Annotated in this window: 44 protein-coding genes and 1 tRNA gene; 14 read left to right on the plus strand and 31 right to left on the minus strand. The window is 57.3% G+C overall.

What is annotated here, in order from left to right; translation table 11 throughout:
* The 4 genes from B5F76_RS15155 to B5F76_RS09790 form a co-directional block, all read left to right on the plus strand.
* Positions 1-516, plus strand: a 516-nt coding sequence (locus B5F76_RS15155; RefSeq protein ID WP_204218369.1) for a hypothetical protein, incomplete at its 5' end; no start/stop codon positions are given.
* Between the two features lie 103 nt (positions 517-619).
* On the plus strand, positions 620-1,915 hold the full coding sequence (locus B5F76_RS09780) for an ATP-binding protein (RefSeq protein WP_087353888.1): 1,296 nt from the start codon (positions 620-622) through the stop codon (positions 1,913-1,915).
* A 44-nt stretch (positions 1,916-1,959) separates the two neighbouring features.
* A complete protein-coding gene (locus B5F76_RS09785) occupies positions 1,960-2,493 on the plus strand; it encodes a GNAT family N-acetyltransferase (RefSeq protein WP_204218371.1) in 534 nt (177 codons plus the stop codon).
* Between the two features lie 314 nt (positions 2,494-2,807).
* A complete protein-coding gene (locus tag B5F76_RS09790; RefSeq protein WP_239407020.1) occupies positions 2,808-3,839 on the plus strand; it encodes a Fic family protein in 1,032 nt (343 codons plus the stop codon).
* A gap of 50 nt (positions 3,840-3,889) precedes the next feature.
* Here the strand turns inward: B5F76_RS09790 and B5F76_RS09795 are convergent, their stop codons facing one another.
* The 7 genes from B5F76_RS09795 to B5F76_RS09825 all read right to left on the minus strand — a co-directional run bounded on the left by B5F76_RS09795 (position 3,890) and on the right by B5F76_RS09825 (position 12,973).
* Positions 3,890-4,612 (minus strand): hypothetical protein, encoded by a 723-nt coding sequence (locus B5F76_RS09795; RefSeq protein ID WP_087353897.1) that lies wholly within the window; start codon positions 4,610-4,612, stop codon positions 3,890-3,892.
* 35 nt (positions 4,613-4,647) lie between these two features.
* Positions 4,648-5,208 (minus strand): methylated-DNA--[protein]-cysteine S-methyltransferase, encoded by a 561-nt coding sequence (locus tag B5F76_RS09800; protein ID WP_087353900.1) that lies wholly within the window; start codon positions 5,206-5,208, stop codon positions 4,648-4,650.
* Between the two features lie 24 nt (positions 5,209-5,232).
* A complete protein-coding gene (locus B5F76_RS09805) occupies positions 5,233-6,444 on the minus strand; it encodes an MFS transporter (protein ID WP_239407016.1) in 1,212 nt (403 codons plus the stop codon).
* 90 nt (positions 6,445-6,534) lie between these two features.
* Positions 6,535-8,892, minus strand: coding sequence for a replication restart helicase PriA (gene priA / locus B5F76_RS09810; RefSeq protein ID WP_087353902.1), 2,358 nt, complete (start codon positions 8,890-8,892; stop codon positions 6,535-6,537).
* 7 nt (positions 8,893-8,899) lie between these two features.
* Positions 8,900-11,398, minus strand: a complete 2,499-nt coding sequence (gene lon / locus B5F76_RS09815) for an endopeptidase La (RefSeq protein ID WP_087353906.1) — start codon at positions 11,396-11,398, stop codon at positions 8,900-8,902.
* A gap of 351 nt (positions 11,399-11,749) precedes the next feature.
* The gene (locus B5F76_RS14555; protein WP_144268458.1) at positions 11,750-11,920 is read right to left on the minus strand and encodes a hypothetical protein; all 171 of its coding nucleotides are present in this window, start codon (positions 11,918-11,920) and stop codon (positions 11,750-11,752) included.
* Positions 11,921-12,421: 501 nt separating this feature from the next.
* Positions 12,422-12,973, minus strand: a complete 552-nt coding sequence (locus B5F76_RS09825; RefSeq protein ID WP_087353913.1) for a flavodoxin family protein — start codon at positions 12,971-12,973, stop codon at positions 12,422-12,424.
* Positions 12,974-13,161: 188 nt separating this feature from the next.
* Between B5F76_RS09825 and B5F76_RS09830 the strand changes: the two genes are divergently transcribed.
* Entirely contained in the window at positions 13,162-13,758 is a 597-nt protein-coding gene (locus B5F76_RS09830) for a Crp/Fnr family transcriptional regulator (protein WP_204218373.1), read from the plus strand.
* 75 nt (positions 13,759-13,833) lie between these two features.
* Here B5F76_RS09830 and B5F76_RS09835 read toward each other — a convergent pair whose 3' ends face one another.
* The gene (locus B5F76_RS09835; protein WP_204218375.1) at positions 13,834-14,388 is read right to left on the minus strand and encodes a TIGR04076 family protein; all 555 of its coding nucleotides are present in this window, start codon (positions 14,386-14,388) and stop codon (positions 13,834-13,836) included.
* A gap of 303 nt (positions 14,389-14,691) precedes the next feature.
* On the opposite strand from B5F76_RS09835, the gene B5F76_RS09840 reads away from it, so the two are divergent.
* The 8 genes from B5F76_RS09840 to B5F76_RS09875 all read left to right on the plus strand — a co-directional run bounded on the left by B5F76_RS09840 (position 14,692) and on the right by B5F76_RS09875 (position 28,934).
* Positions 14,692-15,711, plus strand: coding sequence for a PhoH family protein (locus B5F76_RS09840; RefSeq protein WP_087353920.1), 1,020 nt, complete (start codon positions 14,692-14,694; stop codon positions 15,709-15,711).
* Between the two features lie 4 nt (positions 15,712-15,715).
* The gene (locus tag B5F76_RS09845; protein WP_087353922.1) at positions 15,716-18,493 is read left to right on the plus strand and encodes an HDIG domain-containing metalloprotein; all 2,778 of its coding nucleotides are present in this window, start codon (positions 15,716-15,718) and stop codon (positions 18,491-18,493) included.
* A gap of 55 nt (positions 18,494-18,548) precedes the next feature.
* Positions 18,549-19,016, plus strand: coding sequence for an rRNA maturation RNase YbeY (ybeY, locus tag B5F76_RS09850; protein WP_239407018.1), 468 nt, complete (start codon positions 18,549-18,551; stop codon positions 19,014-19,016).
* Positions 19,017-19,096: 80 nt separating this feature from the next.
* Positions 19,097-19,837, plus strand: coding sequence for a biotin--[acetyl-CoA-carboxylase] ligase (locus B5F76_RS09855; protein ID WP_087353927.1), 741 nt, complete (start codon positions 19,097-19,099; stop codon positions 19,835-19,837).
* 38 nt (positions 19,838-19,875) lie between these two features.
* Positions 19,876-23,583: a pyruvate carboxylase gene (locus B5F76_RS09860; RefSeq protein WP_087353930.1), complete on the plus strand. Its 3,708-nt coding sequence runs from the start codon at positions 19,876-19,878 to the stop codon at positions 23,581-23,583.
* Between the two features lie 298 nt (positions 23,584-23,881).
* Positions 23,882-27,454, plus strand: a complete 3,573-nt coding sequence (locus tag B5F76_RS09865; protein ID WP_087353933.1) for a PEP/pyruvate-binding domain-containing protein — start codon at positions 23,882-23,884, stop codon at positions 27,452-27,454.
* 439 nt (positions 27,455-27,893) lie between these two features.
* Entirely contained in the window at positions 27,894-28,766 is an 873-nt protein-coding gene (gene galU / locus B5F76_RS09870; RefSeq protein ID WP_087353936.1) for a UTP--glucose-1-phosphate uridylyltransferase GalU, read from the plus strand.
* Between the two features lie 90 nt (positions 28,767-28,856).
* Positions 28,857-28,934: transfer RNA gene (locus B5F76_RS09875), tRNA-Pro, on the plus strand.
* Between the two features lie 459 nt (positions 28,935-29,393).
* Here B5F76_RS09875 and B5F76_RS09880 read toward each other — a convergent pair.
* The 21 genes from B5F76_RS09880 to phnC (B5F76_RS09980) form a co-directional block, all read right to left on the minus strand.
* Complete coding sequence (locus B5F76_RS09880) at positions 29,394-30,389, minus strand: NAD(P)-dependent oxidoreductase (RefSeq protein WP_087353939.1); 996 nt, start codon at positions 30,387-30,389, stop codon at positions 29,394-29,396.
* Positions 30,386-31,186, minus strand: coding sequence for a phosphonate ABC transporter, permease protein PhnE (gene phnE / locus B5F76_RS09885; RefSeq protein WP_087353941.1), 801 nt, complete (start codon positions 31,184-31,186; stop codon positions 30,386-30,388). The genes B5F76_RS09880 and phnE (B5F76_RS09885) overlap by 4 nt, the downstream gene beginning before the upstream one ends.
* A 222-nt stretch (positions 31,187-31,408) precedes the next feature.
* Positions 31,409-32,284, minus strand: coding sequence for a phosphate/phosphite/phosphonate ABC transporter substrate-binding protein (gene phnD / locus B5F76_RS09890; protein ID WP_087353945.1), 876 nt, complete (start codon positions 32,282-32,284; stop codon positions 31,409-31,411).
* Between the two features lie 20 nt (positions 32,285-32,304).
* A complete protein-coding gene (phnC, locus tag B5F76_RS09895; RefSeq protein ID WP_087354008.1) occupies positions 32,305-33,099 on the minus strand; it encodes a phosphonate ABC transporter ATP-binding protein in 795 nt (264 codons plus the stop codon).
* 1,010 nt (positions 33,100-34,109) lie between these two features.
* Complete coding sequence (locus B5F76_RS09900) at positions 34,110-35,435, minus strand: NCS2 family permease (RefSeq protein ID WP_087353948.1); 1,326 nt, start codon at positions 35,433-35,435, stop codon at positions 34,110-34,112.
* A 146-nt stretch (positions 35,436-35,581) separates the two neighbouring features.
* Positions 35,582-36,721 carry a GNAT family N-acetyltransferase gene (locus B5F76_RS09905; RefSeq protein ID WP_087353951.1) on the minus strand — a complete coding sequence of 380 codons (1,140 nt, stop codon included), beginning with the start codon at positions 36,719-36,721 and terminating at the stop codon, positions 35,582-35,584.
* A 67-nt stretch (positions 36,722-36,788) separates the two neighbouring features.
* The gene (rfbB, locus tag B5F76_RS09910) at positions 36,789-37,853 is read right to left on the minus strand and encodes a dTDP-glucose 4,6-dehydratase (protein WP_087353953.1); all 1,065 of its coding nucleotides are present in this window, start codon (positions 37,851-37,853) and stop codon (positions 36,789-36,791) included.
* A 165-nt stretch (positions 37,854-38,018) separates the two neighbouring features.
* Complete coding sequence (locus B5F76_RS09915) at positions 38,019-38,348, minus strand: type II toxin-antitoxin system HicB family antitoxin (RefSeq protein WP_087353956.1); 330 nt, start codon at positions 38,346-38,348, stop codon at positions 38,019-38,021.
* Positions 38,345-38,599, minus strand: coding sequence for a type II toxin-antitoxin system HicA family toxin (locus B5F76_RS09920; RefSeq protein WP_087353959.1), 255 nt, complete (start codon positions 38,597-38,599; stop codon positions 38,345-38,347). Before B5F76_RS09920 ends, B5F76_RS09915 begins: the two co-directional genes overlap by 4 nt.
* Before the next feature lie 159 nt (positions 38,600-38,758).
* Positions 38,759-39,364, minus strand: coding sequence for a phosphonate metabolism protein/1,5-bisphosphokinase (PRPP-forming) PhnN (phnN, locus tag B5F76_RS09925; RefSeq protein ID WP_239407019.1), 606 nt, complete (start codon positions 39,362-39,364; stop codon positions 38,759-38,761).
* Entirely contained in the window at positions 39,364-40,506 is a 1,143-nt protein-coding gene (locus B5F76_RS09930; protein ID WP_087353962.1) for an alpha-D-ribose 1-methylphosphonate 5-triphosphate diphosphatase, read from the minus strand. Before B5F76_RS09930 ends, phnN begins: the two co-directional genes overlap by 1 nt.
* Positions 40,507-40,521: 15 nt before the next feature.
* On the minus strand, positions 40,522-41,235 hold the full coding sequence (phnL, locus tag B5F76_RS09935; protein ID WP_087353966.1) for a phosphonate C-P lyase system protein PhnL: 714 nt from the start codon (positions 41,233-41,235) through the stop codon (positions 40,522-40,524).
* 23 nt (positions 41,236-41,258) lie between these two features.
* The gene (locus tag B5F76_RS09940) at positions 41,259-42,122 is read right to left on the minus strand and encodes a phosphonate C-P lyase system protein PhnK (RefSeq protein WP_087353968.1); all 864 of its coding nucleotides are present in this window, start codon (positions 42,120-42,122) and stop codon (positions 41,259-41,261) included.
* Positions 42,122-43,066: an alpha-D-ribose 1-methylphosphonate 5-phosphate C-P-lyase PhnJ gene (locus tag B5F76_RS09945; RefSeq protein ID WP_087353971.1), complete on the minus strand. Its 945-nt coding sequence runs from the start codon at positions 43,064-43,066 to the stop codon at positions 42,122-42,124. Before B5F76_RS09945 ends, B5F76_RS09940 begins: the two co-directional genes overlap by 1 nt.
* Positions 43,063-44,235, minus strand: coding sequence for a carbon-phosphorus lyase complex subunit PhnI (locus tag B5F76_RS09950; protein ID WP_087353974.1), 1,173 nt, complete (start codon positions 44,233-44,235; stop codon positions 43,063-43,065). The genes B5F76_RS09945 and B5F76_RS09950 overlap by 4 nt, the downstream gene beginning before the upstream one ends.
* Positions 44,236-44,304: 69 nt before the next feature.
* The gene (gene phnH / locus B5F76_RS09955) at positions 44,305-44,901 is read right to left on the minus strand and encodes a phosphonate C-P lyase system protein PhnH (RefSeq protein WP_087353978.1); all 597 of its coding nucleotides are present in this window, start codon (positions 44,899-44,901) and stop codon (positions 44,305-44,307) included.
* 52 nt (positions 44,902-44,953) lie between these two features.
* Positions 44,954-45,493, minus strand: coding sequence for a phosphonate C-P lyase system protein PhnG (gene phnG / locus B5F76_RS09960; protein ID WP_087354013.1), 540 nt, complete (start codon positions 45,491-45,493; stop codon positions 44,954-44,956).
* Positions 45,494-45,632: 139 nt separating this feature from the next.
* Entirely contained in the window at positions 45,633-46,445 is an 813-nt protein-coding gene (locus B5F76_RS09965; protein ID WP_087353981.1) for a DUF1045 domain-containing protein, read from the minus strand.
* 71 nt (positions 46,446-46,516) lie between these two features.
* The gene (gene phnE / locus B5F76_RS09970; protein ID WP_087353984.1) at positions 46,517-47,317 is read right to left on the minus strand and encodes a phosphonate ABC transporter, permease protein PhnE; all 801 of its coding nucleotides are present in this window, start codon (positions 47,315-47,317) and stop codon (positions 46,517-46,519) included.
* Positions 47,318-47,348: 31 nt separating this feature from the next.
* Complete coding sequence (gene phnD, locus B5F76_RS09975) at positions 47,349-48,326, minus strand: phosphonate ABC transporter substrate-binding protein (protein ID WP_087353987.1); 978 nt, start codon at positions 48,324-48,326, stop codon at positions 47,349-47,351.
* Positions 48,327-48,638: 312 nt separating this feature from the next.
* Positions 48,639-49,448, minus strand: a complete 810-nt coding sequence (gene phnC / locus B5F76_RS09980; protein ID WP_087353990.1) for a phosphonate ABC transporter ATP-binding protein — start codon at positions 49,446-49,448, stop codon at positions 48,639-48,641.
* Positions 49,449-49,916: 468 nt separating this feature from the next.
* Here phnC (B5F76_RS09980) and B5F76_RS09985 point away from each other — a divergent pair, with 468 nt between their 5' ends.
* A complete protein-coding gene (locus B5F76_RS09985; RefSeq protein ID WP_162608795.1) occupies positions 49,917-51,746 on the plus strand; it encodes a helix-turn-helix domain-containing protein in 1,830 nt (609 codons plus the stop codon).
* 136 nt (positions 51,747-51,882) lie between these two features.
* Here the strand turns inward: B5F76_RS09985 and B5F76_RS09990 are convergent, their stop codons facing one another.
* Both B5F76_RS09990 and B5F76_RS09995 read right to left on the minus strand, forming a co-directional pair.
* On the minus strand, positions 51,883-52,110 hold the full coding sequence (locus B5F76_RS09990) for a DUF1640 domain-containing protein (RefSeq protein ID WP_087353996.1): 228 nt from the start codon (positions 52,108-52,110) through the stop codon (positions 51,883-51,885).
* Between the two features lie 163 nt (positions 52,111-52,273).
* Positions 52,274-52,554: zinc ribbon domain-containing protein (locus tag B5F76_RS09995; RefSeq protein WP_144268460.1), on the minus strand; the 281-nt coding region annotated here is incomplete at its 5' end.

Raw genomic sequence — 52,554 nt, forward strand, 5'->3', positions numbered from 1 at the left:
AGTATAATTATACTAGAAATACCGGTAAAAAACAAGCGGCTTTTTCACAAAACCGCTTGTTTTTTCAGAGAAAAATTTATTCTTAGTATAAATTCATGCAAAGTTCAGGTGGGAGAGAATATGGCAAGGAAATGTATGCTTGTTGTCGAGTGTCTTGTGTTCCTTGTGGCAGGCGCAGCTGCAACCATGAACAGGGAGCTGAGTAGAGTTCTGGAGGCTCTTGGCAAATACGATTTCACCCGCGCATTCATACGGGACAATTGCGTGTATCTTCAGCTCGACAAGCCTGACGTAGCTCCCATCAATGACACCGAGACCCTGAACTACCTTGATGTGCCTATTAGGTACATCTGGACGATCTCACGGTCGCAGGACCAAAGAGCAGATACTTCCGGTAGGACGCTTGGAACGGTTCGGATCAGCCCGATTAACTTGATTCTGATGAGTTATCTCCAAAAAGAATGTTTGGCTCAATTTAGCCGATTTACATCATTATCTCGGAAAAAATCATTTTGAACTGATTTTTCTTGAGATAACTGTCAATACAGGCTATTTTGCACATGAACAATCCAGGGGCACACCCATGTCAGACAGGGTATGGGGAGTAGGGGAGAACAGTATGCGACGGAGAATCGAGACAGACCTTTTGGCGTGGAAAGAGAAGTCTGACGACCAGCGAATGCCGCTTTTGCTCAACGGCGCACGGCAGGTGGGAAAGACCTATATTCTGCGTGCGTTTGGCGCAGAACACTTCGAGAATGTTGCCTATGTGAACCTTGAGGCCAATCAGGCAGCAGCTTCCATCTTTGCGGAGGATCTTTCTCCGCAGCATCTGATCCGTTATCTTGAGTCGGCAATTGGGGAGAAGATACGTCCGGGCAAGACCCTGCTTTTCCTGGATGAGATACAATCCTGCGAGCGAGCGCTGACGTCGCTCAAGTACTTTTGCGAGGAGGCCCCGCAGTTTCATGTGGCTGCTGCCGGAAGTCTTCTTGGCGTTGCGGTGAATCGTGAAAAGTATTCCTTTCCGGTGGGCAAGGTGGAAACACTTGCCCTCTATCCACTCGATTTTGAGGAGTATCTGTGGGCAAGGGGAAGGGAGAGTCTTGCAGACGAGATTCGCTCCCATTGCGAGACCCTGGAATCCTTGCCAGAAGGTTTGCACAAGGTGGCCCAAGAACTCTATCGGGAATACCTTGTTGTGGGTGGAATGCCAGCCTGTGTGAATGCATTTGCGCGAGAAAAAAGTTTTCTCGATGCGGCGAGCGCCCAGACGCAAATCGTCAATGCTTCTGTGGCGGATATGGCAAAGTACGCCACAGCATCGGAGAGCGTGAAGATTCGAGCCTGTTACCAGTCCATTCCAGCCCAGCTTGCCAAGGAAAACAGGAAGTTTCAGTACAAGGTTGTGCGCAAGGGAGGGAGCGCTGCCCTGTTCGGGGAATCCATAGAATGGCTGACCCTGGCAGGTCTTGTGCTCAAATGCCAGAAGATCAGCCATGCATATGTGCCCGTTTCAGTGCATATGGAGCTTTCCAGTTTCAAGCTGTACATGGGGGATGTAGGACTTTTGATGCAACAGTCAGGAATACCCCAACAGCTCATTCTTTCTGGGATTGAAAACCAGTTCCTGGGTGCTGTGGCGGAGAATTATGTTGCCCAACAGCTTGCTGCCAGAGGTCATGCACTTTTCTACTGGGAAAGCGACAGTACAGCTGAAATCGATTTTGTCATGCAAAGAGATATGGACATTGTCGGCATCGAGGTGAAGAGCGGACTCAACACACGCTCGCGCAGCCTCAACGTGTTCAGCGGCAAGTACAATCCAGCGTACAATATCCGCCTTTCCCTGAAAAACTTTGGGCAAACTGGCAACCTTCGCTCCATGCCCCTGTACGCTGCCTTTTGCCTGTAAGTCACATGTCCCAACATTCGAAAAAAAGCCCCTGGAGGAATATCGTGAACCAGCTTGTACGCAAGGCAAATGCCCAGGATCTGGACGCCATAAAGGCAATCTACGACCGCATCCACACAGTGGAGGAACAGGGCCCTGTCACCACCGGATGGCAGCGTGCTGTCTACCCAACCAGAGCCACGGCCATGGCAGCCCTTGAGCGCGGGGACATCTTTGTCCTGGAAGTGGACGGGGAGATCGCGGGCTCTGCCCTGATCAACCAGATCCAGGTGGACGTCTACAAGGACGCTCCTTGGCAGTATGAGGCTGCGGACGAACAGGTTATGGTCCTGCACACCCTGGTCATCGATCCGCTGCGCAAGGGCCAGGGCCTTGGAAAGATATTTGTGCGCTTCTACGAGGACTACGCAAGGAAGAACGGCTGTCCCTATTTGCGCATGGACACCAATGCCCTGAATGTTCCTGCCAGGACCTTCTACAAAAAGCAGGGCTACAAGGAGATCGCCATCCTGCCCTGCACGTTCAACAACATCGCCGGCGTACAGTTGGTTTTGCTTGAGAAGAAGCTGCAGGGCTGAAAGCCCGCACAAAAGAACGAAAGGTCTGCGAGAAAGTTCCAATGACTGTGTCCTGCAGTACCCCCTTCCCTGTTGCATCTGACGCAAAAAAATAGGCCACCATTGACGTATAGGTGAGTATTATCTTGTATTATGTCAAAAAAATAGAATATTTTTTGACACAAAGGCGTTGAGATTTTCTGTATGCGACAAAAAAGGAGGGTATCATGAACAGAGCGGGAGAGATGGTACGCAATCTTGCAGGAGATCTGGCCTACAAATCCTACAGACCGGCACCTCTTCCTCCTGTCCCGGGGATTGAGATGAATGCGCACATGACGCGGGAATTGGGACAGGCCAGCAGAAATCTGGCCGAGCTGGACACCCTTGTCCGCCACATTCCCGATGTCCAGCTTTTTCTCTGCATGTATCTGCGCAAGGAAGCGCTTCTTTCGTCCCAGATTGAGGGTACGCAGTGCACGCTTGAGGATGTGCTCGCGGCTGATGTGGAGGAGAATGTCAGTCTTGATGTGGCAGAGGTCGCAAGCTATGTGCGGGCTGTAGAGTACGCTGTGTCCAGACGCAGGGAACTTCCCCTGTGCAACAGGCTGTTGAGAGAGGTGCACAGGGAACTTCTCAACAATGTCCGTGGCTCGGACAAGGAACCGGGAGAATTTCGCAGATCGCAAAACTGGATTGGCCCTGCCGGATGTTCCCTGCGCGATGCCCGCTACGTTCCTCCGAATGTCGAAGACATGGGGAATGCCATGTCGGAACTGGAAAGATACATCAACGAGGATGACGGTACAGATCCACTTATCAAGGTAGCCCTGGTGCATTACCAGTTTGAGACCATACATCCCTTTCTGGATGGCAATGGTCGTCTGGGCAGGCTTCTCATTCTCCTCTGCCTGATGGAGTGGGATGTTTTGCACAGTCCAGTCTTGTATGTGTCTTATTTTTTGAAAAAAAATCAGTGGGAGTATTACGGAAAACTGAGCAATGTTCGCGAAAACGGAAATTATGAACAATGGATACTGTTTTTTCTGGAAGCAATCAATAAATCTGCCTCTGATGCAGTAAGCACAATTTTTCTGCTGAAAGATATATACAATAAAAATATTGTATCAATAAAAAATTGTGTCAAATGCAAGCAAAAGACACTTGATCTATTTACTTATATCAATTTTCATCCGATTGTAACAGTCAAGTCCGTAAAGGAAGCACTTGGTATCAGTACAGGAACAGCAAGAATTTGCGTAGACAATCTGGTCTCTATGAAAATTCTTAATGAAACGACACACAAGGCCAGAAATCGTATATTCGCCTATACGGAGTATTTGAGTATCCTTGCGAGAAACGACTAGAACATTTTCCTATTCCAATTCGATGGGACGGATATCGAAATAGGGTGCTTCTACAGCCTGCATCCATTTGGTCCACAGCCGTGTCCGTGTCCTTCGGATGCGTCCTGTGCAGAAGCCTCCTTCCTGTATGCATCCGTTTGGGAAGAACCCTCAAGGGCCTTTTCCAGGCGGGTGAGGACTGTGCCTAAGTCCGTGAAGCTTCTGGCAAGCAGGACGCGCTCTCCAGAGTCCCTTTCAAGGAAGAGGGTAGGGTAGATGACAAAGTCGCCCAGGATGTCCACGGCCCTTTGCCTGTCCTTCTCGGCCTGTTCCTGCACTTCCTTCTTGGAGCATTCGAGGATGAGCGCCTCCTCGTCCACGCCGCAGGCCTTTGCCTGCACATAGGGGTCGAGAACGTCCTGGCCGTCCTGATAGAAGGCCTTTTGCAGAGCCTCAATCTGTTCCCTTTCCCTGCCGGGATCAAGGCGGCGCAGGGCTGCCACGGGAACGCTCATGGCGCGGCTATCCATGCTCATGCTGCCCTTGCCTGGTTCGAGAAGGTCAAGGTAGGCCTTGCCTACGCCGCGGCCGGCAGTGTCCTGCAGCCTCTTGAAGAAGGCCCGGATGTTCGGCATCTCCATGACCATATCGTCGATGGTGTAGCCGGGGCTTACGAGCTCTCCGCACAAGACGCTCACGGGCATTGGATAGCGGGCGAGGACTTTGTCGAAGACAAGTCCGAAGGCGTAGCACCAGGGGCAGTAGACATCGGTGATGTAGAGATATCTGGACATGGACTGTGTTCTCCTTGGGAGAGTTAGTTATATGGTTAGGGCGCATAGCCCTCAAGAGCAAGCAAGAGACGCGTGACATTGGGGCCAAGAGGGGATTCGCGCAAGGAACCGTCTGCATAGATCACCCTGTGGCAGGGGACAATTATGGGCAAGGGGTTTGCCGTTATGCAGTGTCCCACGCTTCCGACACAGTTCTCCTTGCCCATTTCCTGGGCAAGGTCGGTGCTGGTGCGCGTTTCCCTGCGCGGAATGGTCATAAGGTGCTTCCAGACCGCGCGCTGCAGTTCGGTGCCCTTGAGATCGAGGGGAAGATCCGCAAAGGAGTACAGCTCGCCCTTGAGATAGGCAGTGACCTCAATCGCAGCTTCACGCAGCAGGGGAAGCTCTTCTCTGTTGGCCGGTTCAGGCAGATACTTGTAGTGCCTGCTACGCAGATAGCGCAGGCCCTTTTTGCTGCATCCTATGGTAATGGTTCCCAGGAGAGGCACATCATAGGAGTACTCAAAGAGGCGAAAGCGGCCTGAAGTTCTCTTCGGAGAAGCGGTAGTCTTTTCTTGTTCATTGGAAGTAACCATGCAACTGTTGATGATAGCCATGGCAGACTCCGGGCAAACACCAGCCTACTCCGCCTCGTTGGCGTTGGCGTCAATGAAGAAGGTGACCACTGTGGCAATGACGGCAAGGCCTGCCATGACCTGGAAGGAGGTGACAAGGCCGAAGTGGTCGCCAATCCAGCCAATGATGGGCGCGCTGATGCCGCCAACTGCGGTGCTCAAACCCAGGGTGACGCCAGAGGCAAAGCCTATGTTGCGGGCAAGGAACTGCTGGCCCAAAACCACCATGGTGCTGAAGGCAAAGTAGAGGCTGAAGGCCAGGACAAGCAGCATGATCCAGGCAAGGATCATGTTGTCTGCAAGGCTGAAGAGAAAGAGTGCAGGCGCCATGGGCACAAAGGCCAGATGCAGGGCGCGGGCCCGTCCCTTGCGATCCGAGATGAAGCCACCGGCTATGTTGCTCAAAACACCGGCGAGGCCGAAGATGGTCACTGCTACAGCGCCAGCCGTCTTGCTCTGGCCGTAGATATGCATCCAGTACAGGGGCAGATAGGCGTGTACGCTGCTCAAGACAATGCTGCGCGTCATGATGGCAACGGTCAGACGATTGAACTGCTTCCAGTTGTTGGGTCTGGCCGCAGCACCCTCGGGCTTTCCCTGGGCAGCCTTTTGCGGCATGGACATGTGCATGATGCCGAAGACAAGGGAAAGGGCAGTGATAACACCTAGGATACCGAAGAAGAGCGTGCCGCCAAGGCCAAAGGAGGCCAGAAGGGCCGCGGCAATGAGAGGCCCTATAACAAAGCCACCGTTGCCGCCTATGGAGAAGATGCTGAGCGCCATGCCCTTGTGGGTGCCTGCCACCTGGTTGGCAAGGCGGGCTGCCGTGGGATGGAAGAGGGAGGAGCCTACGCCGCACACGCCGACAGCTGCCAGCATGGCGTAGTAGTTGGAGCAAAGACCTGTCAGGGTGAGGCCAAGGCCTGCCAAAAGGACACCCAATGGCGCAAGCCAGGGTTTGGTAAATTTGTCGCTCAAAAGCCCGAACAGGGGCTGGGTGAGAGCCGAGATCAGGGATTGGGCAAACATGATGTTGCCCGTTGCTTGGTAGGTGAGGCCGTAGAATTCCTGCAGGTAGGGAATGACTGCCGGCAGGGCACCAGTATTGATGTCGCAGGAAAGGTGGCCTCCGGAAAGCAGGAAGACCTTCTTCTTGTCCATCTGCCTTTCATTCTTGCCGTCTGGCTGGCTGCTCGCCTTGTTCGCTTGTGTGTCCATGATGCCCTCCCTTGGACCACACAGGGTAGATGTCCCTGTCCCATTTTGCGTGGCCGTGAAGGATCTGCCTACGCCCTTTCCGGCCCATCGTCAAAGCATGGAGTAGGGGTCGAGGTTCAGGGAGACTTTGAGTTTGGCCACTTCCGGAACGCGGAGAAGGTCCGCGTAGAGGGCACGCACACAGGCCCACTCGTCTGTTTTCAGAAGGCACTGGTAGCGCATGCGGTTGCCAATAAAGGCTATGGGCGACTGGACAGGACCCAGGAGGGGTATGCCCCGCTCCCTGGCCTTTGCCCGAATCCAGGTTTCGGCAGCAGTCATGGCCTCGGACCCTTGAGGATCGTTGCGCTCGTAGGAAAAGCGAATGAGGCTCACGTGGCTGAAGGGCGGGAAGCGGTAGCGCTTGCGGCGTGCAAGCTCTTCTTCGTAGAAGCCCTCGTAGTCCGCACTCTTCACGTATTTCCAGCAGTAGTGGTTCACGTCCCTGGTTTGTATGAGGACGCGCCCCTCCCTGGAGCCTCTGCCAGCCCTGCCTGAGGACTGTACAAGAAGCTGAAAGGTGCGCTCTGCAGCCCTGTAGTCCGGAAGCCCAAGGCCAAGGTCGCCGTCGGCGACTATGGCCAAAGTCACGTCCGGAAAGTGGTGGCCCTTGGAGAGCATCTGCGTGCCCACCAGGATATTGGCCTCGTGGCGGGCAAAGCGGGTGAGCAGTTCCTCCATGGCGCCCTCGCGCCTGGTACTGTCCCTGTCGAAGCGCAATACCTCATGGCCGAAGCGGGCAGAGAGGTAGTTTGTGGTGCGCTCCGTGCCCTCGCCCATGGGCATGAAGTTCATCTTGTGACAGTTGGGGCAGGGGGCGGGGAAGGGCAGGCTGTAGCCGCAGTAGTGGCAAAGAAGCCTGCCTTCGCTGCGGTGAAAGGAAAGGCCCACGGCGCAGTTGGGACAGGTGAGCGTTGTCCGGCAGTCCGGACAGTAGATGAGCGGCGCAAAGCCCCTGCGGTTCAGAAGGACAATGGCCTGCTCGCCCCGCGTCACTGTCTCCTCGATGGCCTTGAGGGACTCTGGCGCAAGCAAGGTCTCCTCCTCGCTCATGATGCGGCGTCTGCCCATGTTGATGAGCTCCACTGGCGGCAGGGGTTTTTGCGAGATGCGCCTTGGCATGCGCAAGACCCCGATCTTGCCCTCGCAGGCAGCGTGCCAGGTGCGGATGTCCGGAGTCGCGGATCCGAGCACAAGGACAGCGCGCTCCTGGCGGGCCTTGAGCCAGGCCACTTCCTTGGCCTGATAGGGCACGCGATCCTCCTGCTTGAAGGAGGCGTCGTGTTCCTCGTCCAGGATAATGAGCCCCACGTTTTGCAGGGGCAAAAAGAGAGCGGACCTTGTGCCTGCCACAAGGACAGGCTCATGGTTTTCGGCAAGGGCCCTGAAGGTGGCCTCCCTGCGGCTTGAGCCCTGGTAGCCGTGGTAGAAGAGAACGCGCTTGCCCGGAAGGGCAGTGCTCAGATCGTTTCTGAGCTTGTGGGCCAGGGCAACCTCGGGGGCAAGGAGCAGGACACTGCGGCCGTTCTCAAGGCAGTGCCTTGCCGCAGTGGTGTAGACAGCCGTCTTGCCGGAACCAGTGACCCCGAAGATCAGGCGCTGGGCGTACTCGTTCTTGTCAACCAGGGCGTTGAGCTCGTCCACAGCTGCCTTCTGGTCTGCATTGAGCTCGAAGGTAATGTTTTTCGAGGGCACAAGAAGCTGTGCTCCCAATTCCTCTATGCGGTTTTCCGCCTCTTCGGACGAAATGCGGATGCAGCCGAGTTTCAGAAGGGCCTGCACAATCTGGGAAGCTCCCTCGCCCAGCTCCCGCATGAAGGTGCGCCTGTTGGTTGTGCCGTGGAACATGAGGTATTCCAGGGCCTCGCGCTGCCTTGTGGCTGCAGGGCGCACTGGCCAGGGCGGGGAGACGATGAGCTCCACGCGTTCGCTTTTGGCAGGATCCCTGTGCGGCGGAACCAGCAGGGCGCGACCCGAGAGCAGCTCCTGCACAAGGGCCTTCTTCTCCCCTGGCCCAAGGGCAGCTGCCTGTTTCAGGGAAAGCGTTCCCTCGCGTCCCTTGATGTCGAGTCTGCGCACTCTGACACCCATGTCACGCGTGAGTGGCACAAGCTGGGAGATGGCAAGCCCCACTGTCAGACACTGGCGGCTTGCCACAGCCTCAAGAATGCGCACAAGTCCCGGATTGAGGATGGGGACTACTTCCAGGGGGAAGGCAATATCGCGCAGCCTTACCCCTTGCGGAGCCTCAACATCGAGAGCACGGACGATCCCTGGCCTCAAGGGGCCTCTGCCCAGGGGTACGGCAACCCTGAGGCCTTCCTTCCAGAAGTTTTCCGGGAAGGCCTTTGGCAGGGAATAGGTCAGATCCGCGTAGGGCGGCTCAAGCAGGGTGACAAGAGCGTTCACTGGGTGCCTAAGCCGCAGCCTCGTCCGCCTTTGCGGCAGTGCGCCTGGTTGAGGTCCTGCGCTTTTTGGGTGCAGGCTTTTCTTCTGCGCCCTCGCGCAGACTGGCTGCCAGAGAAGAGGTGCCGCTGCCGGAGTAGATTTCCTGCTCGCTTGCCGTAAGGGCCAGGGGCAGCACCTCGCGCACGGTCTCGACGTAGTGGATGGTGAGCCCCTCGCGGATGTCCGCAGGCACATCCTTTACGTCGTTTTTGTTGGCTGCAGGCACGATGACGTTGAAGATGCCGGCCCTCTTGGCAGCAAGGAGCTTTTCGCGCAGGCCACCTATGGGAAGGACGCGGCCGCGCAGGGAGATCTCGCCTGTCATGGCCGTATCGTGGCGCGCGGGAATGCCCAAAAGTGCCGAGACAATGGCAGTGGCAATGGTGATACCAGCCGAGGGGCCGTCCTTGGGGGTGGCACCGTCCGGGACGTGCACATGGATGTCGATCTTCTTGTGGAAGTCCTGGGCAAGGCCAAAGTCCTGGGCGTGGGCGCGCACATAGGTCATGGCAGCCTTGGCGGATTCCTGCATGACCTCGCCCAGCTTGCCTGTGGTCGAGACAATGCCTGTACCGGACATGAGGCTTGTTTCCACAAAGAGGATGTCGCCACCCATGGGCGTCCAGGCAAGGGCAGTGCACACGCCGACGCAGGGCTTTTCCTCGCGGCTGTCGTGGTGGGCAGTGGCTGCACCGAAGACACCTGCCAGATCCTTGGGCTCCACCCTGTTCACGAAATCGGGATTTCCGGAATCGAGGATTTGCACTGCAGTGCGCCTGCAAAGCTTCGCTATGCGCCTCTCAAGGGTGCGCACACCAGCCTCTCTCGTGTAGTCGCGGATGATGGCGTAGATGGTCTCGTCCGGGATGTCGATCTGTTCGGGCTTGAGGCTATTTTCCTCGATCTGGCGGGGAATGAGGAAATTCCTTGCAATGTGGAACTTCTCGGTCTCAAGGTAGGAGTTGAGTTCTATGACCTCCATGCGGTCGAGCAAGGGCCCGGGAATGGTGTCCAGGGAATTGGCGGTGGTGATGAAGAAGATCTTGCTCAAATCGTAGTCGAGGTCGAGGTAGTGATCCATGTAGGTATTGTTCTGTTCCGGATCCAGAACCTCGAGCAGGGCAGCTGCCGGGTCGCCACGCTCGGAAATGCTGAGCTTGTCTATCTCGTCCAGGCAGAAGAGGGGGTTGTTGAACTTGACCCTCTTTAAGGATTGCAAAATCTTGCCCGGCAGGGCGCCGATATAGGTGCGCCTGTGGCCGCGGATTTCCGCCTCGTCGCGCACGCCGCCAAGGGAGAGGCGCAAATACTCGCGCCCTGTGGCTGCGGCAACGGATTTGGCAAGGGATGTCTTGCCCACACCTGGAGGGCCCACGAGGCAGAGGATGGGACCGCGGATGCCGCCTGAGAGCTTTTGTACGGCAAGGTATTCGAGAATGCGCTCCTTGGGCTTTTCGATGCCGTAGTGGTTGGCGTCAAGGATTTTCCTCGCCTTGGCAAGGTCGATGTCCACCTTGGAAAGCGTGTTCCAGGGCAGATCCAGGATCCACTCGACATAGGTGCGCAAGATGGTGTGATCCGGGGCAATGCTGCTCATGCTGCGCAGCTTGTTGACCTCGGCAAGGCCGCGCTCCCTGGCTGCCTCTGGCAGATCCTTTTCCTTCAGGCGCTTTTCGAGGTTGTTCAGATCCTCCATGACGTCCACATCGCGGCCAAGCTCCTTGTTGATGGCCTTGATCTGTTCGGTCAGGTAGTACTCGCGCTGGGTCTTGTCCATCTGCTCGCGCACGCGCATCTTGATGCGCTTTTCCAGGATGGACACGGTGTTGGCGTTGGAAATATGGAAATAGATCTCCTCCAGGCGCTGGCCCACATCGAGGAGTTCCAGGATCTTCTGCTTTTGCTGATAGGTGATGGGCAGTCTGGAGACCAGGGAGTCCGCAAGGGTTGCGGGATCCTCCTGCTGCAATATGGGACGCAGGGTCTCTGGGCCGGTCTTTCCGAGCTTTTGGCCGTTGCGCACAAGCTCTTCTATGGCCTCGCGGATGAGGTCCGTGATGGCCTTGATGTGGGGCACGTTGTCGACCTTGTCCTCAAGGCGCTCTATGAGGCCTGTGGGATAACCCTTGGCAAGGCTCAGGTTGCGGATGCTTGCACGATACAGCCCCTGGAAGAGGCCCTTGATGGTGCCGTCTGGCATGCGGAAGAGCTGCACGATGTGGCAGGCTACGCCAATGGTGTGCACGTCTTCGCCATTGCGCACTTTTTCGAGGCCGGGATTTTTCTGCAGGGTCAGGAAAATCGGGCTCTTGGTCTTGTGGGCCTTCTCCACAGCGAGCATGCTCTGTTCCCTTCCTATATAGAGGGGAACGATGGAGAGGGGGAAGATGACAATATCGACAACCGGCAGAACAGGCATTTCCTGCGGGGCTGGCTTGGCATTCTGTCGGACTGTGGGTTTGACCATTTGGTTCCTCGAAATCGTGGCTTGGGTTTGGCTAAGCTACCGGCAACAGTGCGGGAGAGGATCGGCTTGCGGCTCATGATCCCTGTGCCGGACAGCAACAGACTGAGCCAATGGGTATAGACATTCCCTTCCTGAAAGGCAATGAATGAAAATCCGGCTCAAAAGAGCCGGATTTTTGGGGATTTGCGGGCAAAATCGTGCCAAGAGTCCGGAATATCTGATTATTTTCCTCGCATTGGAAAGAATGGGACAAGGCACTGCAGGGGGAAATTCGCATTTTTGGGCAAGAATATGAAAGGCATGGGCCAGCGCGCAAAGGGGTATGGAAGAGGCCTTGCGCAGTCTTACCCTCTAGCAGAGCTCTCCCCTGAAGGCCCCGGCAAGGATGGATTTCTTCAAGAGTTCGATTTGCGCAAGGACTGCTTCGGCTGTGTCCCGGATCTTTTGTTCCTTCGCAAGAAGATCATCGAGGATGCGGACGATCTCTTGTTGCTCGGCAAGAGAGGGAATACGCACGCGAATGCGTAAAAATTCTTTCTAGTTTATCTTATGAAAAACTGTACGTGAACCTGCTGTTGTTGTCTGTTCAAAAAAATCATCAGAAAGCATAAAATACCAGAGATATTTTGTATTTTCTTTTGCTTCAATAAGGTGCATATCTACACTGCACAAGCCATCGAAGTAGACAATAACAACTTTTGACATATATTGATGAACTTTTTAGTACAGAATTTATCCAAAGTAGAAATGGTATTTTCCACTCGTAACTTTATCTTAAGCAATAGTATTGTATTACAAAAGTTTTTTAGTTTTTTTTCTCTATATTATCTTGGTGAAATATGAGGAAGTTATTTAAATACATACTACCAGATAGAACTATTTTATGAGTATAATCTTCAACTTGACAAAATAGAAACAGATCCATGGCGACGAACATTTCGTTAGTTCGACATGGCCGGAACCACGACGCGGTTTTTGATTTCGTGATCGCAGACCCACAGGGGAGCAGAAAGGCTGGGGTATCTATCTGGGTCCATCGACAAGGATTCGCCCCATTTTGAAGGCTTCTGCTGGATAGTTTGTTCTTTCCATGTCTTCGCGCGTCTTGCAGTGAAAGCAGGGAAGAACGCCGCAATCCTGCCAGCCAAGATACTTTGCGGTTTCGCGATAGGTTTTGATTGCGCCATCAAAGACAGTCGGCACTACGCTTGCGCCACTCATGAAGAGCATGGTCCGCTTCTTTGAGCCAACAAGGTCGTTGTTGATCCCGTGGAAGCGATCGATGACCATGCGGATCTGCGAGGACATGGAGTGGTAGTAGAGGGGCGAGACAAAGACCACCATGTCCGCCTTCTTGAGTTCGGGGTACAGGCGCTGCATGTCGTCCTGGAAGACACAGGGGTTGGCGCCGCCCTGACAGGTGTCGCAGCCAATGCAGGGGTGCACGCACTCGAAGGCCGCATCAAAACGAAAGACAGTATTCCCGGCGCTTGTGGCGCCATCAATAAAATTGTCCGCGAGCAGGGCGGTGGCGCCATTTTTGTGCGGACTGCCGGTAAGGACTACGATATGCATTGAAACTACTCCTTATGGCAGGGAAAGGCTTCGGCCAAAGGGCTTCACAAGGCACGCCCCTGCCGGATATGCAGGAAAGTGATACAGTGATTTAGAGGTGCTGGCAGATACTCACGCCCAGATTCCATTTTGCCGGAGAATTCTCCGAGTTTGAAGCGTATTTTCGCTCTCAGCCGCACACGGAGCGTGTGTACGGCAAGGGCGATCTGCTCTGGAAACCGGGGCAGCCCTACGACAGGGTAAACTACTACGTTTCCGGGGCAAGCGTGTGCTACGCCCTACACGAGACAGGGCGGCGCAGGCTCTTCTGCTTCCAGGGGCCAGGGACAATGCTGCCGGGCTTTCACACCAACGATTTCAGGATTGAGCTCTCCCTCGTGATTGAGGCCTTGTGCGAGGTCCGGGTTCTGGAATTTTCCGTAGAAGTGTTTCGGGCAATGTTTGCGTCAAGGAGCGATCTTGCGAAATGCGTAGTGAACGCCTACGCGAAGATTGTGAACCGCTTTCTTTTCGAATCCCTCCACCAGGAATTCAATTCATCCAGGGTGAAGCTGTGCAACCTGTTGTATCTGCTCACAATGCATCAGCCTGCCAACTCGGGTCTCGTCATCGAAATGACCCAGGAGGATATTGCGGACATCCTTGGCATGAGCAGGGTACAGATCACACGGGAGCTGACCTGGCTGCGAGGGCAGGGCATTCTCGCGACCACAAGGGGCAGGATCACGATAAGCGACCTTCCTGCCCTGGCGGCCTTGTGCACGGACGAGGCAAGGATTTCCTGAGCAGGGCTGCATTCCTCGCTGCCGCTTCAGACACAACATGCAAGGTCGCTGTATCAGCCACCTGAACCCGTCCGGCTACTCTTCCACGTCGACGCGCTCAATCTTGAAGATCACGGGCCTTGTGCCGTCGTTGCAGCAGGTGATCATCTCGTTTTCCTTCTTCATCCAGCCGCGCATAATGGAGCCGCCCTGCAGACCGGCATAGATGTAGCGGGAGATGGCGTCCCAGACCTCGGAGCAGAAGGGCATGGCAGGCCCGCCTGCGACGGTCCTGGGATCAGCCGTTGTCTTCGTGAGGGTGTTGAGTCCCATATGCCAGAAATGGTCATTGTTGCTGTTTCTCTCGAAGACAAAGGTGTCGCCCACATTGTAGCAGGGCCAGGGGCCGGAATTGGGATCTGCGCAATACTGCTTTTGCAGTTCGGGATAGATCTTCTTGTCGATGACAGTGACTATGACTATGACCTTGTGATTCATGACTTTTCCTCCACTGGTTGCTTGCGCGGCAGCTGCCGCATTTGCCGCATTTGCCGATGGTGTTGTTTCGCCTGCCAAGGCTGTCCCCCTGCCCGCAAGGGCACAGCCGAGCCCAAGGGCTCCTGCCTGAATGATGAAATCCCGTCTGTCCATGAAACGTCTCCATGACGAGGAAGTCCCGGATTGCGGACAATCTTGCCCGAAAGTATCCCTCGTCCATGGCAGCACCCTATCGATTCTCCCTGTCCCCTTCTGCTTCAGCTGAAGCACAAGGCAGGCAAAATGCGAAAAGGCCCTAGCTGCCAGATCAGACCCGGGACTTCGTCCAGTGAAGGACGGATTTTTGCGGATGCGTGGGCTGGGATCCCGCAGAGAATGCATGCAAGGCCTGTCCTTGGCTTTGCCACAAGCCAAAAATGCATGGACAAGACACGCATTTTTCAGTAGTGCAGTGCCATGGCAGAAAGTTCATTCATGGCCGAACTGGTCGAATTTGACGATCCGTCCCTGGCCCAGCTTCTCTTTGGTCCCAACAACGCCAACCTGGAACTTCTGGCAAACGCCAGCGGGGCCCGCATTTCGAGCCGCGGCCTCAAGGTGCTTGTAGAGTCCCCGGATCCCCGTTGCAGGCAATGTCTTGCAAGCCTTTTCCTGCAGCTGTACGAGCTCTTCCGGCAGGGTGTGAACATCACTCAGGAAGACGTTCTGCGTTCCTGGGACATGGTGTGGAACGATCCCGGCGTTGCCCTGGCGCAGGTCTTTCGCGAGGCCGTTTTCATCCACACGCCACAGCGCACGGTCACGGCCCGCAACCTTGCCCAGAAGACCTATCTGGAGGCCCTGCGCAAGAACTCCCTGGTCTTTGCCGTGGGACCGGCCGGTACCGGCAAGACCTACCTTGCCGTTGCCATGGCCCTCTCCCTTTTTGCCCAGCATCAGGTCAAGCGCATTATCCTGACAAGGCCTGCAGTGGAGGCAGGGGAAAGGCTCGGCTTTCTGCCAGGGGATCTGGCCGAGAAGGTCAATCCCTACTTGCGTCCGCTCTACGACGCCTTGCACGACATGCTGCCCCAGGCAAAGGTGAGCTCCATGCTGGAAAACGGCAGCATAGAGATTGCGCCTTTGGCCTTCATGCGCGGAAGGACCTTGAACGACGCCTTTGTCATCCTGGACGAGGCCCAGAACACCACCCAGGAGCAGATGAAGATGTTTCTGACGCGCATGGGCTTTGGCTCGCGCATGGTGGTGACAGGGGACGTCACCCAGATTGATTTGCCCATGCTGCCCGGCAACGGCGGCCAGCGCTCTGGCCTTGTGCAGGCCCTGCGCGTGCTCGCCAAGGTGCCGGGAATAGCTGTGCACACCTTTAACAAAAGCGACGTGGTACGCCACCCTCTGGTAGGCACCATCGTGGAAGCCTACGACAGGGCGCAAGAAGAGCCCGCCGGCAAGGCACAAGGCACTCTGCAAGGATAAGGACATGTCCATCAAGAGCAGGCAGAACAGCTTTGCAAAGTCTGCCAACCCCTGCACTTTGGCTGTAAAACGTACCATTGAGGCGCACAGGGACTGCGCACGGGCAGTCGTGTTCTACATTTTGTCCCTGGCTTTCATCTGCTTTTTCCTGGCCTTTGACTTTGGCAGCAGCTCCCGCGTCTACATGGCTGGCGATGTGGCGGACACGGACGTGGTGGCAGACCGCTACATGCTCGTGGAGGACACCACAGCCACAGAGGCTAGGCGCAGGCAGGTCATGCTCTCGCAGCCGCCTGTCTACGATTTCAGCATGGAGCCCTACATCTTCTTCGAGCAGAGGCTTATTGCGCTCATGCGCGAATACAACGGGGCACCGGCCAGGGAAAACCAGATGCAGCCCTCGGCCAGCTTTGCTGCGGACATAGGCCAGGAGCTTGCCCAGGAGATTCTGCCCCAGTTCGGCCTTGCGAGCACTCAGGGCTTTGTTCTGAAAAAGCTTTTGCCCCTTTTGCGCGATCGCCTTGCCGAAGGCATGGTGGGAGATCTGCGCAGCGCGCGCGTAGGCAGAAGCGGGGTCATCATCCGCAATCTGGACACCCAGACAGAGATGCTGCGTCCCGAAATTTCCGTGCTGCCGGATGTGCAGTCCTTTCTGACGGAAATTTCCACCCTGGCACGCGGCGACGCTACCTTGAGCCATAACGCCCGCAGGGCCATCAATATCATCCTTGCAGCCAGCATGCCGCCCACGCTGACCCTGAACCAGGAAGCTACCCAGCACAGGGCTTCGGAAGTGGCGGCCCAGGTTGAGCCCATCTACTACCAGATCCAGCGAGGCGAGCTCATTGCCCGCAAGGGCGATCGCATAACAGCCGAGCAGCAGATGAAGATCCAGGCCATGTTCCAGGCCTCGGTAGTCCCCTTCGACTGGGAGCAGGCCCTGGGATCCTTCTTCATCTGCCTTTTTATCTCCGTGGGCTTTTTCCTCTCGCCAAGCGGAAAGCCTGGCTCAGTCATCCGCGCCAAGGATCTGGCGCTCATGTCCATAGTCTCGCTTCTGACAGCCCTTGGCGCCAAGGGTGTCCACGCCTTGGGACAGCTTGCGGCAACGTCCACCCTTGCGGACGCCTTCAACATAGCCTTCCCGGTGGCTGGCGCAGTGGGCTTTGTTGCGACCATCTTCTCGGCAAGGCGCTACGTGACCCTTGGGCTCTTGCTCACCGTCTTTGCTGCCCTGGCCCTTGAGCTTTCCTTCTACATGGCGCTCTTCCACCTTTTGAGCTCCATGCTGGCCACCTGGCTTGTGAGCAATACGGTGAGCCGTCAGGATGCGGTGTGGAACATCTTCCCCATCATCCTCGGGGAAATACTGCTCATCTGCGGCGTAGTCCTGGTGGAAGCACAGCCCCTGAGCGCCCTGCCCATGTTTGTGACAGCCGTGTGTATCAACGCTGTCATGATGCTCATCCTCTTCTTCTCGCTCTCGCCTGTGCTTGAGACACTGTTCGGCTATTCCACGCGCTTCAAGCTCATGGAATACATAAACCTCGAACAGCCCCTCATGCAGGAAATCATGGTGACCATACCCGGCACCTACCACCACTCCCTGGTGGTGGCGAACATGGTCGAGGCAGGCGCCAAGGCCATTGGCGCAAACAGCCTCATGTGCAAGGTGGCGGCCCTCTACCACGATTGCGGCAAGCTTGTGTACCCGCAGTACTTTGTGGAGAACCAGTTCGGGGCCCCGAACAAGCACGACAGGCTTTCGCCTTCCATGAGCGCGCTCATCATCATAAGCCATGTGAAAAAGGGCGTTGAGATCTGCAAGCGCTATGGCCTGGGCCAGGAGATCATAGACATCATAGGCCAGCACCACGGCTCGCGCGTCATGCGCTACTTCTACCAGAAGGCCGTGAATCTGGGCGAAAACCCCAACGAGGCGGACTTCAGCTATCCCGGCCCCAAGCCCCAGACTAGGGAAGCGGCCATTCTCATGCTGGCGGACAGTGTGGAGGCCTCGAGCAGGACGCTGACGGATCCGACGCCAACAAGGCTGAGAGCCCACATAGACAAGATCATCAACGGCATCCTCTCCGAGGGTCAGCTGGACGAATCCGAACTCACCTTCCGCGATTTGACGAAGCTCGCGGAAAGCTTCCAGAAGGTTCTGACAGGCATCTTCCACCACCGCATAGTCTACCCCGAGGCCAACAAGCAGGGTACCCAGCAGGTGCCCATGCCAGAGGCCGTACACCCCCTGGCCTCGGCAGCAGCAGCCATTCCGCCACTGCCTGAGCCGGGCAAGGCCCAGACGCAGGTACAGCATCAGGCGCAACCACCGAGACAGCCCCAGACGCAGGAGCAAGCCCCGTCACAGGCACAAAGCCAGCCCCAGTTGGAAAAGTCCGGGGATGAGCACACGGCACAGCCGGAAAAGGCCAGCGGCAATGGCAACGGCAATGGCAAAAAGCCCCTGACAGGCCCCATGCCCTGCTCGGCTGCAGAGCGCAAGAAGGCCGAGAAGGCGAAGACCGAAAGGGAAAAGGCTGCGAAAGACAGGGCAGAGAAGAACGGGCAGGAAGAAGAGCCCCTTTTGCTCACCCTGAAGGTTGAAGAGGACGAGTGCCTCGACGAGGATGGCGCCTACCACGCGGCAAGAGGGAAGGGGATACCCTTGTGCGGGCCACAGCCTTTGACCCTGCCACAGCCGGAGGAAGCGCCAGCCAAAAACGAGAAGCCACAAGGCAAGCTTTTTGGGTTCCTTGGCAAGCACGGAAAATAGAGATGTATGGAGGAGGGTTCCCGCTCGGTACATGCGAGGGAGCGCCCATATTGTCATGACGGACACACAAATCGAGGTTGTCTGCGACGAGGCATTGTCCTGCGCGCAGCTTCCCCTGGCAAGACGCAGCCTTGAACCACTGCTTTCGTCCATGTGCCGGAAAGCGCTGGCCTTGCACAAAGAGGGGCTTTTGCCGGAGGTTCCAAAGGGGGTGGTTTTGGCCCTTGTGACGGACAGGGAGATGGCAGGTCTCAACCGTTCTGCCATGGGTGTGCCAGGGCCGACCAATATCCTCTCCTTTCCGGACGGGGAGGGCACGGCAGAGCTTGCCCTGGACGTGGCGCAGCTTTTGCGCGAGGCCGTACTCTATGGCCAGACACCCGTGGATCATATGGTGCGCCTTCTTGCCCATGGCCTGGCCCATGTCTGCGGCCTGGACCACGGAGAGCACATGTGGCGCTGCCAGGAAGAGATAGAGAGTGCGGGAAAGGAGCTTTTGAGCGGCCTTCGGGCAGCTGGATAGAATGTGCGGCCTTGAGGGGATGAGCCTTCGGGGCCTTTTTTTGCGCGCGAACAAAACACAACACAAGGGGGGGGGAAGGCATGCCTGAAGTCTACGAACTCGACACCGTGACGAGCGTCCTCGACGAGGTACGAAAACCCGAATGGGCGCACAGACTGAACGATTTCGACAGTATTATTGCCAGACGCCAGACAGCCGGCAGGGGGCAGTACAGAAGAAGCTGGGACTCGTCCGAGGGCAATATCTTTGCCGCCCTGCGCCTGCCACTCGAAGGTCCCTTCCCTGGCACCGAGGCTGCCGTGGCCCTGGGTGTCCTTTTGGCCTGCGCCCTTCGGGCAGAGGGCTTTGCCTGTTTTTTGAAGTGGCCAAACGACCTTGTCCTTGCAGATTCCCTTGGCGAGGCAAGAAAGGTTTGCGGCATTCTTCTCGAAGAGCGGGAAAATGTCCTTGTGGCAGGCATTGGCATAAACGTGCTTCACGCTCCTTCGGACGATATGCTGAGGCCCGATCATGCACTCAAGGCAACGTCCCTTTTGGCAAACGATCCGCAGGGTCATGTGAAAAACATCCCAACCGCAAAGCTGTGGAAAAAGCTTGTCAATCATCTTTTTTCCTCTTACAGTCACAACTATGCCCCCTACGATTGGCACACTCCCGCGCAGGAATTGCTTTTGTGGCGCAACCGCCGCGTTGTTCTTGCAGACGGGGACGAGCGGGTAGAGGGCATTCTGCGCGGAATAGGTTTCAAGGGGGAACTTCTTCTGGAAGCGCAGGGAAGAACATTGGCCCTTTTAAGCGGGAGCATCAGGGTCGCAGGCTAGTCCTGTGGGGCTCTAATGCGCACACACTAGGAGACGTGATGGCAAACAAGACGTTCAAGGATGTTCAGGAGTACCTAAGGGGAAAGAAAATTCTGGTGGCGAACAGGGGCATTCCCGCTCGCCGCATCTGCCGCTCAATCCGTGAGCACTTCGATGCCATTGCAGCCATGACAGCCACCGATGTGGACAAGACAGCGCCTTCGGCAGCCACAGCCCAGGAGCTCATTCTGCTCGGTTCCGATCCCCGCGCCTACCTGGATATCGACACCATCGTGACCCTTGCCAAGCAGGAAGGGGTTGTTGGCATTCACCCCGGCTGGGGCTTTGCCTCGGAAGACAGCCGCTTCCCGGCCCTGTGCCGCAAGGCAGGCATTGTCTTCATCGGCGCGAGCGAGGAGGCCATGAACCTCCTTGGCAACAAGGTGCAGGCAAGGGCAGTCGCAAAACGCCTCGGCATTCCTGTTGTGCCCGGTTCCGACGGCGCTGTGGACGTGCCGACCGCAAGGAAGATCATCCAGGAGATTGGCCTTCCCATCATGCTCAAGGCAGAAGGCGGCGGCGGTGGCCGCGGCATCTTTGCCGTGCACAACGAGGAGGAGCTGGAGGACGCCTTCTTCAAGGCCTCCACCATGGCCCAGGCCTCCTTCGGCAACCCCAATCTCTTTGTGGAAAAGTTCCTGACCGACGTGCACCACATCGAGATCCAGGTTCTGGCCGACCACTACGGCAATGTCTTTGCCTTTGACGAGCGCGACTGCACTGTCCAGAGAAACAACCAGAAACTCATGGAAGTGACCCCCTCGCCCTGGAAGGGTGTCACAAGGGATCTGCGCGAAAAGCTCAAGGACTACGCGCGCCGCCTTGTGAGCGCAGTGGGCTACCATTCCCTGGCCACGGTGGAATTCCTCGTAACCAGCGACGGCACTCCCTATCTCATCGAGGTGAACACCCGCCTGCAGGTGGAGCACGGAATCACGGAATGCCGCTACGGCATCGACCTTGTGGAGGAGCAGATTGCCATAGCCTTCGGGGCAGAGCTGCGCTACAGCGAAAAGACCCTGCGTCCGAGCTATACTGCCATGCAGGTGCGCATCAATCTGGAAAATCCCCAGAACAACTTCGAGCCCAACTCCGGCCGCATCACCCGCTACGTCTCCCCTGGCGGCCCCGGCGTGCGCCTGGACTCCAACCTCTCCGCAGGCTACGAGTTCCCGCCCAACTACGACAGCGCAGGATCCCTGCTCATCGCCTTTGCCCATGACTGGGAAAAGACCCTGGGCATCATGGATCGCGCTCTCTCCGAATACATCATAGGCGGCGTGCGCACGACCATCCCCTTCTTCAAGCAGGTCATAAAGTCTCCGGAGTTCCGTTCCGGCGAAATCACCACCAATTTCGTGGGCAACCATCCGGAACTCATGTACTACGAGGACCTGGCACCCGAGGCCGAGCGTCTGGCAAGGCTCGTGGCGGAAATTTCCGCACGCGGCTACAACCCCTACGTCTCCCTTGGCGCCTACCGCTCCGTGGACACCCCGCGCCTTGGCGCCTTCAATCCGGTCCTGCCGCCCATTGACGGCGCAAAGCGCCGCAAGCCCTCGCCCTATCCGAGAGGCGATCGCGAGGCACTGCTCGATTTCATCCGCGACAGCGACTACATCCATTTCACGGACACAACGCCCCGCGACATGACACAGTCCAACACCGGCAACCGCATGCGCCTTGCCGAGGACAGGCTCATCGGTCCCTACATGGACAACGCGGGCTACTTCTCCATCGAGAACGGCGGTGGCGCGCACTTCCATGTGGCCATGCTGGCCAACATGACCTACCCCTTCTCCGAGGCCCAGGCCTGGAACCACTTTGCGCCCAAGACATTAAAGCAGCTGCTCATCCGTTCCACCAACGTTCTGGGCTACAAGCCCCAGCCGCGCAACCTCACCCAGAAAACTGGCGAGATGGTCTGCGACAACTACCAGATCATACGCTGCTTCGATTTCCTGAACCACGCAGAGAACATGCGCCCCTTTGCGGAAGTGGTCATGAACCGCCGCGAGTGCGTGTTCGAACCAGCCATTTCCCTTTCCTGGGCCAAGGGCTTTGACGTGCAGCACTACCTTGGCGTGACAGAAAGCCTGCTCGCCATGATGGGCAGCGTCATGGGCGTGAGTGCCAAGGAAGCCTCTCGCCACATCATCCTGGGCCTCAAGGACATGGCAGGTGTGTGCCCGCCCCGCTTCATGACTGAGCTTGTGAAGGATATCAGGAAGCAGTGGCCAGAACTTGTCCTGCACTACCACAGGCACATGACCGATGGCCTCTTCGTGCCTGCCTGCGGTGCAGCAGCTGCTGCCGGCTGCCACATCCTGGACGCAGCACTCGGTTCTTCTGTGCGCAGCTACGGCCAGGGCGACGTGCAGTCCCTTGTGGCCTACCTCGAGGGCGAGCTGGGACTGAAGACAAGGCTCGATCTCGACGCAATCCGCGACGCGAACTTTGTCTGCAAGCAGATCATGCCCTACTACGATCGCTACTGCTCACCCTATTTCCGCGGCGTGGACTACGATGTGGTCAGGCACGGCATGCCTGGCGGCGCCACCTCCTCCTCGCAGGAAGGCGCCATGAAGCAGGGTCACATCCATCTTCTGCCCTACATGCTGCGCTTCCTTGAGCAGACAAGGCAGATTGTGCGCTACCACGACGTGACCCCGGGCAGCCAGATCACCTGGAACACGGCCTTCCTTGGCGTGACCGCAGCCTACAAGCGCGGCGGCGAGGAAGAGGTCAAGTACCTGCTTGAAGTCATGCAGGAAGTGAACCGCACTCCGGAAAAGTCCCTGTCTCCGGAAATGCGCCACGCACGCTTAAGCATCTACCAGGACTGCAACGACGCCTTCCGCGACCTTCTGCTCGGAAAGTTCGGAAAGCTCCCCCTGGGCTTCCCCCCGGACTGGGTCTATGAGAGCGCCTTTGGCAGCGAGTGGCGCAAGGCCATTGCCTCGCGCACCGAGGTCTCCCCTCTCGAGCTTCTCTCCGACGTGGATATCGACAAGGAGCGCGAGGAGTGCACGCGTCTTTTGAAGCGCAAGCCCCTCTCCGAGGAGTTCATAATGTATCTGAACTTCCCGGGCGATGCCCTGAAGACCATTCAGTTCCAGGCCCGCTTTGGCAACCCCAACTGCCTGCCCCTGAACGTGTGGTTCGAGGGTCTTGAGGTGGGCCAGAGCGTCAACTTCCAGGACAGCGGCGGCAAGCCCCATACCCTGCAGATATTGCACATCTCCAGGCCCAACGAGGACGGCACAAGCGAGGTGCGCTACGTTCTGGACTCCGAATTTTTGAACACCGGTGTCCAGCTTGTGGAACCCACCCAGGGCGGATCCAAGGGTGTGCCCATGGCCGATCCCAACAACATCTACCAGGTTCCAAGCCCGAGCAACGGCGATTTGTGGGTCATGTACGTGGCCCCTGGCGACGTTGTGACCAAGGGCGAGGAAATCTTCAACGTTTCCATCATGAAGCAGGAAAAGGCCGTGCTCTCGCCTGTTGACGGCATAGTCAAGCGCGTGCTCAAGACTGCGGACTTCAAGGAAAACAAGAAAATGGTACCCGTGCGCGAGGGCGAGCTCCTTGTGGAACTCGCGCCGGCTCCGCGCCTGTGCCCCAACAAGGCCTGCCACCACCCGCTTACGGATCCGGAGGCCCACTTCTGCCCCAAGTGCGGCATGAAGCTGGACGAGGATTAGAAAAGGACAGGTCGGCGCACAAAACATCTTAGCCGGCTTTTTTGGGGGAGCTTGGCCTGAAGGGTAAGCTCCCCTTTTTTGCCTTGCCGCTTTTCCATATATATGGACAGTTCCGGCAATGCCATGTATAAGGAAAGAGCCTGTTCCAAGGCCTTTTTCAGGTCTTTTTGCCGGCTTTTTCAAAACGCCATCTGGCCCGTCTCCGCTGAACCGGAATAGACTGCATAGCAAAGGGGCATGCACACTGCATTGCCTGCCAGATATCACAAGCCACGTGTTCCATAATCCGGAGGAAATCATGGTCAAACAAACGTCCGCGCAGACGGAGGCCCCCAAGGGAACTTCGTCGCCTGAGGCCATTAGAAAGCAACTGGTACTGACAGGAGCGGATATTGTTCAGCTCGGGGAAAGTGCCGAACTGCTTGTCGGCGGCAAGAACTACAACACCGCCATCATCAGCGAGATCAAGGAGATCCAGGCTCCGCACTTCAGGGCCATTTCCTCTGTGGCCTTCCATCGTGTTCTGGACGAATGCAAGGTCAACAGCCGTCTTGTCCGCGCTGTTGTGGACCGTGAGTACGGCCGCATCGACTGGAACGATCCTGTTATCAACAGTGACCCCGACTATCTGCAGAAACTGGTCCGTCGCCTGGGCAAGCAGATCCGCGAGACCATAGCCGAGGAGCAGGATCCCGGCTCCACCAAACTGCGCACCTTCATCAACAATGTGGTCGAAGGCTTTGCAACCTCCCCCGAAGGCATTGACCAGCTGCGCAAGCGTTCCGTCATGGTGCAGGCAGCCATCCTCTCCACTCCGCTTCCGCCCGAGGTCGACGCGGCAGTGCGCAGCGCCTACAAGGCCATCTGCGACGCCAACGAGGACGAGATGGTGCCGGTTGCCGTGCGTTCCTCCGCTGCAGGCGAGGACTCCCGCAAGAAGGCCTTCGCCGGCCTGCAGGACACCTATCTCAACATGGTCGGCCCGGACAACGTTGCCGAAGCCTACCACTGGGACTGCGCTTCCGCCTACAACCTGCGCTCCATGACCTACCGCCGCGAAGCCATTTCCGACGCCATTGCCAAGGCCGACGAGCTCGGCGACGAGAGCATTGGCGAGGCCGCAAAGAAGGAATGGGCCATCGAGGGCACATCGCTTTCCGTCTGCATCATGCAGATGATCAATCCCGTTGTCTCCGGTACGGCCTTTGCTGCGGACACAGCCACGGGCTGCCGCGGCACGGATCGCAAGGATCTTGTCTCCATCGACGCAAGCTATGGCCTCGGCGAGGCAGTCGTGGGCGGCAAGGTGACCCCGGACAAGCTGTACGTGTTTACCAGGGATGACGGCCAGGAAGTCATCATCCGCCAGATGGGCTGCAAGGACATGCGCATTGTCTACGACGAGCGCGGCGGCACCCGCGAGGAAGAGGTTCCGGAACTGGAATCCCTGCGCTGGGCCCTGTCCCTGTCCCAGGCCTCCACTGTTGCACGCGGCGTGCGCGCAGTGAGCAAGGCCTACGGCGGCATCATCATGGACACGGAGTTCTGCATCGACGCCAAGGACAAGCTGTGGTTCGTGCAGGCCCGTCCGGAAACCCGCTGGAACGACGAGCTCGAAAAGCACCCCAACACCATCTTCATGCACCGCCGCGAGGTGGATGAGAAGGCCGCAGCCGAGGCCGAGGTCCTGCTCGAGGGCAACGGTGCCTCCCGCGGCGCAGGCCATGGCACTGTCCGCTTCCTGCGTTCCGCCCTTGAGCTTAACAAGGTCAACAAGGGCGACGTCCTGGCAGCAGAGCGCACGGACCCCGATATGGTACCCGGCATGCGCATTGCCACGGCCATCATGGCCGATGTGGGCGGCGACACCTCCCACGCAGCCATCACCTCCCGCGAACTGGGCATCCCGGCTGTCATCGGCATTCAGCGCATTGACTCCATCCGTTCCCTGGACGGCGTGGAAGTGACTGTCGACGGCACCCGCGGCCGCGTTTACAGGGGCCTTCTGCCCCTGCACGAGGTCGGCGGCGAGCTCGACGTGTCGAAACTGCCCGAAACCAAGGCTCGCGTGGGCCTTGTTTTGGCAGACGTCTCCCAGGCACTCTTCCTCTCCCGCCTGCGCAACTTCCCCCGCTTCAAGGTTGGCCTTTTGCGCGCGGAATTCATGCTGGGCAACATCAGCGTCCATCCCCAGGCCCTGGAAGCCTTTGACAACGGCGAGCTCGACAGCATCGTGCAGGTGCACATGAACGAGCTTGAAGGACGTCTGTCCAAGGTTATAGCCAGCCAGATGGAGGCAGGCCTCATTGTCTTCGACTTCAATCTGCGCCAGTACGTGGGCGAGCTCACAGGGCTCACCAGGAAGATGCAGAAGATGGCCGAGGAAGACAGGGGCATGAACGCGGACGAAATCCTGCTTCTGCACCGCAGGATGCGTGAGGTCGACCACAAGCTGGACGAATACCTCGAAAACGCCACCCGCCATCTCACCACCCTCAAGACCTCGCAGGATCTGGCAGAGCACGTGAAGTGCATCATGGGCTACGACGACGAGCTTGCGAAGTGCAATCCCGCGGATCCGGAAGGCTCCAAGCGCATTTCCGAAATCAACGCGGACATTGCCGATCATGTGGCAAGGTGCAAGGACAATCCTGTCATCACCGACCACATTGCCAATATCGCAAAGCTGCGCAACGAGGTCAGCCTGCGCGTGGGTCTCAAGAAGGAAATGGACGAGATGCGCGATCTGCCCAAGACAATCGCGAACATCATCAAGGCCCGCGGCTACCGTTCCGGCAAGGAGCACTACGTGCAAACCCTTGCCCAGAACCTTGCCCTCTTCGCCATGGCCTTCTACGGCAAGAAGATCGTCTACAGAACCACGGACTTCAAGTCGAACGAATACCGCAACCTTGTGGGCGGCAATCTCTTCGAACAGCACGAAGCCAACCCCATGCTGGGCTACCGCGGCGTGTCCCGCAACATTCACGACTGGGAACTCGAAGCCTTCAAGACCGCACGCAGCGTCTTTGGTGCCAGCAACCTGCAGCTCATGCTGCCCTTCGTGCGTACCCTTGAGGAAGCCCGCGCCATGCGTCAGTACCTCGCCAATGTCCACGATATGGTGAGCGGCAAGGACGGCCTCAAGATCATCATGATGTCGGAAATCCCCTCCAACGCCATCATTTCCAAGGAGTTCATCGAGGAGTTCGACGGCTTCTCCATCGGCTCAAACGACATGACCCAGATGGTGCTGGCAACGGACCGCGACAACGCGCGTCTGCAGCGCATCTACGACGAAGAGGATCCGGCAGTCGTGTGGACCATTCTGGCCAGCATCTTCACGGGCCAGAAGTGGAAGAAGGAAGTGGGCTTCTGCGGCCAGGGCGTGTCCAACAGCGTCATCATCCGTGGCGTTGTGGCCATTGCCGGCATCGCGTCCGCCTCGGTTGTGCCAGACACCTACGCCCAGACAGTGCACGACATCCACGAAGTGGAGCAGGAAAACATTCCTTTGTCGAAGCTTGGCGAATGGCTCTCGAAGCAGCACTACGAACGCCTTGCAAAGCTGCTTGAGGAGAATGGCTACGGTCACATCCTGAAGCGCTACAACGCAGCAAGCGATCTGCAGGAATGGTACGATGGCGAGCAGAGCCGCCGCTTCCAGCAGCTGCGCGAGCACCTTGGCTCGGCCAAGGAAGCCTTCTACCGCACGGAACTGGAAAACTTCCGCAACATCTTCCACAAGGCAGTTATCTACGCCACCTGGGATTGGTCGCGCACAGTGGAGGACGCTCTGCACCATGCGGGCTTCGCCACCTTCGAGGAGCAGGCCCAGGCTCTGGAAGAATACCGCAAGCTTGACTTCTAGTTCGGCATACGGCCTCTGAAATATACAAGGGGGGATTTGGCAGACGCTGTCTGCCATATCTCCCCTTTGTCATACGCAAAGCCCCTTTGCAGGCACGCAATGTGACAAAAGCGTTGCGACTTTTGCAAAAGTCTTCGCCCTGTCACGGAATGTCATCCATCTTGTGAAAAAGGGTACATTTTTTCTTTTGCCTTTTGGGCGCATGGGGAGTAGACTTGTGAAAACGCCTGTTTCCGGGACAGCGTGTCTTGAGGCTCTCTTCTTCAGCCAAAAACGCATTCACCCCAAGTCCCACTCTCGTTTGTGAAAGCGCAGGACGCGAAGGGAATACGGAACAGAAAACGTTTTTTCGAAGGCATACAAAGATCGTCACAGGGACCAGGGGTCCCATAATCATACCCGTCATTCTTAATCATCACCATTTGCAGGAGCTTTTTTTATGAAGCCCATTACCAAGGTTGTCATACCGGTCGCTGGCTGGGGAACACGCTCTCTTCCCGCAACCAAGAATATCCCCAAGGAAATGCTTCCCATCTACAACAAGCCCGTCATTCAGTATGTGGTAGAGGAAGCACAGCAGTCCGGCATAGACGACGTCGTTCTTGTCACCAACAGGGACAAGAGCGTTATCGAGGATCATTTCGACCACAACCTGCAGCTCGAAGGCTATCTGCGCCAGAAAAACAAGACCGAACTTCTGAAGGTGGTGGAGGACGTGGCCGAGATGGTCAACGTCATTTCCGTGCGCCAGAAACAGCAAAAGGGTCTGGGCCACGCCATCCTTTGCGCCAGGGACGCCATAGGCAACAATCCCTTCGCGGTCATGGTGGGCGATGACCTCATCTTCAGCGGCATGCCCGGCATTAAGCAGCTCATTGAGGTGGCCATGTCCGAGAACATGCCCGTGGTGGGCGTCATGGAAGTGCCGTGGGAGAACGTGGACCGCTACGGTATCGTGGACGCCGAGAAGGTGGAATCCGGGGTCTACAGGGTCAACAACCTTGTGGAAAAGCCCAGCCGTGACAAGGCTCCCTCAAGGCTCGCCATCGTGGGCCGCTATGTGCTCACTCCGGACATCTTCGATTACATCGAGAAGACCCCTCCCGGAGTCGGCGGCGAAGTGCAGCTCACGGACGCCATGCAGGCTTTGTGCAAGGATCGCGGCATGATGGCCGTGAAGATCCGCGGCAAGCGTTTTGACGCAGGCAACTGGCCGGAATTCTTGAGCGCCAATATCTATTTTGGCCTGCAGGACGAGAACATTCGCTATCCTCTGATCGCAGATCTCAAGGAATTCCTGCAGCTTGAGTAATCTTTGGCTCTTGTGGCAAGACATTTGCAGCGGGAATGTGCAAAAAGGGCTTGTCAAAGCATGACAAATCCTTTACAAGACTTCTCGCAACGGGATGTGGCTCAGTTTGGTTAGAGTGCAGCGTTCGGGACGCTGAGGCCGTGCGTTCAAATCGCACCATCCCGACCATAAGAAAGCAATGGGAGTGTCGTTTTTTGGCACTCCCTTTTTTTTGGTGCGTCTGGCGCAGTACTAGTACTTCGATTTTGAGATTCGTTAACAGCCAAAGGATGCTAAAAATCCAATTTAGATGCTCAGGCAGAGGATCCCTCAAAATAAGTGGCCTCGGTTTGTGTACTATCTCTCTTCGGGAATTTAGGAGATATGGGCAAGGCCATAGATGGCTGCTGTCATGACCCGAGCAGTGGCATACAAAAAGAAGAGCGTGCAGTATCACTGGCACGCAATACAAGGCTCAGGATGGGGAAAAGGCAGAGCCTACCACCCGCCAGCAAGGGTGAGCGTTCTTCCCGGGCGCACAACGCAAGAATGGCGTGCCTTGCGTCCGCATGAGCCGACATCCAAAGGAAAGACCTGCCTGCAGCAGGCGCTGCGGACAGGTCTCTTTGGACTGAAGCCTGTGGAAAATCAGGCAATGGTGTTGATGGGATGGCGGGGGGTGTGGCCCTGGAGCACATCGATAATGTTGTAGGCCGCCTCCATTTCTATGGCCAGGCGGACCTTGTCGACTGCAGACCCCAAGTGGGGCGTGAACAGGGTATTGAGTTCAGGGGCGAGCAGTTCCGGACATATGGCCCTTGGACGATCGGCCAGGGCCCAGTCTTCAAAGGCAAAGACATCGGCAGCGTAGCCGCCAAGCCTTCCCTGATGCAGGGCTTGTGCCACACTCTGCTCATCTACGCAGGATCCGCGTCCCGTGTTGACGAGGAAGGCTCCCGGTTTCATACGGGCAAGGGCACTGCTTCCCACAAGATGCCTGCTCCCGGGAACCAGTGGGGTCAGCACAAGGACAAAATCCGAGGCTGAAAGCACTTCCTCCAGGGAGCACATGTGGACACCAAGCTTCTTGCCCTGCAGGCCAGCCTGTTCGGAGACATCGTGACCAAGAAGCCGTGCTCCCCAACCGCTTAGCCGGCGAGCCACAGCCTGGCCCAGCCTGCCCATGCCAAGGATGCCGATTGTGGACCCGGCAACGCTGGTTCCGAAAAGAACAGGACGCCAGCCCGTAAAGGTGCTGCGTACACGCGTGTTGCCGGCAAGGACATTGCGGCTCAGGCCCAGCATAAGGGCAATAGTCAGCTCTGCCGTCGGTTCGGTGAGCAAATCCGGCACATAGCTGACCCAGACGCCCTGTCTTGTAGCTGCCTCGATGTCGTAGTTGTCGTACCCCTTGAGGGCTGCAGCGATGATCCGCAGTCTGGGGGCAGCGGCCAGTAGGGCCTGATCAACACAGTCCGGCATGAAGAGCATGGCTGCATCGGCCGTGGCCAGACGGGTGCGCAATGCTTCAGGGGTAAGACTTTCATCAGTCTGATTGAGATCAAGCTCGCAATAGTTCTCTAGGAGGGACACAACCTCCTGATGAATCCTGCAGCTGACAAGACAACGTGCTTTTTTCTTCATACCATTTTCCTGCGAATCCAGGACCCCAGGCCGTCGACTAGGGTTACCATGACCAGAATGACGAGCAGAATGGCCGAGACTTCCTGATACTGCATGATACGCAGCGAAGCCATGAGCTCGAAACCAATGCCACCTGCGCCCACCATGCCCATGACTGTGGACGCACGAAAGTTGTATTCCCAGCGGTAGATGATAGTGTCAATGATCTGGGGCAAAACTTGGGGCAGGATGCCGTAGAGAACCACTTGGGCACTGCTGCTGCCTGTCGCGCGTATGGCTTCCACAGGCTTGGGATCACAGTGTTCCACAGCTTCTGCAAAGAATTTGCCCACCATGCCTATGGAATGCAGTCCCAAGGCAAGCACGCCGGGTAGGGCGCCGAAGCCCACCGCAGCCACGAAGATGATGCCCATGATGAGCTCGGGGATGGAGCGCAAAAAATTGAGGAGGCTTCTGGCCACGGTATAGATGGCCCTGTTGGGGGCAACATTGCTTGCTGCCAGAAGACCGATTGGCAGGGACAGGATAAAGGCGAGAAAGGTTCCTGCCACACTCATGCACAACGTATCCAGAATCGGCGCAAGCCACTTGCGAAAATTGGAAAAGTCCGGGGGCATCATTTCGAAAGCCAGGCCTGCAAGGGCAGGTCCGCCTTCAATGAGCCGCTTGATATCAAGGAGACCCGTGTACGCACTGCAAACAAGTATGACCAATCCCAGAACGGCGATGCGTCCCAGGGAGGTCAGATAGCTGTTGCGTACATTCAGTTCCACTTCGTTCAGACGGAAATCAGTCATCAATATGCTACGCCACTTTCTGCATGCAAAAAGGAGGCGTATCCTCCGTATCTTGCTTCAAATGAAATGAACGGGGGGTGGAAACCTGCTGCTTCCACCCTCCGCGTCGTCCGGCTCGTCCGGTTTTTTCGGGTCTTCCAGACGGCTTCCTGCAGCTTCTGCTCCTCGGGACCGGACATTGAACCAGTTCCCGGCTCAGAAGAGACACTGCGGTTATACTGCCTACATCTTGCTGAGGTTGAGATCGAGAATCTTGGCAAGTTCACGCACCACGTCGTAGTCCTTGTCCGTGATGGTGACAAAGCCGTCGGCCTTGAAGGGCTTGAGCACGGTGGGATCCTTCATGTCCAGGAAGGCCTTGACAATCTTGGCCTTCAGTTCGGGAGCAAGGGAGGAGCGGATGGTCCAAGGATATTCGGGGAATTCCTTGGATGCAGTGAGAATCTTCACCTTGTCTTTCTTCACGATGCCGCGTTCAACCAAGGTATTGAAGATGGGTTCGGAAAGACCGCCGGCCTGGGCATTGTTGTTCTGCACATTCATGGCCACGGCATCATGGCTGCCAACGAAATGTTCCTGGTAGTCCGTGCCAGCCTTCAGACCGGCATCAAGAAGGATGGACTTGGGGATGAGGTGGGAGGAAGTGGAGGCCGTGTCGCCGAAGGCAACGTGCTTGCCCTTGATGTCGGCAAGCTTTTCAATGCCGCTGGAGGCATTGGCAATCACAACAGAGCGATAGGTGGCCTTGCCCTTTTTCTGCATGGCAGCAAAGGGTTCGATGTCACACTTGGATTTGGCCAGCACATAGGACAGGGGACCAAAGTAACCAAGATCAAGACGTCCGTGCCTCATGGCTTCGATCATGGACGAGTAGTCCGTGGTCACCACAAGCTCGACCTTTTTGCCCAGCTGCTTTTCCAGATAGTTTTTCAGAGGTTCGTTGTCCTTGATGACAACGCTGGGGCTTTCGTCTGGGAGCAGAGCCACCATCAGCTTGTCGGGATTGCCTTCGGTGGCCTGTGCGGAGAGAGGAAAGGCAGTCATGCCGCTGCCCAGGCAGAGACCGAGCAGGGCACAGGCAAATTGGCGACGATTCATTGGTCAATACTCCTTATGTGTTAGGCGGCAATGGCATTGCTGCCATTACTGTCTGTGGTGGGCGTGGAAAATTCCTGCTGACGGGTTTCTTCCGTGGCATAGAGACGGTGTTCTGTGTCTTCGTCCAGCTCTTCGGGGCGTCCGTCGAAAACAATCCGGCCGTCGCTCAGGGCAATGATTCGGTCTGCAAAATGGCGGGCCAGCTCAACCTGGTGTAGACTGACCACGGTGCAGATGCCATCGGCCCGGCAGATATCGTGTAGAAGCTGCACCACTTCATGGGCACGCTGAGGATCCAGACTTGCCACGGGTTCATCGGCAAGCATGATTTTGGGTTCCTGCATCAGTGCCCTGGCAATGCCAACGCGCTGCTGCTGGCCGCCGGAGAGACAGCTGGCCTGGCTCAGGGCGTAGTCCTCAAGCCCGACCCTGGCCAGACACTTGTAGGCCTGACGCACTTCCTCCTTGCTCGGGGGAAGCAGGCCGTACAGGAGGGAATGATAGCCAATGCGGCCATTCAGCGTGTTGCGCAGGGCGGTCTGCCGCAAAATGAGCTGATGCTGCTGAAAAATGAAACCGGTCATGCGTCGCAGGGCTCTGAGTTTCTCGGGCATGTCTATGCGTCCTATGCCCTCAACGCTGATAGTGCCGCTGGATATGGGGGAAAGCATGTTGATAGAGCGCAAGAGAGTGGATTTCCCCGCCCCGGATGCTCCCAGCAGCACAGTGAAACTGCCCGGTTCAAGGCGCAGGCTCACGGCGTGCAGGGCAATCTTGTCGCCATAGCGTTTGCTGACATTAAAAAGTTCAATCATTGCAACCTCCTGAAACTGAAGGGTGAAATTAGAAACAAAGTGTGTCAGAAACATGACTGGAGAAAGACAAAACAATGCCAAGAGAAAGTTCTGGGCAGCCTCCATGCCTGTGTCAGCCTTGAGCACTACAAGAATATGGTAGCTCCGATGTGTCCTTCCGTGTAGATCTGAATTTGCTCAACTTTTAGGTTATATCCCCGCTCTGAAGGACTGGGCTTTACGGCGCATTTTGGTAAAGGAGATCAGTTTTCATGTCGTTTAACAAAATCCGCGGAATTTCCCACGCGTGAGCGTGGGGACGGATAGCGGGACGAATGTCAATTCGGCCGCATTTGGCCTCTGATATGCTGTTTATCACTGGACCTTATTCACGCATCTTCCGGGCAAACTCACATGTTCTGCAGCTTTCGCCCGAGATGAGCATGGGCGTATAGTTGCAACCGGTCCAGCGATGCTGTTGTAGCTGTTGCGTCACCCAAGACCGTCGTCCCCATTCTCCGGCATCTTGTTGCTTGTCACAATTTTGTAGGGTGCTGATATCAACACAAAAAGCAGTTGTCTTTGCAACGGGGAGAACGGGATGCCCCCCAGTTCATCAAGCAGTTCTGAGGTGTGCGCGGGTGGCGAAACCGCGGATGAGGTCGTTTTCTATTGCGACAGAAGGTCTCGAGGTCGCCTTGTGCGAACACGACGGCCTCCCCTTTCCCGAAGACAGTTTTTTCCTGTCCATTTCCGCAACGGACGCGGATTAGGCTTCTGAACTGTCTTTTTCGTATTCCTTTTTGATTTTTTGGTGCGCAGCTATCCTTGCGCGCAAAACAAAAGTCGGCAACATCCCCTTTGTGCGGGATATCGCCGACTTTTTGCGTTGTTGGAATAGTGTCTGGACTGTCAGCTGCGTCTAGTATATCGTTCTTAAAGTTCGTTTACTAGTCAAAAACTCCCTATAGGGAAGGGAAAATTGGATTTTTAGCATCATTTGGCTGTTAACGAATCTCAAAATCGAAGTACTAACCCACGAGCACGAAGTTCACGGCAAAGAGTATGGCTATGATCCAGGTACAGACATTCACCTCGCGCCCTTTACCCGTGAGCAGCTTGACTAAGGGGTAGGAGACAAAGGCAAAGCCTATGCCGTTGGCTATGCTGTAGGTGAAGGGCATCATGACAATAGTCAGAAAGGCCGGAAAGCCTTCGGTGAGATCGGAGAAATTGATGTGTACCACGTCCGCCATCATGAGGGAGCCCACGATGATGAGTGCAGGGGCAGTGGCACAGGCAGGGATGAGGCCAATCAGGGGCGCAAAGAGGAGGGAGAGGGCAAAGAGCGCAGCCACAGTGACGGCAGTAAGGCCGGTTCTGCCGCCCTGGGAGATGCCGGAGGCGCTTTCCACGTAGCAGGCAATGGTGGACGTTCCCACAAGGGAGCTTGCCACTGTGCCCAGGGAGTCCGCGGTAAGGGCCTTGCCGAGGTTGTCGATGTGCCCGTCCTCGCGCATGAAGCCTGCCTTTTTCGAAAGGCCGATGAGCGTTCCCATGTTGTCGAAAAGGGAGACAATGGTGAAGGTGACCACAACTGAGAGCACGCTGTAGTGCATGGCTCCGATGATGTCGAGGCCCATGAAGACCTCTCCCATGCTTGGCAGATCAAGGCTCGCGAAGCTGTGCAGCCCCTTGGGCAGGGGTGCGACACCGGTAATCATGGCAAGGGCCGTGGTGGCAAGCACGCCCAGGATCATGGCGCCCTGCACGCCGCGTATCATGAGGGACACAGTGAGCAAGAGCCCGAAGCAGCAAAGAAGCGGTTCGGGGTTCGAGAGGCTTCCCAGGGTGACCAGGGTGTTTGGGTGGTCGACCACAATGCCGCCGTTTTTGAGGCCAATGAGGGCAATGAAGGTGCCTATGCCTACGACGATGGCGAGCTTCAGGTTGAGGGGGATGGAGTCTATGAGCTTTTCGCGCAGCCTTGTGATGGTGAGCAAAAGGAAGATGACGCCAGAGAGAAAGACTGTGCCAAGGGCCACGCTCCAGTGCAGGCCAAGCGTCTTGCACACGTAGTAGGTGAAAAAGACGTTGACGCCCATGGCAGGCGCCATGGCAACGGGAAAGTTCACCCACAGCCCCATGAGCAGGGTGCCGAAGATGGAGGCGTAGACGGTCGCGGCAATGGCTGCCTCCATGGGAATGCCGGCCTCGGCCAGGACAGAGGGGTTCACGAAGATGACATAGGCCATGGTCATGAAGGTGGTCAGGCCTGCCAGAAGTTCGGTTTTGACAGTGCTTCCCCTCTCGCGGATGTGGAACACGCGCTCCAGAATGTTGTTGTCTTGCGTCATGTATGCTCTCTCTGGCGTTGTGCATGGGAGAAAGATTTCTCCCTGTTGTTGTTTTTTGGGGACTCGGGAAAAGGCTTGTTTTTATAGTTTTTTTCAGACATGAGAAAGATTTCTCCCTGTTGTTTTTTGGGGACCCTTGTGGGGTGTCAGGATCCGGCAGGTACCGGCTCTTGTCCAAGATCAAATTCCAGTTGCCTGTCCAAAGGCTCGCGGGCCACATGGCCCTCGTGGACAAAGCTTGCGTCCACACAAGCCATCTTCGCGTAGAAGGCCTGGCTTTCCACTGCAGGGTGCGAGGAGATGTAGAGCTTGCGTGCGCCATGCCTTCTTGCCCAGTCAGCAGCCCTTTGGAAAAGCAAAGTCCCCATGCCCCTGCCCCGCACATCCGCTGACACGTGGATCGAGGAGAGATCAAGGTATTCCCCGTCCAGGCCGAAAGGATCCGGCTCTACGGAGGCAAAACCCTTGAGCTTCCCGCCCAGGAAGGCTCCGAGGACAAGACCGCCAGTGCGGACAGTGTTTTGCAGGCATTTGATGCCAAAGGCAAACTGTTCCTCTGTCCAGTCGTCGATGAAGGGATCCTCGACAACCTGCCATTTGCCGTCGATGAGGCGCAGGCAGTTGTGTACCTCCTGGCGGCGGATGAAGGGTGCAAAAAGCTCGCGCACGATTTCGCTTTCGGAAAATTCGCGAAAAACAGGCTGCATCCTGTCCGCGGCCCGGGATGCAGACAGGGATTGAGCAGATGAAGTGCTTTCCTGTCCCTGGGCATTTCCGGCATTTTCAGCCGGTTCTGGCTTTGGAGCCTTGCCCTCGGGGCGCAGATCAAGCGCACATCCTGCAACTGCCTTGAGCGTTCTTGTTCCGGAAGAAGTCCTTATGACAACGTCCGTGACGGGCAAAAAGCGCCGTATGGCCTCCATGCGGCTTACAACCCAGGGGTGAAGCCCGCCTGTCTCGCGCCTGTTGCGCCGATTGTTGACCCTTGGCGCCCGGGCTCTGGTTGCACGCTTGCTTCGTGCGCGGTGGAAAAACATCTCGGAGCTGTACACCTCGTACATGTTTGTCCTTGCCACAAAGGTTGCGCGCTCCTCGTTCGCAAAAAACTCAAGCGTTATCGGGTAGATGCGTGCGAAGGCCTCCCCTGTGTGCTGAATGGTGAAGGGGTTCTTCTTCCTGACAAAGGCCTCCCCCTTTCTCAAGAGGATGCGCGCGACGGAAGGATTGCAGGGCATGAGCGGCATGCCCTCCTGGTCCAGGACAAAGACATATGCTTTTGGCTGCATGAGACATCTTTCTTTTCGGACAGGCCCTGGCAGGGGGCAGCGAGAGAAGCGCGCCCCCCGATATCCATTAGCCCCTGTGGCCGTAGTTGCTGTCTATCCAGTCAAGGTAAGCGCCCGAGCGCACGTTTTCGATCCACTCCTCGTTGGCAAGATACCAGCGCACGGTGTCCGCCAGCCCTGTGTCAAAGCTGTGGGCAGGCTTCCAGCCAAGCTCGCGCTCAATCTTCGAGCAATCTATGGCGTAGCGGAAGTCGTGCCCAGGCCTGTCCTCCACAAAGGTTATCTGATCTGCGTAGCGTGTGGGCGAGGGGACCTCGTCCTGCAGGATGGCACAAATGGTTTTGACTACCTCGAGATTGGTGCGCTCGGAGTGGCCGCCAATGTTGTAGCTTTCACCCACAAGGCCTTTTTCGAGGACAAGGGCAATGGCAGAGCAGTGGTCTTCCACGTGCAGCCAGTCACGGATGTTGCTGCCGGTGCCGTAGACAGGAAGGGCATTGCCGTCCAGGGCGTTCAAAATCATGAGGGGGATGAGCTTTTCCGGGAACTGGCGCGGGCCGTAGTTGTTGGAGCAGTTGGTGATGAGGATGGGAAGCTTGTAGGTTTCGTGGAAGGCGCGGACCAGGTGATCGCTGGCTGCCTTGGAGGCGGAGTAGGGGCTGTTGGGGCTGTAGGGTGTTGTCTCGCAAAAGGCCGGATCCCCGGGCTTCAGGGCACCAAAGACCTCGTCCGTGGAGACATGGAGGAAGCGGAAGGAGGAGCGTGCGGGTTCGTCTAGGTTCTGCCACCAGTTCTTGACAACACGCAAAAGGGTGGAGGTGCCAAGGACGTTGGTGCGCACAAAGGCCTCGGGATCGATGATGGAGCGATCCACATGGCTTTCGGCTGCAAAGTTCACCACTGCGTCCGGCTTGTATTGGGAAAGAAGCAGGCCAACCAGTTCCGCGTTGCCTATGTCGCCCTGTACAAGAATGTGGTCTGGATCGTTGACGAGACTTGCAAGGTTATCCGGATTACCGGCATAGGTGAGCTTGTCCAGATTGATGACGCGCTCGCCGCGAGCCCTTGCCTGCAGGACAAAGCAGGAGCCTATGAAGCCCGCTCCGCCTGTAACGAGAAGTGTTTTTGCCATTGATATTCCTTGGGAAGTCGGGAGGACAGTGTCGTTCCCTGGTTTGTGAAGCGTGAGTTGCGCCTGGCCGGGACGCTGCCCCTTGGGGAAGATGCAGGAGTGGCAGTTCTTGGGGGCAGATGCAGAAAGCGGCGGGATATTGGCTTGTGCGCAACAGCAAGATTATTACTGAATTGCGTGGGCAAGCGTGTCGGAGATCCAGTAGTTGATGCTTACTCCTGCGTCGGCAGCCTTCTTTGCGATTTGTTGATGCAAAGCCGGTGATATTCTGAGATTGAAGCGTCCAGAGAAAGGTTTTTCAGGTTCCTTGCCTACCTCTGCACAAAGCTCAAGATAGTCCTCCACGGAATCCGCCAATGCCTGTTTCAGTTCATCAATCGAACGCCCCTGAAAAGTTACAACATCATTTAGATGCAGAATTTCCCCATGAAAGATATCTGCTTCGGAATCGTAGTCAAAACGGCCCTGATAGCCCTTGTAAGTAAGTGTATTCATGGAATGAGTCCTATATTGGTAAAAAAACGCCTTACTGATTTGACTGCACCCTTGTCAGTAGTCGGCTGAGGGTGGGGACGATGGAACACGGCTACCTGTTTTCCCCAGATCAGCCATACTCGTGAACCTCTCCCCTCTTTGATGATTCCACCATAGCCTTTGAACAAGCTTTCTATGTCGAACCAGGAGATGGTAGAACTGACTGGATCGGCAAAGATGGCTTCCAAGGTTTTTCGTTGTTTGTTGTTCATGGCATATAGTACTATGTTGTAGTATCAAGTCAAGTCTAAAGAGGATTTGGGCAACAGGCAGAAAAAGGGCAAAAAAAAGACACAGAAAGAAGCCTTCCTGTGCCTTTTTTGTGTCTTTGGGGCTCGATCTGTTTTGCCCGAAGACAGGTCTCTGTTTTTCTAGCCAGCCCTGCCAGTGCTCACGCGAGCATCGCGCAGGGTGTTGAGCTCTCCACACATGAGATCCCGTATCATTTTTGCAAAGGTTGCTGCTGCAGCGTCCAGGGATCCGGAATTGTCGATGCGCAAGGGGGCAGGCATGCCCGAAACCTCGGGCAGGGGCATGGAGGCCCTTGCAAGCCGCTCTTCAAGCGCAGCTCCGTTCTCGCGGCCGCGCCCTTCAAGGCGCGTGCGCAGAACGTCCAGTTTCACGTCTACGAGTACAGGGACGAGGGTGGGGTAGCAGGAAAAGGCCCTGCCAAGGGCCTCGCGCGAGCCGTTGACCACAAGGGTTATGCCGTTTGCAAGGGCAAGTCCTGCGCTTGCCGGAATGCCGTAGAAAAGGCCGTGGCTGTGCCAGGCAAGCGAAAAGGCTCCGTCTTCCTCAAGATGAGCAAAGCGTTCCTCGCTCACAGGGATGTGCCACTCACCCCTTGCTGCGGGCCTTGTGATGTAGCGGCGCACAAAGGCTACCGGAGCGCCTTGCAAAAGCGTTTTTGTGGCCGAAAGAAGACTGTCCTTGCCTGCCCCGGAGGGGCCCATGACGTAGATGAGAGAAGCTTGCATCAGAACACCTGCCTTCCCTCGCGCCACACGCTGCGCACGAGGGGTACGTCGTCCACAAGGCGCAGCACAGCGAGATCTGCCCTCAGGCCCTCTGCAATGCGGCCCCTGTCCTTCAGCCCCACTGCGTCTGCCGGGCGGCTTGTCACAAGCTGCATGGCCTCGGGCAGGGTCATGGTGCCGTGCTTTGCCAGGGTGAAGACTGCGCCAATGAGGCTGATGGGTACGTAGTCCGAGGACAGGGCGCCAAGGTAGCCCTGCTTTGCCACCTCTTCGGCACCCACGTTGCCGGAGTGGGAGCCACCGCGCACGATGTTGGGTGCGCCCATGAGCACTGTCATGCCGCTTTCGGCAGCGTAGCGCGCGGCCTCTTCGGTGGTGGGGAATTCGCAGATGCTCACACCGTTGGCAAGGGCCTCGTTCACGTGTTCGAGCAGGGTGTCGTCGTGGCTTGCCATGGGCAGCTTTCTCTGGTGGCAGAAGGCCACAACACTTGCCGCATTGCCGTCTGCGCAGGCGTCACGCCTTGCCTGCAGCTCATCCACCATGCGGCTGAATTCCTCGTCCGTCCAGGAGACGATCTGGCTGTAGTAGGTGCGGTAGCTTTCGGTGTTGCGCCACTGGCGCTGGCCCGGGGTGTGGTCCATGAGGGAGACCAGGTGCAGGGCAGGCTCGTCCGTTAAGGGGAAGAAAAGATCCTGCATCCTTGGGTCCGCCACCTCGCAGCGCAGGTGCAGAAGGTGATCCGCGCGCAAGGCGCCTGTTTCGCGGCAGGCGTGCAGGGCCTGCACTGCCTCGCCCAGCATGGCTATGCGCCCCTTGTCGTGGTATTCGCCAACCGAGAGTGCGTCAAAGACCGTGGTGATGCCGGAAGAGACTATCTGGGCGTCGTGGGCGAAGAAGGCGGACTCGGGCTCCGGCCAGAGCACCTTGGGCCTTGGCAAGAGATGCTTTTCCAGATTGTCCGTGTGCAGCTCCACAAGGCCAGGCACAAGGTAGCCGCCCTCGCAGTCGTACACCTGGGTGCCCCGAGGGGCAGGCCCTTCGGCTATTTCCGCAATCTTGCCGTCGCGGACAACTACGTGGCCGTCCATAATCTCGTATTCGAGAACAATGCGGCAATTGCCAAAAACAAGTTCGTTCATGAAATATTCCTTGTCTTACGCAGACTTGAGCTCTGCGTCGTGGCGCTCGTTGATATGCACAAGGCTTGTGGCCACCTTTTCGCGCGTATCGTCGTCGTGGAAGATGCCAACCACAGCGCAGCCGTTTGCGCAGGCCTCCCTGATGAGCTCGACCACAACCTTGCGGTTTTTGGCGTCCAGGGAGGCAGTGGGCTCGTCCAGAAGCAGGATGGGTGTGGGCCGTATGAAGCCGCGGGCAATGTTCACGCGCTGCTGTTCGCCGCCGGAGAAGGTGGCGGGTGCCAGGTTCCAGAGCCTCTGGGGGAGGTTCAGGCGGGCAAGGAGGGTTGCCGCGCGCTCATAGGCCGTCTTTTGGCGAACGCCTGCGTTGAGGAGGGGTTCGGCGACTATGTCCATGGTGCTGACCCTGGGGATGACGCGCAAAAACTGGCTCACGTAGCTGATGCAGGTGCGGCGCAGCATGCTCACTGTGCGCGGGTCTGCACTTGCTATGTCCACCTCTCCCTGAGGGCAGTGGACTATGATGCTGCCGGAAGTGGGCAGATAGTTTCCGTAGAGGGCCTTGAGCAGGGTGGACTTGCCAGCGCCCGAGGGGCCGAAAAGGGCCACGCATTCTCCTGCCCTGACGGAAAAGTTGATGGAATCAAGGGCGTCTATGCGGGTGCCGCCCTGCTGGTGCAGGACAAAGTGCTTGCACAGATCCCTGACTTCTATGACTGTCCGAGACATGGGAAATTCCTTGCTGCTTCAAATCAGCCCTGGAGTATGGAGGAGACCAGAAGCTGGGTGTAGGCGTGGTGCGGGTCGTCGAGAACCTGATCCGTAAGGCCCTGTTCCACTACATGGCCGTGGTACATGACCATGAGCCTGTGGGAGAGGAGGCGGGCAACGGCAAGATCGTGGGTGACCAGGATGACGGCCAGATCCATATCGCGCACAAGCCTGCGGATGAGGTCCAGAAGGCGCGCCTGCACGGAAACGTCGAGGCCGCCTGTGGGCTCGTCCATGAAGACAAGGCGCGGGCTTGTGACAAGGTTCCTTGCTATCTGCAGGCGCTGCTGCATGCCGCCGGAGTAGCTGGCTGGTGCGTCGTCCACGCGCGTTCTTGGAAGTTCCACCTTGTCGAGCCACTCAAGGGCTGTCTCGCGCAAGCGGCCGTAGTGGCGCTCGCCCCTGGCCATGAGGCGCTCGCCTATGTTTGCGCCAGCGCTCACGCGCATGCGAAGGCCGTCCCTGGGATTCTGGTGCACGTAGCCAAGCTCTGTGCGCAAGAGTCTCCTGCGCTCGCCCTCGCTCAAGGCATGCAGGTCGATTTCCCTGTATTGTGTGCCTTCTTCTGTGTCGAAAGCGTTATCGTTGGCGCCAGTTTGCGTGAGCTTTTCGTTACCTTCGCGTGACAGGGCAGGGTCTGTACTTCTGTAGACAACCTGGCCGAAGGTTGGGGTGAGGCGCCCGGAGAGCATGTTCAGAAGGGTGGACTTTCCGGAGCCGGATTCGCCCACAATGCCCAGGACCTCGCCGGGCCACAGATCCAGGGAAATGTCCTGGCAGCCTACGTGCTCCCCGTAGAGTTTGGTCAGGGAGCGGGCGCTCAGAAGGGGGGTAGAGGTATTCATCACTTGGCCTCGCTTTTCTCCGTATCCTTCGTCCTTGCTTCCTCTGCCTGCCTTTTTGCCAGGGTGGCCTGGCAGGAGTCGCTGTCCGAGCAGACAAACATGCGCGTGCCCTGATCGTCCAGGACAACCTCGTCGAGGTAGCTTGTGCGCGACCCGCAGATGGCGCAGGGCTCGTCCCAGTGCTGGACAGTGAAGGGGTAGTCCTCGAAGTCCAGGCTCTTCACGTTTGTGTAGGGCGGGATGGCGTAGAGGCGCTTTTCCCTGCCTGCGCCAAAGAGCTGCAGGGCCGGGCACTGATGCATCTTGGGGTTGTCGAAGCGGGGAATGGGCGAGGGCGAGGTGATGTAGCGGTCTGCCACGCGCACGGGATAGTCGAAGCTCATGGCAATCGTTCCGTGGCGCATGATGTCCTCGTAGATCTTCACGTTCATGAGCCCGTATTCTTCCAGGGCGTGGAGCATGCGGGTCTCCTGCTCGCTTGGCTCAAGCCAGCGCAAGGGTTCCGGCAGGGGCACCTGGTAGACCAGGATCTGGTCTTCCCTCAAGGGTTCTTCCGGGATGCGGTGCCTTGTCTGGATGAGGGTGGCCTCTGAGGTGTGGGTGGTTGTCGCAACCCCCGTTGTCCTTTTGAAGAAGGAGCGGATGGAGACGGCATTGGTGGTCTCGTCCGAGCCCTGGTCAATGACCTTCAGCACATCCTCCTTTCCTATGAGGCTTGCCGTGACCTGTATGCCGCCCGTACCCCAGCCGCAGGGCATGGGCATTTCCCTGCCCGCGAAGGGCACCTGGTAGCCGGGGATGGCTACGGCCTTCAAAAGGCCTCGGCGTATCATGCGCTTGCTGCTCTCGTCCAGGTAGGCAAAGTTGTAGCCTGCAAGCGGAGCCTGTGCTTCGTTATCTTTGCCTTTGTTTTCGGCCTTTTGTGTATCCTGCTGCAAGATCATGCCTGTTCTCCGCTTGTCTGTGCTTCGTCTTCGCTCTTCCTGCTGCGGTTTTTGCGCAGTTCGCGGATGAGGGAGAGCTCTGCCTGGAAGTCCACGTAGTGGGGGAGCTTGATGTGCTGCACAAAGCCCGAGGCGTCCACGTTGTCGCCGTGCAGAAGCACAAATTCCGGATTCTGGGCAGGGCCTGTTTCTTCCTCTTCCATCTCCTTTGCCCTGAGAGCGCGGTCCACTATGGACATGGAGAGGGACTTGCGTTCGTTGTTGCCAAAGACAAGGCCGTAGCCCTGGGTGAAGCAGGGCTCAAGCGCTGTGCCGGTGTATCTGCTGATGGTCACGCATTCCGTGACCTCGATTTCGCCAATGACCAGGGGGAAGTCCAGCTCCTCGGGGATGATGGTGCACTCGACATACCCCCTGCGCAGCTCCGAGGTGAAGGGGTGCACTGCGCCAAAGCCGCGCTGTGTGGAGTAGGCCATGCCGAGCAAAAAGCCCTCGTCTGCCCTTGCCAGCATCTGCAAACGCAAGGGGCGGTCTTGGGGCCTGTCGCAGGGAAGCTCCAGGGGGTCGCGGGTGATGTCGGGGATTTGGGAAAGCTTCCTTGCATCCTCTTCTTTCCTGATTGAGGACCAGGAGCGTTCGAGCAGGCCTTCCTGCTCAAGGGCGTGCGCAGCCCTGGGCGTGCGGGCAGGATGGGGAATGCTTCCCTCAAAGGCAGCGATGTCCTCATTGTCCCTTGTGTCCTCTTTGGCGAGGGTCGGGGCGGTCTTTTCCAGGGATCGGTCAAGGAGCCTGTGGGTGTAGTCAAAGGTGGATCCCAGGACCTGGCCGCCTGGCAGATCCTTCCAGGTGGCGGAGATGCGCCTTTCCTGGCGCATGCAGTCGGTTTCCAGGGGCAGGCTTGCGGCAAAGCGGGGAAGCGTTGTGCGGTAGGCACGCAAAAGGAAGATGGCTTCCTGCAGATCGCCTGCGGCCTGCTTGATGGCAAGGGCTGCGAGCCTTGGGCAGTAGAGGCTGGCCTCGGCCATGACCCTGTCTACTGCGAGTTTGAGCTGATGGCCTATCTGATCAAGGCCGATTTCCGGGATGAAGGCCGGGCCCCTGCGCTCTTCGTGCAAAAGCGCGTGGGCTGCTGCTATGGCCTTTTCTCCGCCCTTCACGGCAACATACATGGTATCCTCTCTCGGGTTTTTCGTCTTGGCTAGTATCGCCTGGGATAGTGAGACTCGCTTTGTCCAACGTCAGGACCTTTGCAGGAAAAGCCTTGTTGTGCGCGGCAATCCTGCCACAAGGCCCTGGCCGCAGAAGATGACATCAACGCCCTGTGGAAAGCGGCCGTTGTTGTCCTGCCACTCTTCAAGGAAGGTTTTTGTGGGCACAAAGGGCAGGGGTACGGTATCCCTGATGCCCGGGCCCTTGGCCAGGATGTCCGGGCAGCCGGAAAAAGTGGCGTCGCACACAACGAGAGTCGCGGACCTGTCCGGATAGGCAGGGGTGCCCTGCCTGAGGCTTGCGAGGGCTGGCGCACTCTCAAGGCTCCGCACAAGGACAAAGTCTGCCTCGCAAGGAGCTTCGGCAAAGTTCATGCCTGTCTGAAAGCGAAGCCAGCCTGCGACATCATCGTTGTTCAAGCCTTCGCCAAGATGGACTGCGCTTGTCTGATCGCACAGGGTCAGGGCAATGGAGGCCAGTTCCCAGGGCAACGGCAGGTGTGCGCCTGAAAGGTCTTCCGGGAGCTTTTGCGGCTGGCAGGGGCGAGCCAGGGCCTGCAAGAGGGCGCGAAAACAGTGCTGGCACAGGGCAACAGTGTCCCTGGCCGGAGAGAAGGGTGTTTGCATGGCAGTGAAAAGCGTAACCTTGAATGTTGGTGAAAGGGACGAGCGGCAGGCCCTAGTCCTTGTCCTCGCCGCGGACCATGGTGAAGAAGTCGACCTTTGTGGCAGCGCTTCTTGTTCTGTCGCGCTCGTATCTTGCGGACAGGTTCTTTGCAAGATGTGGCAAGAGATCGTTTTCGAGCAAGGGGGCAAGGCCTTCGTCCTGCCACAGGGCATCGCAAACGGCCATCATTTCTGCATGGCGCGGGCTCTCGCCAAGAACATAGCCGCAGCCGGCTATGTGGTCCTTGCCTGAAGTCAGGTTCACGCAGCAGCGCGTAACCAGTGCCTCTCCCACGTTGAAGGCCTGTCCCTGGCCGCCTATGCGGCCGCGAACCATGACAAGGCCGCATTCGGGTCCGCGGGTCAGCGTCCAGCAGGGCAGGACACCCTTCTTGTCAAGGCCATCCAGAAAGGCCTCGAGGCTGGATTCCTCGGCAAGGCTCAGAAGACGCAGGCGTTCGGCCCTGGCTGCGTTCCCATGGTTTCTCGTCTCTGTTTCGTTTATGGCCTTTGTTTCTTCTGTGGCATTGGTGCCGTATGCTTCGGATTGCATTGCGAAAATCTCGGAAATTGTTTTTACAGAACAGGACATGCCAGGAGTCCCGTTAATGGGTATTGACATGCCATAACGGTTTTTATAAAAAGAGGCATCCCCTTGCTGGAAACCCTTGAGGTCCAGGTGGTCCTCAAGGTCAGGCGGAGATGTGATAGCTCACGCCCTGGCCATGGGTTGCCGTGCAAAGATAGGGGGAAACGTCCAGGCGCTTTGCGAGCGGCAGGCGGACCAGTTCCACAAAGGGGCTTTTGCGGTCTTCCTGGCGGCAAAGACTTATGGCGTCAATGCGCAACGTTCGACCAATGAAGGGCGCGAACAGGGATTTGAGCGCAACTTTCACGCGGCCAAGCTCCTCTTCGGGCAGGCAATTGGTCAGGGTTATATGGAATCTGAACCTTTCGAATACAAGGTGGTAGCCAAAGGTGCGCAGATAGTGTTCTTCAAGCGCGTCCAGGGCTCCCCGCCTTGCAATATCTTCCTCGCTTGTGGGGGCGCGCATGGACTCGAAGGAAAGAACGCAGTCGCGCTCAAGCGCCTGCATCTTCTGCTCCGCCAGGCCAGCAGGTCTGACCCTTTTGGGGGTCAGGGCCAGAAAATGGCCCTTGCCGTTGCGGGAGGCAAGCTCCTCAAGCTCAAGGGGGCTTGTGGCAAAGGGCGTGTGTCTTGCCGCAAGCTTCGAGCACGCGGATGTCAGAATTTTTGTGATTTCCTGCCTGGAAAGCCCTGCGAGGTCCTTTGCCAGCGTGAAGGGGGCCTTCAGGGTGGCGTGCAGCCCGTAGTGGGCTGGCTCGCTCACCATGGAGCGCCAGGTATCAAGGTCAAAGCCCTCCGGGGGCTCGGGCTCGAAATAGCTTGCCGAGCGAATGGAGCGGCCAAAGAGCCTGCTTGCGCGGCTGAAGAGCAGGGAATCGGAAGAGGGGGTGTAGTACAGTGTGTAGCGTTCTGACATGCGGATATTTCCCTGTGTGCGTGGCAATGGTCGAGGGGAAGGGCGCGCCCGTGAGGGGCGGACCTCATCTTCTATATAACCATCTTGCGCAGTTTTTGCGAGAACAGGTCAAAGACCGTGACAACCAGGACGATAATGGCCATGACAGCGCAGGTGCGCTGGAAGTCGAAGCTGCGGATGAGTTCCCACAGGACCATGCCTATGCCTCCTGCCCCGACCATGCCCACGACCGTGGCGGAGCGGACATTGGCCTCGAAGCGGTAGAGAGAGTAGGAGATCCACAGGGGGAACACCTGGGGCAACACACCGTAGACCACTTCTTCCACGTAGGAGGCGCCTGTGGAGCGCACACCTTCCACAGGGGCTGTCTCAATGGCTTCCACGGCCTCGGAGAAGAGCTTTGCCAGTGTGCCTGTGGTGTGCACCCACAGAGCCAGCACGCCCGCGAAGGGGCCAAGGCCCACGGCAACCACGAAGAGCATGGCGAAAACCATCTCGTTGATGGCGCGTGCTGCGTCCATGAGGCGGCGTACAGGCTGGTTGATGTACCAGGGCACCATGTTTTCGGCAGAGAGGATCCCCAGGGGAATGGCGCAGATAACAGCAAGGACAGTGCCCCAGATGGCCACCTGCAATGTGACCAGCATTTCTTTTGCGTACAGCTTCCAGTCCGTGAAGTTGGGCGGGAAGAAGTCCGCAAGGAGGGTGGCAATGTTTCCGCCATCCCGGATCAGGGTCATGGGCTTCATCTCTGCGCCCTGCCAGGACCACACAAGGAGGGCTGCCACAATGACCCAGGAGAAGAGTCGGTTGAATTTCTCCCTGGCCTCCAGAGGAGGCGTCAGGGAGTGTCTGGAGGGTGAATTGTTCATGGAAAATCAGTCTTTTTCGGATGCCTTGCTGCTACTTCGCGGCCTTGGCAAGGGTGGCGAGCTTTGCGTCGATTTCGGCGATTTTGGCCGACTTCTCGGCAGCGCTCATGTCGCTTGCCTCAACCTTCATCTTTTCGCGGAAGAGCTCAAGCTGGCGCAGGGGCAGAAGCTGGCTGTTGTCGGACTTCTTGAAGGGGCCCCAGGCGAGGTTGGTGAGAATCTTGCGCTCTCTTTCGACATTGGGACCGGTGACACCGTAGGAGAAGATGAAGTCGGCAATCTTTTTCTTGGTGGCGTCGGAGAGGTCCGTACGCCAGACCAGCGGATCGCTCGGGATGGTCGGGGACTTCCAGATGACTGCGAGCTTTTTGGCCTTCTCGGGGCTTGTGATCATGAGGCGGGCCATGCCTTCGTTGTTGAAGGTGGCGACGTCCACCTGGCCATTGGCAACGGCCAGGGCGTTGGCCTCATGGTTGGAGGAAACAACGCGCTTGAAGATCTTCTTGGGATCCTTGCCGTTCTTGGCAAAGACATAGTAGCCGGGCACAAGGAAGCCGGAGGTGGAGTTGGGGTCGCCGTTGCTGAAGGAAAGGTCCTTGGCGCGGGCAAACATGTCGTCGATGTTCTTTATGCCGCTGTCCTTGCGGGCCACGATGTAGGACCAGTAGCCGTCGTTGCCGTCGGTGTCGGTGGTCTGGGCAAAGACTTCGCCGCCGGCCCGGTCCACCATGACCATGGCACCCTTGTTGCCAACCCAGCTTATGTCAACCTTCTTGAAGCGCATGCCCTCGATGATGCCCGCGTAGTCGCTGGCAAAGAAGGCGTTGACCTTCATGCCCAGGGCCTTGCTCATATCGGCAAGGAAGGGATCCCAAAGGGTTCGCAGATTCTGGGAGGATTCGGTGGAAATGATGCCAAAGTTCAGTTCCTTCTGTTCCTCGGCGCTGGCTGTGCCGGCTGAAACGAGAAGCAGTGCGGCAAAGAGGAAGGCCAAAAGATGTCGGCGCATGCTTGAGTACTCCTTGTATTTTGAGATTCGGAATTTTGCGTGTGACAGGCGTGTTCGCCCGGAGGCCGAATGAGAAACAGTGGAGAGAGTAGGAAAAGTTGTCTTCAGCCTGTCGCGGTGCACTTTCTAGAAAAGAAATATTTTAAAAGTGTTTCACACAAGCGGCAAGTTTGTTACCTGTCACACCCTGCAGCTTTTCAATAATTTGAGAGAAGTTGCGTGTTATATTGTATAAAAGAAAAGTCCTGTAGTCACAAATTGGTGACAATACAGGACAGAAAAGGAATTTTTATGGCAAAAGTGCGTCGCAATTTAGGCCGCAGCACCCTGGACAAGCGGAGGTATTTCCTCTTCCTTCTTGCCGAAGAGGTCCTCGCTCTCGGCTCCGTAGAGCTCGTTGAGCATTTCCCTGGTGAGGTTTCTCGTGGGACCGTCGTAGACGATGTGGCCCTTCTTGAGCGCAATGGTGCGCGGGCAGTATTCGATGGCGTAGTTGACCTGGTGCAGAGTGACCACCACCGTGATGCCGTCCGTGCGGTTCAAAGCCTGCAGGGTAGACATGACAATGCGCGCGGACTCGGGGTCCAGGGAGGCAATGGGCTCGTCTGCCAGAAGCACCTCGGCCCTTTGCACGAGCGCCCTGGCGATGGCAGCTCGCTGCTGCTGGCCGCCGGACAGGGTGGAGGTGCGCTGCCAGGCCTTGTCGACAATGCCCACACGCTCGAGAGCCTTGAAGGCCAGCTCCTGATCATCTGGGGCAAAGCGGCCGGTAAGGCCTTTCAGGAAGGGGGTGCGGCTGAGGGCCCCGAGACAGACGTTGCGGGCAACGCTCAGGCGTCCAACAAGATTGAACTGCTGGAAGATGACGCCAATGTGGGTGCGCATCTCGCGGATGTCGCGGCTGATGCGGCCGTTTTCCTGGATGCAGTTGCCGTTCACAAGGATCTGCCCACTGTCCCTGTCGCCAGCGGTGAGGCCGCAGATGTGGCGCATGAGGGTGGACTTGCCGGAACCCGAAGAGCCTATGAGGGCAACCATCTCGCCCTTTTCGATATGCAGATTGATGTCGGACAGGGCCCTGACATTGGAAAAGCTCTTGTTCAGGTTGGTAACATGTATCATTGGAAAAGCTCCGGAATGTATAAGCCCTGCCGCAAATAAAAGTGACAGTTTTGTGTCAACGCAGTTCGACAGGAATTTGGCTTTGGGTATGGAATAAGTGCAGGCTTTTTTGCCCGAAAAATCGATGGTCGACTTTTAGTTGGAGTTTTTGACCTGCCGGTGTCGGCAAAATGAAGATTTTGTGACAGCAAAGAGCCTCCATGAGGGGCAAAAGCTGCGAAACAAGAGAAATGACAGGCTGTTGTGTCCCGTGCTTCGGGAGCACAGGGCCTTTTGGCTGGGACCCCGGCCTGGCGTGGCTTGCCCTCGGCTTTTGGCAAGGGGGAGAGTCCTGTCGCAGGCCGCCATTCAACAACACACCATGTGGACAACACAGCGCATGAAACCAGAAATCACAGGAGGTCTGGCATGTTTGCTTTTGCAAGATTGCTCAGTGAAATGTGCAGCCCGATTGCACGATTTATGGGCATGGGAGAGCGTCCTGGAGCGCTCACGCATGAAGCAGAGGAAGAGGAGCGCGCAAGCAAGCCTCTTGTGGGCGCAGACGATGGTCAGGAACATCGTCTTAAGGAGGCAGGCGCAGAAGGTGCCGAGCGCTCCGAGAGCAGGGGGCTGTCGCGCACAAGCACGGTAGTTGCCATAGCGCCCCTGCCCCTGGGCCTTGCTTGTGCTGGCATGGGCCTCGTGTCCGCAAGGTCCGGGAAAAACAGCGCTGCTTTCGCGAGCAGCAAGGTTTGGGAAGACAATATGAATGCATATTTTCGCACTCGCTCTCTGCTTTGGACAGCATTGGGTCAGCAGGAAGCAGACGATACGATTTTGATCCTCAAGGCCCTGGGCTTTGGGGATACAGTAGAGAAGGCTTGGGCTCAGCGAGACGTCAGGCAAACATGCGACACGGTTTTGATCCCCGAAGTCGTGGGCCTTGAGGAAACCGGGGAGAAGGCAGGGGAGCAGACAGACGTCGCGCAAACATACGACACGGTTTTGATCCCCGAAGGCGCAAGAGCCGAAACTGTGAAGAAGGCGGGGGAGCAGAGAGATGTCGCGCAAGCAGGCGACAGCGCTGTGACACATGAGACTCGCCGTGAGGTTGTCCGCAGGAAGGCACGGAAGAATGTCCGCAGTAATGTCCGCAAGGAGACTGCACAGGACGCCAGCGTGACGGAAGCGCAAAAAGAGCCCCGCGAGGGCGAGGATTGCGGCGAACAGGATATTGTGCGCCTTGAGCCAGAGGACTTTGCCACTGTGCTTGGGAAGGAGAAGGAGCTTTTGGAGGTGGCAGTGCCAGTCCTTGAGCGCCTCTTCAGGCAGATGCCCGATTGCCTCTTCACCCTGGCAAATGCCAGGGGTGTTGTGCTTGAGACCTGGGGGAACGGCAGCATTGCCGGCCTTGAGAAGGGATCCCTTGCCAACGAGTATACGCCGGCCATTGCCGGCATGACCACGGCTCTGGTCACCGGAAGGCCCGGTATCGCGAGAAGGCAGGGAGGAAGCGGAAACGAAACCCTTGTCTGCGTCTCGGCACCCATCAACGACGAGGGCGGGACAACGCTTGCCTGCGTCACGGTGACAAGCAGGGACAATCACCCCTATCTGAATGTCATAGCCGGAGAAGCTGCCGACAACATCGCTTCACAGCTTCGCCTGCGCGCAAGCCTTGCCAGGGAAAGCGCCCTTGTGGAGAATGCTGAGGAAGGCCTCATGGCAGTGGACGCAAGCGGCAGGATCCGCAGGGCAAACCGCGTGGCAAGGACCATGTGCAGCGTCAGCACCCTGCCCGAAAAGGCGCATCTTTCCCGCTTCTTCTGCTTGGGCTCGCTCCTTGAGGACATCGCCAGGGGCGAGGCCTTCTCCCGTGTGAGAGTGGAGCTCTACGACAGGGAACAAGAATGCGGAAGCGGTGAATACTGCCTCATGAGCTTTGTGCCCGGAGAGGACGGCGGCGTGCTGCTTTTGCGCTGCGCAGAAGAGGCCGCCAGCGAAGGAAAGGAGGTGGCAAGCGCGCAGACGGGCAAGTCCGCTCGGGGCAGGCTGCTTGGCGAAAGCCTGCGCATGCTTGAGTGCGAGCTCATCTCGGACGCCTTGCGCGAGGCAGAGGGCAATGTCACCCTTGCTGCAAGGAACCTCGGCATAGCCAGGAGTACGCTCTACTCGCGCCTTGAGCGCCACAACCTCCACCCCAGGGAATTTCGCTCCCTCGGGGCCTCCTCAAGGGCAAAGCAGAGAACACGCAAAAATGCTGCCGCCAGTGCAGAAAGGGAGGTGAGCGAAGCCGGTACCGCGCCCCGGGAGTAGCTGTGACGAGAGCCTGACATGAGACACATTGCCTGTGGGCCTCATCCGGGTGGGCCCCCCGGATGCCCTCTTGCAGTGGTTGCCAAAAGGCAGGATGCGACAAGCAAAGAGCCCCTTTGCAGGGGGGGGAAGCACACTATCTGGCGGACAGAATGATGAATGCTGCGAGCACGGCCGATGTTGCTGCCCAAAGAGCGCCAAGGCGAAGCATCAGGCGGCGCTCAAATGTGCGCAGCTCTCCCCTCGTGACCAGATTTTGTGCCACGATCTCTTGCGTGACCCTTGTCACGACCTCTGCCTGTCTGCGCGTGAAGCCTGCCTGTTCAAGCCTTTGGGCATGTTTTTGTGTGTCGAAGGGCATCATTATCGGTCTTCCTGTCTTGCCTTTTGTCTCTTCAGTCCCTTTTGGCATCCTGCAGCCAGTGGGTCAAGGGGAGCTGGTGGTTCTGAAAACCAGTTGACAAAGGGGGAGTGGTTGACGTCCTCCCCCGCCTGAAGGCGGAGGATTCCCTGCAGCTACAACCGCGTTAGCGATTACAGCCTTGGGTGGTTCCTGCTTCACGGGGGAGTGAAAGCTCCCCAGATCCATCAGTGATGATGGCACGCCCTGCCGCCAGTATGTTCAACGCAGCATTGTGATCCGCGTTGAGTTCAAATCCGCAGGATGTGCATTTGAACTGCTCCTGCGTGGGCCTGTTGTTTTTGTCCTTGTGCCCGCAGCGGCTGCATGTCTGGCTTGTATACTGAGGGGGCACAACAATGAGTTTTCCACCAAGCCAATCCAGCTTGTAGGCCAACTGGCGTCGAA

Source organism: Desulfovibrio sp. An276 (genome assembly GCF_002159665.1).
GTDB classification, from domain to species: Bacteria; Desulfobacterota; Desulfovibrionia; order Desulfovibrionales; family Desulfovibrionaceae; genus Desulfovibrio; species Desulfovibrio faecigallinarum.

Bases quoted from the DNA above. Each gene is read 5' to 3' on its own strand.
- B5F76_RS09780 (WP_087353888.1), top strand. From the start codon at position 620: ATGCGACGGAGAATCGAGACAGACCTTTTGGCGTGGAAAGAGAAGTCT.
- B5F76_RS09790 (WP_239407020.1), top strand. From the start codon at position 2,808: ATGACGCGGGAATTGGGACAGGCCAGCAGAAATCTGGCCGAGCTGGAC.
- B5F76_RS09795 (WP_087353897.1), bottom strand. From the start codon at position 4,612: ATGTCCAGATATCTCTACATCACCGATGTCTACTGCCCCTGGTGCTAC.
- B5F76_RS09800 (WP_087353900.1), bottom strand. From the start codon at position 5,208: ATGGCTATCATCAACAGTTGCATGGTTACTTCCAATGAACAAGAAAAG.
- B5F76_RS09805 (WP_239407016.1), bottom strand. From the start codon at position 6,444: ATGGACACACAAGCGAACAAGGCGAGCAGCCAGCCAGACGGCAAGAAT.
- lon (WP_087353906.1), bottom strand. From the start codon at position 11,398: ATGGTCAAACCCACAGTCCGACAGAATGCCAAGCCAGCCCCGCAGGAA.
- B5F76_RS09825 (WP_087353913.1), bottom strand. From the start codon at position 12,973: ATGCATATCGTAGTCCTTACCGGCAGTCCGCACAAAAATGGCGCCACC.
- B5F76_RS09835 (WP_204218375.1), bottom strand. From the start codon at position 14,388: ATGGACAGACGGGATTTCATCATTCAGGCAGGAGCCCTTGGGCTCGGC.
- B5F76_RS09840 (WP_087353920.1), top strand. From the start codon at position 14,692: ATGGCAGAAAGTTCATTCATGGCCGAACTGGTCGAATTTGACGATCCG.
- B5F76_RS09845 (WP_087353922.1), top strand. From the start codon at position 15,716: ATGTCCATCAAGAGCAGGCAGAACAGCTTTGCAAAGTCTGCCAACCCC.
- ybeY (WP_239407018.1), top strand. From the start codon at position 18,549: ATGACGGACACACAAATCGAGGTTGTCTGCGACGAGGCATTGTCCTGC.
- B5F76_RS09855 (WP_087353927.1), top strand. From the start codon at position 19,097: ATGCCTGAAGTCTACGAACTCGACACCGTGACGAGCGTCCTCGACGAG.
- B5F76_RS09860 (WP_087353930.1), top strand. From the start codon at position 19,876: ATGGCAAACAAGACGTTCAAGGATGTTCAGGAGTACCTAAGGGGAAAG.
- B5F76_RS09865 (WP_087353933.1), top strand. From the start codon at position 23,882: ATGGTCAAACAAACGTCCGCGCAGACGGAGGCCCCCAAGGGAACTTCG.
- galU (WP_087353936.1), top strand. From the start codon at position 27,894: ATGAAGCCCATTACCAAGGTTGTCATACCGGTCGCTGGCTGGGGAACA.
- B5F76_RS09880 (WP_087353939.1), bottom strand. From the start codon at position 30,389: ATGAAGAAAAAAGCACGTTGTCTTGTCAGCTGCAGGATTCATCAGGAG.
- phnE (WP_087353941.1), bottom strand. From the start codon at position 31,186: ATGACTGATTTCCGTCTGAACGAAGTGGAACTGAATGTACGCAACAGC.
- phnD (WP_087353945.1), bottom strand. From the start codon at position 32,284: ATGAATCGTCGCCAATTTGCCTGTGCCCTGCTCGGTCTCTGCCTGGGC.
- phnC (WP_087354008.1), bottom strand. From the start codon at position 33,099: ATGATTGAACTTTTTAATGTCAGCAAACGCTATGGCGACAAGATTGCC.
- B5F76_RS09900 (WP_087353948.1), bottom strand. From the start codon at position 35,435: ATGACGCAAGACAACAACATTCTGGAGCGCGTGTTCCACATCCGCGAG.
- B5F76_RS09905 (WP_087353951.1), bottom strand. From the start codon at position 36,721: ATGCAGCCAAAAGCATATGTCTTTGTCCTGGACCAGGAGGGCATGCCG.
- rfbB (WP_087353953.1), bottom strand. From the start codon at position 37,853: ATGGCAAAAACACTTCTCGTTACAGGCGGAGCGGGCTTCATAGGCTCC.
- B5F76_RS09915 (WP_087353956.1), bottom strand. From the start codon at position 38,348: ATGAATACACTTACTTACAAGGGCTATCAGGGCCGTTTTGACTACGAT.
- B5F76_RS09920 (WP_087353959.1), bottom strand. From the start codon at position 38,599: ATGAACAACAAACAACGAAAAACCTTGGAAGCCATCTTTGCCGATCCA.
- phnN (WP_239407019.1), bottom strand. From the start codon at position 39,364: ATGCAAGCTTCTCTCATCTACGTCATGGGCCCCTCCGGGGCAGGCAAG.
- B5F76_RS09930 (WP_087353962.1), bottom strand. From the start codon at position 40,506: ATGAACGAACTTGTTTTTGGCAATTGCCGCATTGTTCTCGAATACGAG.
- phnL (WP_087353966.1), bottom strand. From the start codon at position 41,235: ATGTCTCGGACAGTCATAGAAGTCAGGGATCTGTGCAAGCACTTTGTC.
- B5F76_RS09940 (WP_087353968.1), bottom strand. From the start codon at position 42,122: ATGAATACCTCTACCCCCCTTCTGAGCGCCCGCTCCCTGACCAAACTC.
- B5F76_RS09945 (WP_087353971.1), bottom strand. From the start codon at position 43,066: ATGATCTTGCAGCAGGATACACAAAAGGCCGAAAACAAAGGCAAAGAT.
- B5F76_RS09950 (WP_087353974.1), bottom strand. From the start codon at position 44,235: ATGTATGTTGCCGTGAAGGGCGGAGAAAAGGCCATAGCAGCAGCCCAC.
- phnH (WP_087353978.1), bottom strand. From the start codon at position 44,901: ATGCAAACACCCTTCTCTCCGGCCAGGGACACTGTTGCCCTGTGCCAG.
- phnG (WP_087354013.1), bottom strand. From the start codon at position 45,493: ATGCAATCCGAAGCATACGGCACCAATGCCACAGAAGAAACAAAGGCC.
- B5F76_RS09965 (WP_087353981.1), bottom strand. From the start codon at position 46,445: ATGTCAGAACGCTACACACTGTACTACACCCCCTCTTCCGATTCCCTG.
- phnE (WP_087353984.1), bottom strand. From the start codon at position 47,317: ATGAACAATTCACCCTCCAGACACTCCCTGACGCCTCCTCTGGAGGCC.
- phnD (WP_087353987.1), bottom strand. From the start codon at position 48,326: ATGCGCCGACATCTTTTGGCCTTCCTCTTTGCCGCACTGCTTCTCGTT.
- phnC (WP_087353990.1), bottom strand. From the start codon at position 49,448: ATGATACATGTTACCAACCTGAACAAGAGCTTTTCCAATGTCAGGGCC.
- B5F76_RS09985 (WP_162608795.1), top strand. From the start codon at position 49,917: ATGGGAGAGCGTCCTGGAGCGCTCACGCATGAAGCAGAGGAAGAGGAG.
- B5F76_RS09990 (WP_087353996.1), bottom strand. From the start codon at position 52,110: ATGATGCCCTTCGACACACAAAAACATGCCCAAAGGCTTGAACAGGCA.